Below are 44,858 nucleotides of genomic sequence, written 5' to 3'. Positions count from 1 at the left end.
TAACACCAGTGAAATTATCACTGACCCGACAACTGATTCTGAACCTATTGAGTATGAGTTTCCCCAGGAAAATCAGCCGTTAGTGGGCATTATTGATACAGGTTTCAGTGACAATAATCCTGATATTGACTATAGCCGAATCAGTTTAGGGCAAGACCGAATTGATGGCGATGATAATCCCCTGCTAACCACAGATGAGGGGAATGAACATGGCACTCATGTCTTAGGTACTATTGGGGCGACTCAAGATAATGATATTGGCGTTGAAGGGATTAATGATGATGCACCGATTTGGGTTGGGCGTGCTGTTGGTTCTGGCAAGTGGGCAGAATCATTAGTGGAATTTGTCGATGCGGCGCAAGACTCTGGACAACCCAATGCGGTGGTTAATTTGAGTATGGATTTAACCCAAATTGATGCGGATGGAAATGTTACCACTCGTTATGAATTTACACCTGAAGAACGATCCGCGATCGAGTATGCGCGTCAAAATAATGTCATGCTAGTGGTGGCGGCGGGAAATGATGGCGGCGTGATGTCCGCGTTGGGACAAGCCTCTCAAGAGTTTGACAATATTATTACGGTTGGTGCAGCCGAACAGTTTGACCCGAATACATCAGTTTGGAAAGGATTTGAGCGGAGTGATTATTCAAGCTACGGTAATGGTTTAGACATTATGGCTAACGGGGGGACAATTGACAATCCCACCTTATCATTGACGGATGAAGGTGTAGGAACAATGGCGGGAACCTCGGTAGCAACTGCCAATGTGACGGGGGCTGTTTCCCAAGTGTGGGCGGCGAATCCTGAACTGAGTTATCGTCAAGTGATTGATATTCTCAAGGATACAGCAACAGATTTAGGCACACCCAACTGGAACTCAGAAACGGGTACAGGGTTGTTGAATATAGCGGCGGCTGTCAATCTGGCGAAGGCTACGCAGCCAGAAACGCATTATGCTCCCTCCAGTGTCATTCCTGAAAGTTGGAGTGGAGAAGGACAATTTACACCAGGGGAACGGGCAGCATCGACTCCCTTTATGGGTAAATACTATGACTGGGTTCCTTATACCATTCAATTCGGTGATACACTCTCGGAAATTGCGCTCTGGACAATGGGGAATGGTTCTGCCACTTATTACAATTTCATTGCACAACACAATGGGATTGCTAACCCCAATCTGATTTATACAGGTGATACCATTCAGATTCCCCAGGAAGTTTCTGCACCTGCTCCACCACCTAGCGAGAACCCTGGAGATAATAATACTCCCACTTCCTTTACAGGTCGAATCATTGCCACCATTGGCGCAAATGTTCGCTCTGGACCGAGTACGGGGAATTCTCTTGTGGGAACCCGAAACTATGGTGAAATAGTTACCTTTGATCAAGTCGCGACGGGTGAGTTTATTTCATTTCCTAGCTTAGGAACTGCAACAGACAAATGGTACAAAATACAGGGAAGCAATGAGTGGATTTCAGCCGCGATTGTTAATGGTAGCCCCGACAATTCGATCAATGAACCTCCCGCCCGTCCGGGTGAACAGCAACAGTATATTATTAAGTCTGGAGATACCCTCTGGGGGATTGCCCAGCGATACTTAAACGATGGTAGTCGTTGGCGGGAAATTACCAAAGCTGATGGTAGTACATTTACTGAGGCGGAAGCGACGCGACTGCAAGTTGGGATGTCAGTTTATTTACCTGTCGGTTATACAACGGGTCCAGGAACACCTGTTACATCTCCTCCTAACCCCGAACCCCAACCTACATCCTGGCAACATCCTCTGCCAGGTTATCCAGTAACAAGTGAATTTGGTTGGCGAACCTATTACCACAATGGTCAACAGATAACGAATTACCATAAAGGCATTGATTTGGGTACTTATGGAACCACTCCACCTGTTAAAGCAGCTAAAGGCGGTACAGTTGCCATAGCAAGTTATGGTGAGAATGATGGTTATGGTAACTACATCAAAATTGATCACGGTAATGGTCTAGAGACGCGCTATGCACACTTATCCAGTATCAATGTTAGTCCTGGACAGACAGTAAATGCAGGAACTCACATTGGTAATGTAGGTAATACAGGTAACTCCACTGGGCATCACCTCCATTTTGAAATCCGTGTCAATAACTCAGCACAAAACCCCAGGAAGTATATTGATTTTTAGTGGTAGGGTGCGTTAGTCGGGAATAAATTTGGGACTTAATCAGTCAACTAAAAAGCCCGACGTAACGCACCAAATTTACTGAGTCGGGGCGGGTTTCGTTAAGTTATCAGTTTTTGCTTTATGTTATCTGTAAAACCCGCCCCTACAAATACCTGGACTCCCACGCGATCGCCCTCTCTCTCCCGGTTAACGCCAATCCCTGATCAAAAGCGCGATCGCCTAAAAAACACACCCCCATTTTGAGACAGGGCGGGTTTTGTTGAAACGTTATCACAAACATCAAAATTAAGCACCATTACCCGCCCCTACAAATACCTGGACTCCCACGCGATCGCACTTTCCCTCCCGGTTAACGCCAATCCCTGATCAAAAGCGCGATCGCCTAAAACACACCTCCATTTTGAGTCAGGGCGGGTTTTGTTAAAAAGTTATCACAAACATCAAAATTAAACGGCTAAACCCGCCCCTACAAATACCTGGACTCCCACGCGATCGCATCCCCTCTATTCCCCGCGTGCGATCGCGCCTTCCCCTTTCCCCAGATACACCATGTTGCAAGGAATGGAAGCTGTTCGATCAACCATGTGCGATCGCATGATAGAGATTCAGTAAAAGTGCAATCACCTGGAAAATGGATTGAGAGTGCTACCTGGCTGTAAAATGAGGATATGTCAGATATATTAATTGTGATTCGCAATGAGGCAGCAGTCGCCATGACCTCAATTGACGGTGTAGCAGTTATCGCACTTGTCAAAAAAGACGGACTAATTTACGATGAACAGTCTGTCAATCTTCGGTTTGAGTCTTGCTCATTTCTATAACTTGCCATTAGGCAACTATATCGCTGTTGCCAAACATCCAGCACTCAACCCCCCTGAAGCCGAACAGGAAGTAGAACTCTTAGCTAGAGAACTTTTAGAAGTACGATATATCTATTCAGAAGCCGAGCGTCAACTTCATTAAATCCAAGTCACATCACATAACATGGATAGTTAAACCGATGAAATACGCGATCGATTCAGAATCTATCGAAGCCTATAGAACGAGAGTTTTTACCCTCTCTCAAGAACTGCGTCGGGAGAATGACCCATCAATTCGAGCCATGACTGCACTGTATCTAGCAGAAGCTGCGACTACTCTAGCAAGAATGGAAGTCCTAGAAGCCAAAAAATTAGCTGCGAACAAAGCAAGTTGAGAAGGTGCGATTACGTTTAGGGATGAGTGAGGATTGCGATCGCCCTCTCCCTCCCGGTTAGCGCCAATCCCTGATCAAAAGAGCGATCGCCTAAAACACACCTCCACTTTGAGCTAGGGCGGGCGCGAGTTGAAACGTTATCAATAACATCAAAATTAAACGGCTCGCGCCCGCCCCTACCAATACCTGGACTTCCACGCGATCGCACCTCCTCTATCCCCACCGTGCGATCGCGTCTTCCTACAAAGCTTTGGTATTGTAAGAAACATCAAGGATATAACAGAATCTATCGATGAACTCCATATCACCCTCTCAACCCAAAGAGCAGTATAGTCTCCAACTAGGAGCCGAAGGTTGCTTAGTTCTTCCAGTTTCCCTACAGAAGCAGCTCAACTTGAAAGAAGGCGATCGTTTTATTCTGATAGTAGAAGCTGACAAAACCCTACGCCTAGTCAGCTTGCGCGAACAAGTCCAAAAACTTCAAGGATTATTCAAAGATATTGCTCCCGATGTTAGTTTAGCCGATGAACTCATTCAAGAGCGTCGCCAACAAGCGCGTCGGGAGAGTGACTCGTGAGTCCAAGCCCTTGTGCTGTTCTGGATGCCTCTGCTCTTCTTGCCTATCTCCAAGGAGAACCAGGGAGCGATCGCCTTGCTGAAATCTTAGTACAAGGAGCCGTCATTAGCGCCATTAACTGGGCAGAAACTCTCTCTAAACTGGCGGAAAGAGGTCAAGATCCTGATACAATAGTCACTCAATTGATCGATTTAGGTGTGTTGAACAATGCTCTATCAATCTATTCAGTAGACGAAGAATTAGCTCGTGATATAGCTAAACTACGCCCCTTAACCCGATCTTTAGGTCTTTCTCTGGGAGATAGGGCTTGCCTTGCCCTAGCATTGAAGTTGAATTTGCCAGCACTCACCACTGATCGGATCTGGGAAAATCTCAATTTGAGCGTTCAGGTGCAAGTGATTCGATAATCTATTAATCGAGAAAGTTTATCATGGATTAGAAGCGGCGGCAACACAAGGTATAATTCCCCAAGAAGAAGCCCAAAAGCGTCTAAGTCAATGGCTTATGGGGATGGGAGAGAATAGCGATCGCGAAGCGAGTAGAGCTTATAGCAGATCGCATCCATCAAAATTAAACGGCTAAACCGCCCCTACAAATACCTGGGCTTCCACGCGATCGCACTTTCTCTATCCCCAGCGTGCGATCGCGTCTTTTCCCTAGATAGCCCATAAAACAATTTGCAATCGCTTTAATTCTCCTCATCCTCAGAAAAAACTTCGTCTAAGTCTCTGTAACCACTCAACACCCGTTCCACTTGGATGCCATTTTCAATTGGGCGGTAAAAAATGACATATTTATCCACAGGTAAACTGCGTAAACTAGGAGCGATTTCCTGACGAGAACGTCCCATTTCCGGAAAATCAGCTAATAAACGGCATTTTTCCTCAAAAGCATCAATAAAACGACTAGCTGCACTTAAACTAAACTGTGCCATATAGTTTTTTATTTGCCTTAAATCTTGACGAGCTGGCGCACTAAATCTATAGTTGCTCATTATGCACCCTGTTCTGACTGCCGAATTTCTTGTCTCAGTTCTCTAATCACTTCTTCTCCATCAAATATATCTCCTTGCTCCGAATGTTCAATGCCAATAGCAATTTCCTTTCTGAGTTCCTCTAATCGCAGTAAACGTTCCATCTCGCGTTCCTCTAGCAATCGTAAAGCCACCTGAATAACTTCACTAGGAGATGAATACCTACCCCTTTTGACGGTTGAGTCAATAAATTGCTCGAGTTCAGGTGTCAAAGATATGTTCATCGATTAAACTGCCCGAAAAATGAGAATATCAATACTATCTTGACATGGAATCAAAGCCTTGGGGATGTTTGGATTTACACAGAGAGAGCGATCGCCTAAAACACACCTCCATTTTGAGTCAGGGCGGGCGCGAGTTGAAAAGTTATCACAAACATCAAAATTAAGCACCATTACCCGCCCCTACAAATACCTGGACTCCCACGCGATCGCACTTTCTCTATCCCCAGCGTGCGATCGCGCTTTCCCTTTCCCCAGATACACCATCTCACCAGGAATAGAACCGATTCCCCACCCAAGTGCGATGGAAGCCTATCCAGGAAAGCATATAACCGCTCAAAAAACACTTTCTGACACCGCCAATTGAATAAAGGGCGACCCAATCCTCTGTAGGGGCGGGTTTTACTACTATCTTTTCGGTTGCACCTCGATGTGACTAAACCCGCCCTGTTTCTGGTGTTGTTAATTAATGCGGTGCGGGTCGCCCCTACACCCGAATCAAAGGTGATAGTCTCCCAGGTGCGATCGCCCAACCCCCCGATTAACACCCAACATCATTTTCCCTAGATACACCATCTCACCAGGAATCGAAGCTGTTCGATCAACCATGTGCGATCGCCATGCTGACAAAGTAATTGCCATCAGTGATTATACCCGCGATCGCCGCCAAAACCGTAGGGGCGCAAAGACTTGCGCCCGATTCAATGGTCAAATCTATTCCACAATTTTAGCTGTGTCAAGCCAGTAGGGGCGCTTTCGCTTTGCGCCCTTGTCCATATTAAGGACACGCCCTCCTCCCTTTCAATACCTGTTGATTCAGACAGATTCCCAACGACAAAATCGATCTGAACCGAAATCCAATGACCATTCATGGCATTATGGTACTCCCCGATAGGATGAGGGCGCATAGACATGCGCCCTTACCAACGCCTCAAAACCACTCTTCTAAACAATCAGTCATTCCTCCGCGTAAACCCCGTTCACTTTCCTCATTTGTTGCTGGATTTAAATCCGCCGTCACCATCAGGATTAACACTATCCGCCAAACCTCAAATCCACCGATATGGCAGCGCAATTACTATGAATCAATTTTGCGTGAACAAGATTCCCTAAACACAGTTCGACAATACATCATTAATAATCCCCAACAGTGGAGGAATGATCCAGAAAATCCCAAACTTGACTCAAACAATCAACAACTTTTGATAGATTTGCCATTCTGAATCGGATTCACCGACAGGCGCACCCTTTCCCTCAAAACCCAGATACACCATGTCACCAGGAATCGAAGCTGTTCGATCAAAAGGTGCGATCGCGTTTGGGGATGGGTGAGGCTTGCGATCGCGTCTGTCCTTTTCCCCAGATACACGATACTACTCACAATTAAATGGACACAACTGGACTCGAACCAGTGACCCCCACGATGTCAACGTGGTGCTCTAACCAACTGAGCTATGCGTCCGAACCAAACAGTATCTTACTGTAGCACGACTATGAGACAAGTGGCAAGCCAATCGGATCAAGCCAAAATAATTTTTCTCCCTCCACCCCCCTGCATCCCTACATTCTCGCCACCTTTTTATGAGCCAATAGTCCCAACGGTCGCTGGTTTTGCTAAAATACCTAGGTTGTTCAGCTTAAACCAGCATCTTTGAATCAATCAGTAGAAATCTCCGGTGTAGATACCCTAGCGCAAGAACTTGCGACAATCCAGCAAACGGGTTCTAAGCGGATTGCTCTGTTAGGATCGCGTCATGTACCCATTACCCATCAACATCTGATCGAGATGATGAGTTATGCCTTGGTTCTAGGTGGCAATCGTTTGATGACCTCTGGTGCCACAGGTACGAACTCAGCCGCGATTCGCGGTGCGATGCGTGCTGATCCTAATTTGCTGACGGTCATTTTACCCCAAAGTTTAGAACGTCAGCCACGGGAGTCGCAAGTTCAACTCCAACAAGTCATGCACTTGGTAGAAAACCCAGAAAATGATCATCTGTCTCTGGCAGAAGCGAGTGCGTTGTGTAACTCCGAAATCATTTCCCGATGTCAACAGCTTATCTGCTTCGCCTTTCATGACAGCAGAACCTTGCTGAAAACCTGTGAGGAGGCAGAGGAACAACGCAAGGTGGTGACAATTTTCTATTTTGATTAACCGAAAAGCACGTCCTGTACCCGATGCGATTTATCGCATCTAATTCATCGCCCTAAATCATGTAAAGCATGAATAGCAGCTTGACACCTCTGAGTCACGGCGGCTAAATCAGGTCGTTTCGTCGAAGCTGGGGGGGCAATGGGTTGACCAATTCGCACGGTTACGGGTACAGGACGCGGTATCGGTGATCCTTTGGGAAAAACGCGATGAGTCCCCCATATACTCACAGGTAATAGAGGGGCGTTTCCCTTCGCTGCAATTAAGGCAGCACCCAGCTTGGGTTCTGGAATACGACCATCTGGGGTGCGCGTTCCCTGTAAAAAGACACCCACAGCCCACCCCTGGGATAAACACTCAATCGCCGAACGAATCGCACTCCGGTCTGCTGCACCCCGCTTCACTGGGTAAGCGCCGTATAACTGAATAGCTTGCTTGAGTCCCGGAACCCGAAATAATTCCTCTTTTGCCATAAATGCGACTGGACGCCGCACACAATTGGACACAATCGGCGGATCAAAGTCACTGGCGTGGTTACTGACGACAACCAGTGGACCATCCATCGGCACATGTTCAGCACCATGGATGTGACCTCGTAGGTAAACATTCAGCACTGGGCTGACTACCGACCATTTAAAGGCGTGGTAGAGGATTAGGCTAGCAAAGGGTTCGCGGTTTCTAGTCACAGAATATCTGAAGTGGGTGGGAAAAATTCAAGTCGGGCGGTGGATATCGTCATTGGTCATTCGTTATAGTTTACTGTGCCTGTGTTGACTTGGGAATTGGGGTAGGTGTAGCCATGAGGGTACTTCGGCGATCGCGTAACGCGGCGATCGCGGCTTCCCAGGTGAAGGTGAACGACTGAAACGACTCCGGTGTGATCTGATCATAGTCGAGGGCGTTGACGACACTCTCAAACTTACTGAACAACTGGTGTCGAATGGTTTCAAGACTGCCTAAATCTTGACAGCATTCGATTTGTTTCATTAACGCCAGAATCTCTTGATTATAGTTGTCACCCTGGTTTTTCTGTTTCTTATCCAGTTGGGATTTCAATTGCCAAACCCAAGACCCAATCAGCAGCGCGATCGATAGTAACAAACCCAGCCACTCAGCATTCTCTTGCAGAAAGGATGGCTTCTCTCGATCATAATAAGCTTGGGCACCAGGGTGGATGGGTAAAATCGTCCCCACCAACACGCTAGGGGGACTGATGTAGGATGCTTCTGGCATCACAGCCGCTAAATCCTGACGGCGTTCGTACAAAATGCTGGTAATCTCTTGGATAAGATTGTCATCAACCTTCTGGTGCGCTAACAGTATCCTGGGTACAGCTACGGTGGGTAGGTCAGTCGCCGGAATAGCAGGAGATCCCTGGTAAGCGCCTTTAGGAATAAACCCAGCATCCAACGTCGGTTGCTTAATTTTCATCGCTTCGGCTTGGTCAATCGGGACTAATCGCCCGCCCCGGTTTTGTACTAAATCCAGGATGGATTGATTTCCTGGCGGGCGAACCCGAAACACCGCATCGACTTGGTTATTGCGAAACGCCTCATCGGTTTCTTTTTCAGACACAGCAAAGGCAAAAAAGTCCGTTTCTTCCAAGCGATAATGTTTGGCAACAAATAAAAAGGACAGGTATTGACCACCCCCTTCTGGTGGCAGTCCAATCCGTTTTCCTTTGAGATCTGAGACTTGCTGGATACCCGAGTTGGCTTGAACCACCAACTGAAACATGTCTGGGAATAATTTAGACACAATTCGCGCCGAGGGCAAAGCCGGGATATCAGCCTGGGCTGTCGCCAGTTGAACTTTTTGGTCTTCTAGCAGTTGTATATTTTCCTCGGAACCCTTGGTTTCCAGAACTTCGATCTGAATTTTCGGGTTATATTTGGCAACCACTTGTGCCATTGCCTGACTGAAAATATAACTTTCCCCTTGTTTCGACCCAGCGGCTATGGTGAGATGATGCACTCGGTTACGTTTAATCACCACGTATCCGGTTAAACTCACAATTAAGCCTAGGCTGAAGAGAATTAGGAAAATTTTCCGACTTAACCGAATTGGATACCGATGGGACATAGTTAGCAGAGTCCTTGAGGTTGATCGATATTCTGCTGACACAGTTCCCTGTTCCTGCTTGCAAATGTATAGCAGCTACCTTGGCAAGTTAGGACATTCTTTACGGTTCCCTGTTCCCGCTTGGGATGACCTAATGTCCTAACATATCCCCGTAGTGCGATATAACAGGGAAATTGAAAATATATAACCTACAGTAGATTCCTGAGGTTAACGATAGGTTAATAGGTTAACCGGGCAAATCCGATAAACTACCGATATTTTCCAAGGCGGCATCCCGACACATCCGTTTAATTAAGCCTGTGAGAACTTTCCCCGGACCAATTTCTACCACCTTCTCCATCCCTTCCTCTGACAGGTGTAAGGCAATTTCTCGCCAGCGCACACTTCCAGTCATTTGACGTTGGAGACGTTCCTTGAGGACAGCGGCTTCTGTGGCGGGTGTGGGTTCTGCATTAGATAACACGGGAATCTTCGCGTCACTAAAGGGAACAGACTCTAACACTCCTTGAAACTCCGTCGCGGCTGATGCCATGAACGGTGAGTGAAACGCCCCAGATACATTTAACCGCACCACTCGCTTGGCTTTAACCTGACTCAATAATGCTTCTACCGCATCCGGGGTTCCAGAAATCACGACTTGTGTTGGACTATTATCGTTGGCTAACACTACATCCTCATGCTCCTGGATGTATTCGTCAAGCTGGTCTTGGTTAAATCCAATTAAAGCCGCCATCATGCCACCTGAGGCACTATCCATCAGTTCAGCACGACGTTTGACCAGATTTAATCCCGCCTCAAAGTTGAAGACACCCGCCACATAGAGTGCGACATATTCACCCAAACTATGACCTGCGACAAAGTTGGGTTGATGTCCTTGTTCCTGAATGATGTCAGCGAGGATGCTTTCGATGACATAGAGACAGGGTTGAGTGTAGAGAGTGCGAGACAGTTTCTCGTCGGAACTTTGGCACAGTTCTAGCACATCCCAGCCTAAGATTTCCTGGGCTTGGGCAAATTTAGCTTGAGCCAGGGGTAAATCAGCTAAGTCGGTTCCCATACCGACAGCTTGAGAACCCTGTCCTGGAAATACCCATGCAGTTTTAGTCATTTGTTAGTCCTTGATGTTGGTCAGGGTATCCATTATGTCAGGAGAAATGCACGGAATGAATATCTTATTGACGCATAACTCAAAGTTGTCCTACTGTCAATGCTCAATCGGAAATCAGTGCAGATAAGTAGGTGGGAACAATTAAAGTTAACGGTGGGGATCGTCATTCGTCATTTGTCATTCGTCATTTGTAAGGGTTTGAGGCTTATTAACATAACACTCCATATAGCATTTGTAAATGAGTTGTAAACCTAGAATGTCTTTTCTTCTTGTACTTAAAAACTCTGTATCTCGTTCCCCTGTTGCCTGTTGCCTGTTGCCTGTTGCCTTTTTCGGGATGAGTACGTTTACATCTCAAATAAAAACACTATATCTACTCGTCCGTAAAAATCCTTAAAAATTTATTTAGTTCTTCTAGTGCAGGGTGTTCTAAATTCCAAATATCCACTTTTTCTTTCATGATATAGTCAAAATTCTTCATACTACATTTTCTTTCCGCTTGTTTTTTCTCTCTATTTGAACAAGTATCGAATCTAATGTAGAGACTAACCCAAAACTTATCAAAGTCTTTATCCGTGATTGATTTACCTTCCTGACTCAAACAATCTCGCCAACTGACTAAGCAATCAGCAAACGTAGAGTCCTGAGATTTAATAGTTTTTAGTACAGTTTCTAATTCACCTTTACCATCTACATTGGTAAAGTAGCAGGATAACTTAATTACCTCTCCAGTAGCCGTACTAATTTCTATAAATTTTCCTAGTTGTGATAAATTGGCACTATTCGGGAAAACTTGATTAATACATTCGCTCACCCATTGAATTCGCTCATCCACAGAAAAATTATCGATATCTATGACAATACCCACCTTTTGTATATCTCTTTTCTGACTATCGGCTGCTAAAGCTTTGAGAGCATTGATCAGTTTCGATTGACTCAATCCTGCCAAACATTCATAGTCATTGATGCAAATAGGAGGCTCTATGCAGATATTATAATTCAAGTTATCTATTAAGGCTTCCATGAATAACTTATCATTTTTGCTCTCAACGATAAGCAAGTTACTCACCCCTCACTCCTTTGCCATGTTGTATAGCATATTTTAGTGTTTCTAGATCACGATTAATTCCTATAATTGAATTACTGTTAGGCTTTCTGGCAATTTCAAAATAGGCACCAATATCTTGATATTTACTTATTCCTGTCTCGGTAAAAGCTTTAAGCATCTCTAAACTATGGGTTGTGGCAAAAATTTGTATGTCTAAATCTGAAGCGAGTTGAAATAAGTGTTCCCAAAATTTTTCCTGTTTAGTATAGTGAATCCCATTTTCTATTTCATCAATTAACAAAAACTTATAGTCGTTGTTGATCAGCTTGAGCATGATCGCTGCTACGCGATTAATCGCATCTCCAAACAAGGAGAGTGGCAACCGTCCTTTCTGCTCTTTCCTGACTAAGTAGAGTGTCGGTTCTCCAATAGAAAAACTCTCTACTTTTTCAATCGAAGGATCTAATATTTTAAAGGCTTTGAGGACTTCCTCATCTTTATCATTTAAACGAGCTTTGTCATACTCTTCAGTTAAACCTTTATTTGACATTCTTCCAAAAGATGGAATGATAGGCAAATTATTATAATCGGGTATATCATGGAACAAGATTCCATCTAAAGTTGCTATAACAGTATACTTGGATGTCTCTTGATTATCTTGGATGACTCGAACTTGCAAAACTGACGACGGGGGTTCATTTTTAGATATCAGAGTCAACAACTTTCTAGCTTCTTCCTCATCTTCCAAAATTTCTATAGAATTACAAACCAGTATTTCAACAATAGTGCTGATATTCTGGATACTTGTCCCAGTTATTTTTATCGTTGTTCGCTTATCTTGATTCAAGAAAAAACTATTCCAGGCTCGCTCTGGCATAGCTTTCTCGACGTCTGATGTTTCTTTCCTTATCCGCTTCAGTTCTATAATAGTTCTCGATTTAGGACAATTATTTAACAACACGGCTTCCAGCAAAGCCGTTTTACCAGCATTGTTTTGCCCCCCAATTAAATTAACTCTCTTAAATCCAGAAATTTTTGTTGCTTCAAAGCATCTAAAATTAGTAATTTCAATGTTTTTCAACATCAGTCAGTAATCCACCTTTGGACGTTTGGATGGTTTGGAGGAGTTCATTGGAGATGATCAGCCTCATGGTTATCTTAACTGATGTGTGCTTCTAGATTTAGGATAAGCGATCGCACTGGTGGTGGATACCCATGAAACCTGTGTCCTTTGGCGATCGCGCTATTGGTGGATGGGTAGATCACCATCTGAGGGCGCCCACCGAATCCGTTTCAGTTCATTGAGGTTCAACGCGGAGTTTTCCTGCTGTTACCGCATCTAAGGGCGCTTGAAATAAATACCCTTGAGCATAATCACAATCCAGCAGCCGCAGTTGAGTTAATTGCTCTTTTGTTTCTACGCCTTCAGCAATAACTTGCATTCCCAGACTATCTGCCAACATGATAATCGTGCGGACAATTTGCAAGGGTAATCCTTTGGTGCGATTGATCATACCTGCTTCAGAATGCCCTTGATCATCAACGCCAATAGAACTAATTAAAGACTGATCAATCTTAATCGTATCAATGGGAAATCGGTGCAAATAACTTAACGACGAATAACCTGTACCAAAATCATCAATACATAACCCAATTTGGCGATCGCGCAATTCTTTGAGCCGTTCTTCGGCGGTCTCTGGGTCTGACAGTAAACAGCTTTCAGTAATTTCCAACTTTAAATGACTCGGATGCAGATGGGTCTCGTGCAGAATGGTATCCAGGTTTTTGAGGAGTTCCGGTTGTAAAAACTGTTTGCTGGAAAGGTTAACATAAATCGTCAACTGATGATTAACGTCTTCCGTTTTACCACTGTCCTGAAACGTCTCCAGCCAGAGTTCCAACTGACGACAGGCTTGGCGCAACATCCACCAGCCCATGGGAATAATTAATCCCGTTTCCTCTGCCATGGGAATAAACTCACCGGGATACACTAATCCTCTGGTAGGATGATGCCAACGCAATAGTGCCTCAAACCCAGCAATCTGATGGGTTGAGAGGGAGACAATTGGCTGATAGTAAATCTCAAATTCCTGGTTTTCCACCGCCCGCCGCAACTCGGTTTCCAATTGCAAGACACTAAGGGCATTTTGGTGCATAGTGAGGTCAAATACTTCATAGCGCGATCGCCCTAAGGCTTTTGCCCGGTAGAGGGCGGTGTCCGCATCCCGCAACAAGTCTTCGGGGCAATCATAGTTGGTGATATCGTCTCCCTGTTGGATCTCCCGACTTAAAACGATCCCCACACTCGCCCCGGTAAAGACTTCATGTCCATCTAAATTAAATGGGGCAGCTAATTCTTGCTGGATTCGTTCCGCTATGCGAGTAGCATGGTGAATGTCTTCAATATCCTCCAGCAGGATAGTAAACTCATCCCCACCCAATCGTGCCACGGTATCCTCTGTCCGCAAACAGGATTCTAAGCGGCGGGCAATACCAATCAACAGTTGATCCCCAAGAAGGTGCCCTAGGCTATCATTGACGACTTTGAAGCGATCTAAATCTAAAAACAGTAAGGCAAAGCGGTAGGTGGGATGGCGTTTGGCTCGCTCTACAGTATGGCTTAAGCGATCCATAAATAACGCCCGGTTAGGCAATCCAGTCAACGTATCGTAAAACGCCCGGGTTTGCAGTTGGTCTTTTGCCAATTTATGTTCAGTGATATCTTCAACCGTGCCTTCGTAATACAGCAATTCCCCTGTCGTCATATCGCGAACCGCACGGGCATTTTCGGCAATCCAGATCACGCTGCCATCTTTGCGATAGACTTGGGACTCAAAATCGGCAACCGCATCATTTTCTTGCAACAGCCGCACAAATTCGGTGCGGCGCTGGGGATCAACATAAAGCTGATGTTCAATATCCGTCAGTCGCGCCATCAATTCATCGGGCGAGGAATAGCCGTATAAACGGGCAAGGGCTGGATTGGCGCTAATGTAATGCCCGTCAGCCGTGGATTGGAAAATTCCTTCCAAGGCATTCTCAAAAATACTGCGATATTTCGCCTCTGCTTGTTTTAATGCCTGTTCTGCCTGTTTCCGTTCCGTAATATCCCGCGCTACCCAAACCACAGAATGTTCCGAGGTAGGGGAAATCGTCGCCGCCAACCAAACCTCGCGATCGCCTACGGGTAAACTATACTCAATATTCAGACGTGAAGACGTGGCGATCGCCTCTTGGATATACGTCAAGAACTGATCGGCTTGAGTAGGGGCAAAGAGTTGATGCAGGGTTTTGCCCACAAATTTATGATTTTCAGGCAATAGCACCGGATCAGGATTCGTTGGGGCAATTTTCCGGAAACATCCCCTTTCATCCAAAACAAAGATAGAATCCGTCATCGCCGCAAATAATGCCCGCAACTCCGCCTCCGAGGATCGCAGCGCCACTTCCGCCTGTTTGCGCTCAATCGCTACCCCTAATTGAGCCGCTACCGTAGAAATCAAGTTGACCAAGCGTTGATCCGTTTGCCGTGATTCAAACCGGAAAAACGTTAATACTGCCAAAACCTGATCATGAGCGATAATTGGCACGGCAAAGCCCGCTTTCAACCCACAAGCCTTTGCCAGAGAGGAACGCACGAAGGAGGAATGAGGCGCACGGGACACATCAGGAATCCATTCAGGGCGACGAGATGCCCACACTCGTCCCGGTAGTCCACAGCCTAAGGCAAAGGTAAAGGCGGGACTGTAATGGCAAAAGTCTTGCAGGGTTGACGCCTCAGACGCCAAGACAGGGGGATAGGGAGACACCGCACCTCTATCGGTGCGAGTGGACGTTCCACTTTGATCCTGACCTGCTGTCCTCTGTCCGCTACCCTCTGCCAGCAAAAGCTGTTTCTCCCCTCTGCGCCAAATGGTGGAACATTCTAAAACCTTCCCCTCAGCCCGTTGGAGATTCTGTTCATCAGGGTAGTGATCATTCCCCGCTGCCCGCTGCCCTCTGCTTTCTGCCTGTTTGATCACCCAAGCTTCGCCCAAATCCCAATGAGTCGCTTCCCCTACTTTACTCAAGGTAACATGCAAGGCTGACTGAAAATCTGGGGCTTCGCCAATCGCCTGAGTCATGGTTTGCAAGAGTTCTAGGGCATCTGTTGCCCACTTGCGTTCGGTGATATCGGTAATCAAGCCCTCTAAAGCTTGCAACTCTCCGTAGCGAGAAAAAATGCCACATCCTTGTTCCCAAACCCACTTCTGAATCCCGGTGGCGGTAGTAATCCGATATTCGAGTTGATAGGGTCGTTTTTCGCTAACGGCGGCTTGCACCTCCTGTTTCACCCGTTCTCGGTCCTCTGGATGAATTACCTCACTAAACACTAATGCCCGATTGTCCATTAAATCATGGGGATTGTAGTGGAGCAGATTAAAACAGCCCTCACTGACAAATTCCATTGTCCATTGGCTATCCGCCCGACACCGATACGCCATCCCTGGCAAATTACTCATCAATGTGGCTAGGGTGCGCTGACTTTCTTGCAACGCCCCTTCAGCTTGCTTGTAATTGCTGATATCAAAGGCACTTAACAGGATGGCTGGGTTTCCTTGAAACTGAATAATCCGGGTACTCGTATCCAGCCAGCGCCTATCTCCGCTTTTGGTAAGGATTTGCACTTCATAGCGACGTTTTGCGCCTCTGTGCGCCGTTTCACTCCGGGATGGTTTGGGCATGAAGGCGTGGCTACTCGGATGCAGCAAGTTCCATAAATCCATGGTTAACAATTCCGATTGGCTGTATCCTGTAATTTCACAGACGGTGGAATTGACATAAATTAACTGATTGCCTTGATAGATTAAGACAGCAGCGGGAATGGTTTCGGCTAAGGTACAAAATTTGACCTCCTGTTCACACACGGCATTCGCAATTAACTGGCGGCGTGTTGGTTGGGATGATGAAGCTGTGTCCTGATGGGATGGGAGTAAAGGTGTCTGGGATTCGTGGTGATGCTGGGAGTCCGTAATCGGCTGGAAAATGGCAAGAAAGGCGGATTCTCCTTTAAAGATTAACCGTTGCAGAGAAACCAGACTCCAAATTGGCTTACCCTGGCAACTGGGCATTTTGACCGCGTAATCTCGCAAATAGCCTTGGCTAACTAAAACCTGTAATACGAGTTGTCGTTGGGCGGGATCGTGATAGAACGATAGGGTTTGGCGATCGCGAACCTGTCTATTGACGCGAGAACGCTGCTGTTGCCTAGGAGCAAAGGTTGAGTTGTAATGCTGGTTAGCATACAGAATAACACCATCCTTTAATCGAGCAATAACCAAGGGTAGGGGAATGGATTGCACTAGCGTTTGCCCCAATAGGGTGTCACTGTCTCCTAGCTGGGCGGATTGGGGATGGGTGGGAATACTGAGAAGTTCGAGTACGGTGGTCTCTAGTTCAGTTTGTCTATCTTTTTCCCATAAATGGCTGTAGCTTACTTCTATAGGTTTCACGGCTACATAAAACTCCAACGTATTGTGCGGGGAAAGTCCCTCAGACTAAATTCGGGTTAATTCCCCATTGGTAGGGACAAGGCAGATGGCAGAAGGGATAGAAGGAGAAAGTACCTCCGTTTGAGGTAACGTCCTCGGATTGGGTATCACCGAGACGCGATGGGACAAGCGTCTGGAGTTCAACCCTAACTCCCGGAATCGTCCTGGCTTCCCAGGGTGAATATCGGGTACCCTTATCCGTAAGTTCCCACCCACTCCAGTTCGACCGACAGGAATTCTTTTCCGGTCATCTCGAGACGAATGCCAGCGTTTAGTTCGGTGAGTTTAAGCCTAAGGTGGGAAGAAAACGACAGGTACAAGATTTTAAACGCAACTCCTAATCAGGTGTCGTCGAACCTGACTTACCTCGCCCAAGCCAATAATCGGGTTGATGATAGATAGCACCGTAGTACCTCACCCCCCCAACCTTGCCAACTTAGATAAGGGCATATTGGGTTATGGTGAGGTAAATAATAAGATTACACTAAGGTTAAGAATAAGAAACTGTTAGCTAGGCTACAGTACGATGTTAAATTTTTATTTTCCCTAACAATTTGGATCTCAGATGTCAAAGGATTCGTTGGTCATCCCGCCTAAGTTAACCCCGTACCTCTTTTTACTCCCAGCCCTAGTTATTTTGGGAATAACAGTATTTTTACCCGCTTGTCAAGCTTTTTACCTCAGTTTTACACAATACGATTACGATTTGACCCAAACGCCTGAGTGGGTGGGTTGGACGAATCTACAACGCTTGGTGAACGACCGAGTATTTTGGCAAACCGTGGGGAATACCCTGTTATATCTGGTGGGCGTCGTGCCAATTTTAGTGGTGCTACCCTTGGGACTAGCAATTTTGGTGAATCAGAACCTGCGTGGGATTAGCTGGTTTCGGGCGGCGTATTACACGCCTGTGGTGATTTCCATGGTTGTGGCGGGAATTGCGTGGCGATGGCTGTATGCAGAAAATGGTTTATTGAATCAATTTCTCAGTTGGATAGGATTTAAGCAGGGAATTCCCTGGCTGACGAGTCCTGATTTAGCCATTTTTAGCGTGATGGCGGTAACCGTGTGGAAGGGGTTAGGCTACTACATGGTGATTTATCTGGCAGGATTGCAATCGATCCCCGACCAACTCTATGAAGCGGCGGCGTTGGATGGTGCGGATGGCTATGGGAAACATTGGGATATTACGGTTCCCTTAATGCGCCCCTATTTGGCGTTAGTGGCGGTCATTTCGGCGATTTCGGCAACGAAGGTGTTTGAAGAAGTTTATATCATGACCCAAGGAGGACCCCGGAATAGTTCCAAAACGGTGGTTTATTATTTGTATGAGCAAGCGTTTGCGGATTTGGAAATTGGTTATGCTTGCACGATTGGATTAGTGTTATTTTTGGTTATTCTGGGATTATCTCTGCTTAATCTTAAGGTATCACAGGGACGCGATCGCATTAATTGACTACAAATTAGCTAGCCGATCCCTTCGGTTTCCCGGTATAGAAATCATCAATCCTAACTTATAGCAGTAGACACATCGATTAGGACTTTCGGCATCATTGTAGAGACGTTGCATGCAACGTCTGGAACATAAATGATGTGTCCTAACCGCTACGGCGGTTGCTATACATCCCAGTTATAAACGTCCTTATACAGGCTACGGAGTTGCAAGCGTGCGATCGCCTTCCTGATCCCTGAGTTTGTTAAACGTTGTCTGTAATTGGCATAACAGACGATAGTCGAGGTGATTCTCGTCTGATTTTAACCCTGAACCTATATCAGGGCACGATAGTCGAAGTGCCCCTACCCCATCTCAGGGATAATTGATTGGGTAGGGGTACGGCATTGCCGTACCCTATGATAGTTAGCGATAACCTCTCAACAAAACCCGTCTTTGATCAAAAAAGCGGCTGTTTAGTAGAGAATCGTTGTGTTTTTTGAGGAACAGTAATATAGAGTTAGTCGCAAAAGAAGGTACACTTATGACTCTGCGATCGGATAGACAAGCTGGGATCATCCGCACGGAACGTGGACTCACGTTAGCGGGAACACGCATCACTCTCTATGATGTCATGGATCATCTTAGAGTAGGACGCCCGCCAAACTTAATCTTAAACTGGCTACCTCTGAAAGAAGAACAACTTGACGTAGCTTTATCTTACATTGAGACTCATCGGGCTGAGGTAGAAGCTGAATATCAGGACGTTTTGAGAACAGCACAGGAAATTCAACACTATTGGGAAGAACGTAATCGTGACCACTTGGCTCGTATCGCAGCCACACCCCCTAAACCTAACCAAAAAGCTCTCTGGGAAAAGCTGCAAGCGCAGAAAGCAAGAAATGCAGCAGAATCATGAATTTTCTGATTGACCATCATCTGGAAAGATATGGTGTTATTCTCTTAGGAAAAATTGCTAATGAAGGTTGGTTGGATCTGATTCCGATCCGCTTTATCACTTTCAAAGAGATTGAATTGCCAACCGATAGCAATGATCGCACTGTATGGCGAATCGCTCAAGAAAATCAGATGATTTTGTTGACGGCTAATCGAAATATGCAAGGAGAAGATTCACTAGAACAAGTGCTTCGTGAAGACAATACACCTGATTCATTGCCAGTTGTGACGATGGCAAATCTTGACCGTTTCAGTCGTGAACCGAACTATCGCAGCCGATGTGCTGACCGTATTATTGAGATTTTACTGGATATTGAAAACTACATGGGAATAGGGCGTATTTTTATCCCTTAAATAACCGGATACCAAGTTGCAGTCTAAGGTAGAATTTGTCATGGTTCGTGGAGTCCGGAGCGAAGCGGAGGAACGAAACGAAGCATCTGTAATAATTGATTCAGTAGGGGTACAGCATTGCCGTACCCTATGATAGTTAGCGATAACCTCTCAATAAAACTAGCCCTTGATCAAAAACTGAAATTGCCCAGCGATCGCGTCTTCCGCCTACCTTTCCCAAAGCCTTTGATCCCTTTACGGGAACCAATCACCATCACTTTAATAAATTCTTTCTGAGAAACCGGATCAGTACAGCACTTTCTAACATGGTGTAGTACAGTAACTCTAGGACAGTTCTGTTCTGGTTTTGTTTGGGTGTATCACATCGAATCTGAAAACACTGTAAACCCGTCCTCACCCTTACTCTGAACCAAGTATATAGGTATTGGGCAAGTGAACAATTTGATCTTGATAGTCATTTTTAAAGGCAGCTTCAGCAATGAAACTTAACTCATCCAAATTTTGTCCCATACTCAATTTGGGATTGAGAATAAAAATCCCAGGAATGTGATGGTTTTGGGCAATATGATCGTTGAGATGAACTGGCATAAATGTCCGGTTATTTGTGACTAGGACGAAATCATACTCTTCACACCAAAGCAATATTTCTGGGTCTAACGTTCCTCTTGGGGGAGTATTCGGTTCCCCAACTGCCCACACGATTAAATTTGGATTTAGCCCTAGTAATCTAGTTTTATAGCTAGGGTCTACATTTTCATCTAGGAGATACTTGAGCATCATGAATTTTCTTTCTTTGTTCTGCTCTAAGTTTCCGCATCCGAATAGCCGCAGGCGATGGGTTAAGTTGTTGTGCTTTAACTTGCTGGTGATTCCACTCTAACCAGTCAGCTAAATACTTGCTAACGGATTCTTTATTATGGAGGTAATAGAGAATTGTTGCGTAGACTTGCTCTAAGGTGAGGGATGGATAAGTCTGGGCAATTTCTTCTGGAGTACGGGCGCGATGGATGAAATCATAAAGGATGGTTTCGATGCCTACTCTAGTGCCTTTGAGACGAATGTCATTAGGGGCAAGGAAATTAAAATAATCTTCGAGTTGCATAAGTAGCTGGATAACAATACAGAAGAAGCAATTGTAGCCTAATTTATCCTAGCAAGCGAATCTCACGTTCTGTTCCTGATGGTATCGCTCTTTACTTTACCTGGGAAATAAAGGGCGAATACATTTTCGATTTCACCGTTAGCGTCAACGGGGATTCGTTGCCATTGAACTAGGGTGGTTGTCATCGCCTAAGCGATCGCCTCTTCCGCCTACCCTCCCCAAAGTCTGTGAAGCCAAGCGATCGCGCCAGCGAATCACACCCAGGATTCAATCCACCATGATCTGTCGCCTCAACAGACTCATCACTTCTCCGGAAGCACCATAAGGAATCGGTGGACTCCATTCCCTCACCTCCGCAAACCGTAAGCGATGCAGCGTTTTGATAATGCGGTTGATCCCTTTACGGGAACCAATCACCATCACCTTAATAAATTCTTTCTGAGAAACCGGATCAGTAGAAGTCTGAACAGAAACCTCAGCAGAAGGCAATTGATTGTCATTCGGCACAAAGTACGCTTGCATTTGAGTTCACCTGATTTTGAGTTGCGACCGAACGACTATATTTATGTAGTCATTCTCATCCTACACGATGGCTATATAAATGTAGTCATTTACTTGCTCGTGAGGCTCTGACACGATTAAGAGTATGGGAAGAGTCGGCAAAGCCCTTAAGCAGGTACTAGAGAATTACGACATCAGTCAGAACAAACTGGCGGTAGCGCTGGGAGTAAGACGTTCTGTGGTTTACCGTTGGTATCACGAACTTACAGATCCCACAGCCGAAACGGTTGCGGACATTGCACAGGCACTTCATCGCATTAATCCGAGTGCAGCAGCAGAATTTATCCGGTTGTATTTGGGTGAGTTTCTTGAGACTGAAGAGGATAGTTGAAGGGAAGCAAGCGATCGCGCCTTCCGTCTACCCTCCCCACAGCCTGTGAAGCCAAGCGATCGCGCCAGCGAATCACACCCGCGATTCAATCCACCATAATCTGTCGTCTCAACAGACTCATCATTTCTCCCGAAGCACCATAAGGAATCGGTGGACTCCATTCCCTTACCTCGGCAAACCGTAAGCGATGCAGCGTTTTGATAATGCTGTTGATCCCTTTACGGGAACCGATCACCATCACCTTGATAAATTCTTTCTGAGAAACCGGATCAGTGGAAGCCTGGATAGAAACCTCAGCAGAGGGCGATTGATTGTCATTCGGCACAAAGTACGCTTGCATTTGAGTTCACCTGATTTATACCCAACGATGTTGTTGGTTCCAACAACATCTAGATCAATTCTGCCAGATGTTGTGAGTTCCAACAACATTTACTTGCGGATCATCCTCTGACACGATTAGAGGTATGGGAAAAGCGGGAAAATCTCTCAGACAAGCATTGGAGACATACGGCATCAGTCAAAACAAGCTAGCCGTAACTTTGAAGGTTGATCGTTCAGTTGTATTTCACTGGTTTCACGAAAATCGAGATCCCTCAGCCGAAACCGTGGTGCAGATTGCTGAGGCACTTCATAGCCTCAATCCTGATGCAGCAGCAGAATTTATCCGACTGTACGTGGGTGATTTCCTCAAGAGTGATCAGGAAGATTGAAGGGAAGTTATGTCCCGATTGTTCCAGACGTTGCATGCAACGTCTCTACAATGTTTTGGCTTTGGAGCTACGATAGAAACTGAGTGGCATTGACGCAGAATTTAATTTTATTGTAGACAACCAGATTAAGTAACCTGAACCTATCCCATCTCAAGGATAATTGATTGGGTAGGGGTACGGCATTGCCGTACCCCTATGATGGCTCGTGAGGCTCTGACACGATTAAGAGTATGGGAAGAATTAATTATTTACGATCCTGTTGAAGAGGTAATAAGCGAATGGAAAAATTAGAAAAATATCGCTCGTTAGTTCGCCAGCTATTAAAAAAATATACTACTGAAGATGCAAAACACTCAGATTCAGAAATAGAGTGTCAACTCATTTTTGACACAGAACATGACCACTATCAGCTTCTAGATATCGGTTCGGATGGACTAAAAAGAGTCTACAACTGTTTTATCCATATAGATATTAAAGATGGCAAAATTTGGATTCAGCGAAATATGACCGAAGCTGATTTGGCACAAGATTTAGTAGAAATGGGAATACCCAAAGAGGATATTATTCTCGGTTTACATCCCAGTTATAAACGTCCTTACACAGGCTATGGTGTCGCAAGCGTGCGATCGCCTCCTTCCCCCTCAGTTCGTCAAACGCTGTCTGTGATTGGCAGAACAGACGATAGCCGAGGTGATTATCGTCTGATTTTAACCTTGAACCTATATCAGGGCACTTCGGGTATCGTGCCCCTACCCCATCTCAGGGATAATTGATGGGTAGGGGTACGGCATTGCCGTACCCTATGATAGCTACCGATAACCTCTCAATTTAATCAATAATAAACCTTCTGCCCTCTGCCTTCTGCTATATCGCGCCAGGGAATCACACCCAGGATTCAATCCACCATAATCTGTCGTCTCAACAGACTCATCAGTTCTCCGGAAGCACCATAAGGACTCGGTGGACTCCCTTCCCTCACCTCGGCAAACCGTAAGCGATGCAGCGTTTTGATAATGCTGTTGATCCCTTTACGGGAACCAATCACCATCACCTTGATAAATTCTTTCTGAGAAACCGGATCAGTAGAAGCCTGGATAGAAACCTCAGCAGAGGGCGATTGATTCTCATTCGGCACAAAGTACGCTTGCATTTGAGTTCACCTGGTTTAATTTAGTGTGGTCTACTAAGACTACATTAAGTCTAAGGAAATGTGGTCGCATAAGACAACATTTACTTGCTCACCATCCTCTGACACGATTAGAGGCATGGGAAAAGCGGGACAAGCTCTCAGGCAAACATTAGACACCTACGGCATCAGTCAAAACAAGCTAGCCGTAACCTTGGGAGTTGATCGTTCGATGATTTTCAAGTGGTATCACGAGAAAAGAGATCCCACTGCTGAAACCGTGGTGCAGATTGCGGAGGCACTTCATAGCCTCAATCCTGATGCAGCAGCAGAATTTATCCGATTGTACGTGGGTGATTTCCTCAAGAGTGATCAGGAAGATTGAAGGGAAGTTATGTCCCGATTGTTCCAGACGTTGCATGCAACGTCTCTACAATGTTTTGGCTTTGGAGCTACGATAGAAACGTTAGAGATTGTTATGAAGCAGACTGTTATGCTCAGTTTTAAGAAAAAAATTGTGACTGATGAAGCGATGCGTCCTGTTGCGGTGTTGATTGATTATCAGGACTGGCAGAAAATTGAGCAATTATTAGAGGCTTATCAATTACAACAAAAACAAGAATTTAATTTAAACCAGTATGCAGGTGTGATTCAATTAACTCAAGACCCTTTGGAGTATCAGCAGCAAATGAGGGATGAGTGGCATTGACGCAGAATTTAATTTTACTGGATACGAATGTAGTTCTGTACTTCTTAGGGGGGCGTTTAACTAACCCGTTACCGTCAGGACAATATTTTGTGTCAGTGATTACTGAAATTGAATTGTTATCCTATCCTAGTCTCAGTTCAGATGAAGAAGTACAGATTCGGGATTTCTTAGCTAAGATTATAGTGGTGGAACTGGAGAGTAGTATTAAGGATTTAGCAATTACATTTCGGAAACAATATAGACTGAGGCTTCCTGATGCAATAATTGCTGCAACTGCACAAGTTTTAAAGGCAACATTGTTTACCAATGATGTAAGATTGGTTAATTTGGTAGAAATTAAAACTCAGTCAGTGCAGATTGTGTAATTGAGAGCGTTCCAATAGTTACAACAGGTCAACTAAAATGATCATGGAGTTAACCCAAGCTTTGCTTTCCAGGCTTGGAGTTTTCTATAAATCTCTTCTTGTTCGGGTTTTGGGGGTAAAGTGGCAATTCGTGCCAACCGCTGACGATTCTTTTCTGCCCAATAGTCCTGAATTTCCTGGGCTGTTTGTAAAACCGTTTGATACTCAGCTTCTACTTTACTACGATGGGTTTCAATGCAGGATAATGCAGCATCAGCTTGTTCTTGGGTTAAGGGTAGCCAGTCTTGAATTAGCTGAGGAGACCATCCTGACGTGAGATAATCCATGACATCATAAAGAGTAATCCGGGTTCCTGCGATCGTCAATCCCCGTTCTGTACGGATGATAGCTGATTGTTTGTTGGGTGATTGAGTCATACCTATACCTTCTTTCTAAATTCATGTAGAGACGCGCCATGGCACGTCTATCAATTATCGGGGCGGGTTTAGCTGTTTAATTTTGGGATTGACGGATAACCTCTCAACAAAACTCGTCATTTATCCCATGGCACATTTATAAATTGTAGGGGCGGGTTTAGCCGTTTAATTTTGGTATTTACCGATAAGATTTCAACAAAACCCGCCCTTGATCAAACAAGGGATGATTTCCTCTCGAATAGTTACGTTGTTTGAGGAATTATAGCATTGATTTCGATAACTGGATTGGTGTTCTATCGCGATTTCCCATTTGATGCAGTACCTTGGTAAGGGCGCAGGTCCTTGCGCCCCTACATTCGGGTATTTTGTCTTTATCGGAACTCACGGTGAATTTCATCTAGGAGATACTTGAGCATGATTAATTTTCTTTTTTTGTTCTGCTCTAAGTTTCCGCATCCGAATAGCCGTAGGCGATGGGTTAAGTTGTTGTGCTTTAACTTGCTGGTGATTCCACTCTAACCAGTCGGCTAGATATTTGCTGACAGCTTCTTTATTATGGAGATAATAGAGAATTGTTGCGTAGACTTGCTCCAAGGTGAGGGATGGATAGGTGTGGGCAATTTCTTCTGGAGTACGGGCGCGATGGATGAAATCATAAAGGATGGTTTCAATGCCTACTCTAGTCCCTTTGAGACGAATGTCATTAGGGGCGAGAAAATTAAAATAATCTTCGAGTTGCATAGCTGAATGAAGATACAGAAAGAGCATAAAGCTTAATCTATCCTAGCAAGCGAATCGCACGTTCTGTTCCTGATGCGATCGCTCTTTACTTTACCTGGGAAACCTAAGACTTGCGATTGTTTGGATTATCCGTTTGGAGTCTTGAATATTGACGTCCCGCCAACCTCGAACTATTCAACCTGGATACTGTTACCATATCAAGCCAAATACCTTGGGGTGGGCAAAAGTAGCGAACAATAGCCCAAGCATTTGAGGTTTATAAATTTTGCCCAACCTACCTAACTATCGGTATCATGCCAACATAAAAGAAACAAGAATTTACCTTTACCGCCAATCGCCTATTAGAACAAACGATGCCCAGTGATAGGGTCTGAAGTAATCTCCTTTGTCTGGATGATCAAGGTATTCTGTTAAGAAAGCAATTTGACTTTGCCGCAGAGCTTCTGCTTTTGTAATATTAGGTTGACTAAACTGTTGATAAAATCGAATCATAAACTCAGCAATTGCTGAGTCATCTACGTCCCATAGAGTACCAAGTGTACTGTCTACTCCGGTTCGTAAAGCTGTTCCTGAAAATCCAAAAACTGCCTGCTCGCCTCCTAAAGCTGTACCAGGACTACTAAGAACTACTAATTCAATAGAATTTAATTTGTTATCCTGACTGGATCGCAGCAAATCTTCAAAATCTTGTAATGTTATTGCCTCATCCCAAGTAAGCATATTACCAGCAGTTGCAATATGAAGAATAGAAAAAGAACGCGATTCAAGCGCTTCTTTAACAGTTTGAATGGTGAAATTTTGATCAAATAATAATTCACTTGGTATCATTTGACTAATTTCCGTAACCTCAACCGAAACCTTGTCTAATACACCAATTCCATACTGTTCAAAAGAAGGTGTATTAGATGCTCCTGCAATTAAAGCTCTTAACGGTCTTTCCCTTATCTGAGCTTGTATCATTTGTATACTAGGAGTGATGGCAATCGCATAATTTTCTACCAAATACTGTTGACCATCATAAAAAGCTGCCATAGGAATATGGCGGAGCCAATCATCCAACACAAATACCAGAGTTTTGACATCACTTTGAGCTAACGCTAATTCAGCAGGTTGAATCAGCAAGTCATAAAGTTCTTTAGAATCTGATTTAAGCTGGCTCAGGGAGGTATAACGCCTTGTGAGGTTTCGTCGATATTTTTTCACAATTTGGTCTAATTTATTTTTAGATACTCCATAATTGGTGTAGTGGTATAAAGGTTGACTTGGTAAGTGAAAAATTACTTCTAGACGATCGTCCAGAATAATTGGATAGATGACGGCAGCTTTTGCGTCAATTTGCTCAATCTGCACTAATTCATTATCCACATAAAATAACTCGCGGAAGTTGTTGAATTCAGTTAAATGGAGGGACTCAATAACTTGACGAACTTGATGAAGATTTTTTTGTTTAGGTTCAGTCTTGTGTAATTGTAAGAGTGAATCAATTTTTTTTCGATAAACACGTTCTACAGTTTCTCTTAAAAACACCTGTATAGCTGGATTGAGACTGGTCAAGTCACCGTCTAAAGACTGTAGACTATCAAATGCTTCCGTGTGAGCAGATACAGCCCCCTGAATATCTCCTTGCGTTTCCAACAAACGACCTTTGGAGTTTAAAGCTTGGGCAAGAATGACTAATTTATCAGAAGAGGTTACTCCATCTGTATCTGTCTGTAATAAATTCAAACTGTCTGAGACTGCCTTCTCCGCTTCAGTTAATTTATCCAATTCATGATAAGCTATCGAGATATTGCTCAGCAGCATAGCTTGTTTTAATTTATAGTCTCTAATTTCAAAGGATACAGCCGCTTGTTTCCAGGCTTTTTCTGCCTCAACAGATTGACCAACTTTGTAAAGTTCTCCACCTAGTTCAGATAACAGCGATACATTTTGAATATCTTGTTTTGCCTGATCGCGTTCTATCTGGGCAGCAGCAACTTCTTGGTTAGCTTGCTGAATCCTCTGCTCTGCTTCCTTAACTTTCTGATTGGCAATTTGAGCTTCTTGTTCTGCCTTTTCCAGTTTGGCTGTCGCTACATTTACTTGCTGATTGGCGGTTTGAATTCTCTGTTGAGCCGCTTTAACTTTTTGATTAGCAACTTGAGCCTGCTGCTGTGCTTGTTGTAGTTTTTCCGTAGCTAAACTCACTTGCTGATTAGCGTTTTCAACTCGACGCTTGGCAGCTTTTTCATTCTCATTAGCGGCTTTAACCGCTTGCTGTGCTTTTTGCAATTCTGTTTGAGACACAGCTATTTGCTGCCTAGATTGTTTAACTCGTTGGTTTGCTTGTGAAGCCTTATTTTCCGCCTCTCGTTGCGCTTTTTGAGCTTCTCGCTGCGCTTGTTCCGCTTTTTCAGCTTGCTTAGTTGCTTCCCTAGCTTTTCCCACTTCCCGACTCGCCACTGTTCCTGAAATGAGGGCGATTAGTAAGGCGGCAATTGAGACAATAGAGCCAATAATTACCCGTTGTTTAGCTTTGCGATTCGCCTCAGTTAACACCTGATTGCGCTGTTCTGCGGCTTCTCTATCCTTCCGTTCCCGTTCTAATTCCGCTTCCCTTTCTGCTACCGCAATTTGCGCCTCAATTGCCTTCTTTTCACCAGCAGCAAGAAACTGCTGATCCAGATAACTTAAATTTTTTCCTTTCGCCCAAGCTTGCGCCTCTTGCAACGCCTTACCCTGCAACAGAAAGTCATCCTCATACCCAGAGGCTACCCACTTTCTAAACGTCTCGGCGTAGGGACGTAGATTCCTTAATTCTTGGTCAATCCAATTTTGGTCAAAGATGAGCCGATAAATGCGATTGTAAGTCCTTAAGCTTCCTCCCTGCTTCACCACCAACCCCGCCAGCTTTAATCGGGCTTCATCATCACTATTCGTGGCGTCAATTTCCCCATCCTGCCAAATTTGCCGATACAATTCCAGTAAATACCCTGCCCGTTGCTCATTGCTTAAAACGCGATCGCGGATTGTCCGGAGATGTTCTGGCTCATCCTGGGCTTCCCAGTTTTCCAGTATACGCGATCGCACTAACTTTTCGACTAATAATTCTGCCTCACGGCTAGAGGTAATGGCAAAGGGAGAAGTCAGCACCAACTGACATAACTTTTGTGTCAGAAACGGTTGTCCCCCTGTCCAGTTTATGATCTCCCTGAGAACTACCTGGGGATTCTCCGCCTTACCCGCTAATCCCGGCGCTAAGGGTGACACTTCCGACAAGCTAAACCCGCGCAATTCAATCGCCCTACCAATATTAAACGGCGTGCGGGTTTTATCCTGAATTAAATCTGAAGGCGTCGCCACTCCCAACAAGGCAAATGTTAGGCGTTGATAGTCTGAATGATCTGCCCGTTCGTTATAACAAGCGCGAATCAGGGCAAAAAAATCGTCTTTTAGGTCTAACTTGAGAATACTATCGATTTCATCAATAAAAATAACAATCGGTTGGGAAATCTCGGCTAATAATACCGTCTCGATAAACTCACCCAAACGCTGTGTCGGGGACAATCCCTCCCGTTCATTCCACCATTTGATCACCTTAACCTTAATTCCCAAACTCCGCGCCAGTCGGCGAATTAAACCCAGATACCATTCCGAAGGGGCAATATCGTGACTCCCAATGGCGGTAATATCAATCACACCACAAGCAACACCCTCGGCTTGCAATCGCCGCATGGTTTGCACCCGCAAGCTAGATTTACCCATTTGGCGGGAATTGAGAACATAGCAGAATTCGCCTGCTTTTAAAGCTTCATAAAAATCCTGATCCGCTTGGCGCACCACATAGGTGGGATGATCCTGTTTTAGACTCCCGCCGACTTGATAGCTGTAGTCTGGATGGGATGCGGTACTCATCCTCAAATCCCCCGAAATGGTATGTATACGGTAATCCGTAGGGTGCGTTAGCGCAGCGTAACGCACCGCCTTTATTTTCGCCCAGAATTGGTGCATTCTGGCGTTAAATTATTTTATCCTAACAATTTCCCTTAAGATTTTTGCCCCAAATTGGTGCGTTACGGCGCTATAAATGATTTAATTCTCGCAATTCTCACTAAATAAGCGCCTAACGCACCCTACATTCCATTGCTGTAGGGGCGCACCGACGTGCGCCCTTCTGACGTGCGCCCTTCTGACGTTCGCCCTTTTAACACGCCCGCAAATGAGGAAAGGGCGACCCGAGTTAATTAAGTGGATTACCGTTGTTAATTGATGCAAGCGGGTCGCCCCTACACAAGGTTTATGGCACTGTAAATGAAGGCGATCGCGTTTGTTACATTTCTGATGTTTGTAGTCAATGATGCCAGATTAGGGCGCTAAAGCGCAACTACGAACCTAGTTTAAGGACTGTGCTATTTGACCTAATTTTTTTAAAATACCAGCTACTCTGTATAACTCATTTCCCTGATTCAATACGGAAAACTCATTAGAAAAACTATAGTGCGGCGTCGGTTGTTGACTCAATTTAATAAAAATAAACTCTGTCCCATTCGTGACTAATCCAAATGCTGGCTTTTCTGGCTGAGGATACGCCATCATATAAGCCAATGCTTGAGGAATTCCCACCTTTAAGGAGTATTCTGCCCGTTTTGCCTCAATTACCGTAATCCAAAACTGGGGTTGGCAGATTAAAATATCAATCTTTCCCCGTACAGTTGTCCCGTTATCCTGGGAGGTAATTCTCACCTCATGTTCAGCCGCTAAGTAAAATGGTGAACGATAAAACCCAGCCACACTCAATAACGGGGATAGCACCACCATTTTAACAATGGGTTCTAACATGGGATATTGAGACAAATGAAGATAATCATCTTTGACTTGATCCAGCCATTGCTGTTCTACTGGACTCAGTTCGGGTAAATTCTCCTGCCATTCTGGAAAAAACTGGGCTTCGTCAGTTGGTACTAACCCAAAGGTTTCACTCAGTTGATGTAAGGTAATCTCTTGAGCAGAAATTGTTTGCACTGATGGATTCATCATTCATTTCAAATATTTTTGTTTTGTAGGGTGCGTTAGCGTAGTGTAACGCACCACCTTTTATTATCTCTCAGAATTGGTGCGTTACGGCGCTAACTCATTTAATTCTCAAAATTTACACTAAATAAGCGCCTAACGCACCCTACATTTATATTCATATAGATTTACAGATGTATCAATCAGCAGCATAGCGAGTTTCGCGCATAGCCTTGTGATCAAAATCAGGAATGAACTGAATTTGCCCTGCCAGATCAAGCAAATTCTTCTTGCGGCGAGAGCGTACTAGCTCTTGCAAAGCAAGGTTCAGTAATTCTTCTTGGGTAGTGAGCTTTGTTAATTTCAAGGCTTCGTTGAGCAGGGCTTCATCAAGGTTAAGAGTGACTTGCATAGTTTGCAGATAGGTTACAGTTTCGTAGGGTGCGTTAGCGTAACGCGCCACCTTTTATTCTATTCCCAAATTGGTGCGTTACGGCGCTAACTCATTTAATCCTCACAATTTACACCAAATCAGCGCCTAACGCACCCTACATTTATATTCATATAGATTTGATAAAACGCTTGAGTTCCCCTTCTCCCGTGCAACAAAAAGCGAAGCATCCTCTGTCCTCCCCCCTCTTGTAGGGGGGAACGAGGGGGGTCTGGAGTTGGGGTTAGGGAAAGAGGGTGAAGTACGAAGGATTTAATCTCCCAAATTATCGCGGAAATAATTCCGGTACAAATCACACCTCGGAATCGCCTCATTTCCCTGTAACTGCACTAACCCCATACTGTCTAATTTAAACGCTAACTCGGCATCTAATTCCACGGACTTATTTTTCACTACCACCTGACGAAACGCTTCCTTTAATTTGGGATATTCCTTCAAATTCCACCAATGTCGCCGCAAATGATCACTATAAATTCCCGCTTCTGTCGCCGCTGTTTCTGCTAACTCTTCTAACGTCACATCCTGACGCCGCAAATGATACAACGCTTTTTGAACTAAATAGGGATGTCCCCCGACTAACTGCGTTAATTCCTCAACCTGACTGGTTGTCCAATTCAGTCCATAACGTCCGGCTAAATCTAACATCTGCTCGGTACTAAACTCCGGCAATTCCACATTTTTGCCCACATTAAATGGCGATTGATTAATATCCAACGGCACATACACCTCCGTTGAATGTACCACCACTAACCGCAATTTTTCCCACAATTCGCTACTAAAATCACCATACCGCGCCCCCTCATACCAAGAGCGCAATAAGGCAAAAAAGTCATCAGCAATGGCTCGATGGGGAAATACTCGGTCAACTTCATCCAACCCCAAAACCAAGGGCTGGTCAATTTCTTCTAATAAACATTCCTCAAAATAGGCTGTACATTTATCCTTACTTCCATACCCACTCCAATATTCATCCAACTGATTTAATTGCTTGAGTCGCCGCCCCACCTGTTCACAAAACCAGCGTAAAAATTGATCTAAATTGCCTAAAAGCTGACTATCTGCTCGTTGTAAACTTAAGGGGATAGCATGATACCCTTGTTCTTTGGCATGATGAAGAATTCGCGCCATTAACGAGGTTTTTCCCATCTGTCGGGGGGCTTTAATCCGAATCAAGCTACCGGGTTGTAAAATTTCTTGATAACAATCCGTTTCTATTGGCAAACGCTCCACATATAACCCGGATTTGAGTGAAACCGCGCCTCCGGGTTCCCGTTGTAATTCCGGTTCTGCTACAGGTAACGGAGGAGAATCGGGACTAGCCACCGCAGGCGCAGCAGGTTCTGGAGTCTCCACGGAGGGAGCCAGCCAAGGTTCTCCCCCATCTTGGCATATCAGCGCCAACAGTTCCTGCACAATCGCCGATGTATCGTCAGGAGAATGCCATTCCCGTTGCTGAATCCGCTGTAAATATCCCCGCAGGTCATAATTTAATGGGGAATCCATGGGAAAGTTGACCCGAATTGGCAGAATCACGGGTTTCTTTTCTTCCCGTCTATCCCGCAATTCCCTCGCCCGTCGCACTTCCTCTGTCACCATTTCACTGGTTGCCGATTGGGAGGATAATAAGAGGAGGAAATAATCACATTGTTCTAATTCCTGATCAATTCGTTCCGCCCAATTTTCCCCTAAACGAATACTGGCTCCCGCCATAAACGGTTCATGTCCAGCCGTTTTCAAGGCTTCATAAAACTGCTGGGCTAAACTGACATCAGGATCACGGCTGCGGTAGCTGATAAAGATTTTGGCAGTTTGAGGCGAAGGGGAGGCGATAGGATGAGGAGATGTTGGGGTTAAGAAGTCTTGCAGGGTTGACCATTTTTCGCTGATTGTACTGAGTGGTAAAGCTAGCGCCCCTTGGCTATGGTCAAACGCCGCAATTACTCCAACCACCCGCTGAATTTCCGCATCAAAAACAGGGGAACCACTATAGCCTCCCTGCACCCGTTGAGCATCTGCCATTACCCGCAGCCGCAGCATGGGTAAATTGCCAAAATTGGTTTGGGGATTGATATCCGTAATTGCTCCATCAATGGACGCGCCTTCTGGAAAATCGGGACGCCCATAACCAATACTTAAGAAGCGATGCATCGGTGTCACTGAGAGGGACAAGGGAACGCCTTCCCCCTGATACCCAGTTATCTGCAAGACAGCAAAATCATCCTGCTGACTATTCCCCAGATACACCAAGGATACCGATTTCCCCTGCACTCGTACTTGTTCCCAGCCACCAGCCGCTTCCACCACATGGGCGCAGGTGAGCAAATACCCGTGAGACGAGACAAAAAATCCTGTCCCTCGGATAATACCATCCTCAGCCGCCGCGATCGCAACTGTCGCCCGTTTTACCTGTTGCCAACTCATCAGGCTTGATTACCGTTTATCCATCTTCCAACTCACTTTAACCTTAAGGGTTGCGGTTCCCGAAGATTCCACCAGATACACATTACCTTTGGCAGTAAAATTAATCCCAAATTCCACTTCAGCATCCGTGGCTTGGGTTTCTCGATGTAATTGTTGAAAGGCTTTGGTTAAGGGGCGACAACCGCGTACAATTAACGCCTGAATCACATTAAAGCTGCGATCAAGTTTCTTAATTGGCGATTCTCCAGGCGTTGCTACCTGACCCACAGTAGATTCTGGCACGTCCACCGCCACCAAAATCGTACCACCATCGTCCGTATCGAGTTCCAAAAGTTGCTGCGCCATAATTCAAATGACCAATGACTAATAAATTTCCGCTTCAAGCTGACTCAGTGGTACAAAACACTCTTGCGGTAAAAGAATCGGTTTCGCCCGAAAAATCAACTTACCACGATAGGTAAAGCGGTCAATTGCCACACCCATGGGACGTTGGGTCAGGTGGGGATGGACTTCATAATAGGTATGGTATATCTGCCGAGCGGCTCTGAGAAGACCCGGGTCTAACAACATCGGTAACCCTGTCCGAGTGTCTTGATACTCTTCTTGCCATTGCTGTGATGTGTATACCACCCGCCTAACCCTATTGTTTAATTCACCACCATGATTCTTGTCGGACGTTTCGCTGTAGAGCGAGTCGCTGCGCTCCTGGTTAACTTAACTTATGGCTGTTTGAGAATTTCAATCAAAGCATTTCCCATCTCCTGACAGCCGACAAGCGTCATTCCTGCTGACATAATATCCCCTGTACGGTTACCTTTCTCTAAAACTTTAAAAACGGCTTGCTCAATTTGGTCAGCCGCCGTTGGTTGATTCAACCCATAGCGTAGCATCATTGCCGTACTCAAGACTTGAGCCAAGGGATTTGCCTTATTTTGTCCAGCAATATCCGGCGCGGAACCGTGAACGGGTTCAAAAACGCCGGGTCCTTTTTCCCCTAAACTGGCAGAGGGTAACATGCCAATACTCCCGGTAAGCATCGCCGCCGCATCAGAAAGCACGTCTCCGAATAAATTGCCCGTGACAATCGTATCAAACTGCTTAGGTGCCCTGACTAACTGCATGGCAGCATTGTCAACATACAGATGAGATAACTCCACATCCGGATACTCAGCCGCTAATTGAGTCATGCGATCGCGCCATAATTGAGATACCTCGAGAACATTAGCTTTATCAACCGAACAGAGTTTACCCTGGCGTTTGCCAGCGGTTTCAAATGCCACTCGTCCAATCCGGTCAATTTCGGCTTCCGTATACGCCATTGTATTTACCCCGCGCTTTTCCCCGGTTTCGGTGGTAAAGATACCCTTCGGCTGACCGAAATAAACCCCGCCTGTCAATTCTCGCACCACCATAATATCCACCCCGTCAACCACCTCCCGTTTCAAGGTTGAAGCATCAATGAGTTGGGGTAATATGGTGGCAGGTCGCAAATTGGCAAATAACCCTAATCCTGCTCGTAATCCCAACAAACCCGTTTCCGGGCGTTGATGGCGCGGCAGGTTATCCCATTGATAACCCCCAATAGCCGCCAGTAAAACAGCGTCGCTATGGCGGCATTTTTCCAGGGTGTCAGTCGGTAGGGGTTCCCCAGTAGCATCAATTGCCGCCCCTCCGATTAAGGCTTCAGTGAATTCAAAGCTAAGGTCGAACTGTGCGCCAATCACGTTTAACACATCTACCGCGACTGCCATAATTTCTGGACCGATGCCATCACCGGGCAAAAGGGTAATGCGGTAGTGCTGCTGTGCCATAACTTATACTGTGTAATCCTGTGGACAATCTGAACAAGTGGACGCCTGAACCATGCAACTTGACCAAGCAGTCTCTTATCATAACGGCTAATTGACCCCCCTGACTGGAATTGGTTTCAATTTTTTAAGTTCATCGGGAAAATGGGGATTGAGGATTAGGGAAGAGGAGAGAACAGGAAGAAAGAGTTTCAGTGATCAGATGTTGATCATTCGCTCATCGATAACAAGCTGGAGGATGTCTAAAACTCATTAAGTTGGAACGATATAAGCTTTTACTACGGAGACTGAGATTACGATGGCATTGAATTTAGTGAACCAACTGGGTGAATGGAATCCCCAGTTATTTCGGGAAATCAAAGGACGGCTGAAACCCCGCAATATTTTAATTGCCGTCGCCATGTCTTTCCTGGGACAGTTACTGCTACTGATGGTTTTCGCGGGTCAATTACCCGTGGTTAAGGATACCATGACGGTTTACAACCGTTATTGTACAGGGTCAACTGAGGAATACTCGAGGGTTCCCGCCTGTCTATTCGATGGGTCAGGTGGGTTTGTGATCAATTGGTCTCTCTGGTGGCAGGATGTATTTTTGGGACTCAGCCTCATCGGTATTTTTGCCGTGTTAGTCGTTGGCACGTATATGCTGATTAGTGACCTGTCTCAGGAAGAACGTCGGGGTACGCTGAATTTTCTCCGGCTGACTCCGGGTTCAACGCTGAGTATTTTAGGCGGCAAATTGTTGGGAGTCCCCCTATTACTGTATCTTGTCGCCGCCCTCGCCTTGCCCTTGCATCTGGTGGCGGGTTTGGCGGGTGACGTTGGGTTGAGTCAGATTGTAGCCTTCTACGCGGTTCTGGGTGTCAGTTGTCTATTCTGTTTCAGTGGGGCGTTACTTTTTGGCTTAGTCGGTAGTTGGTTGGGCGGTTTTCAAGCGTGGTTAGGGGGTGGCGCCATTCTCCTATTCCTATCGATTACCACCAGCGTTATTGACGGGGGGATGACTTATTATGCTACCGATTGGCTGACCTTGTTTAATCCGGCAATTTTGTTACCCTACCTGATTAATTCGAGTTCTCTAGATGTCGCGAATACCTATCCGAATGGGAATTTTAAGGATTTGGTTTGGTTTTTTATTCCCATCGGAAAGACAATAGGGATGATGGCAGGATTTGCCATTCTCAATGCGGGTTTATGGAGTTACTGGATTTGGCAGGGGTTAAATCGAAATTTTCACAATCCTACGGCTACCTTACTGAGTAAGCGACAAAGTTATCGGTTAACGGCTTGCGTTGAAGTGATGATTCTCGGATTTGCCTTAAATCCTCAGGTAACAAATTGGAGAAGTTATGCCGAAGGATTGTTTGAGAATCTGGAAATCCTGCTAGTGTTTAACTTGATCCTGTTTTTAGGGTTAATTGCCGCGTTGAGTCCCCATCGTCAAACGATGCAAGATTGGGCGCGTTACCGCCATGCCAAACGCTCGTCCCGCAAGGCTGGAATTATGGCAGACTTAATCTGGGGCAAAACCAGTCCCGCCCCTGTGGCGATTTTCTTGAATTTAGCGATCGCGTCTGCTATTTTACTGCCATGGATTCTGCTGTGGTCGCCCAGTGAATATAAGACACCCGCGATTTTGGGTGTGTTGGTTATGGTCAGTCTCGTCGTTTTCTATGCTTCAATCGGACAGCTTATGCTGTTGATGAAAACACCGAAGCGGGCGGTTTGGGCAGCAACGGTGGTTGGTGGACTGATCATCTTACCGCCGATTATTCTGGAAGTGTTGTCCATGTCCCCATCAGTAGAACCTGCGGCATGGCTATTTTCGGCGTTTCCTTGGGCTAGCATCCAATATGCGGCGGGAACGTCAGTATTATTCGCCCTCGTTGGTCAATCCCTGGCATTAGTCTTGTTGAATCTGCAACTCACCCGACAGTTGAAAAAAGCCGGTGAGTCTTCGACCAAAGCCTTACTGTCTGGGCGAATGCCCTTAGAGATTCAGTAGTTGAATCATCATTGTATTGTAGAGACGCGCCATGGCGCGTCTCTACAGCTAAAATTGTGTTGGCTAAACCCTTGGAAGCAAACCCAGAAAACCTGCATAATGCAAAAAATCCGTCAATTGGTAATTCTACCATTATTAACTCTTTTCGCGATCGCCACCCTCAGCAGTTGCGGTGGTGATGGTGCAGAATCAGGAGCAATTCGAGTTGGCTCAAAAGATTTTGCTGAACAATTTATCTTAGGAGAAATGTATGCCCTGGTACTAGAAGCGGAAGGCTTTCCCGTAGAACGCAAACTTAACTTAGGGGGGACTCAGGTGACTCATGAGAGTCTCAAATCGGGAGAAATTGATTTATATCCAGAATATACCGGGACTGGATTAATCACAATCTTGAAGCGTCCCCGGAATAGCGATTCCCAAGAAGTTTATAAAATCGTTTCCCAGGAGTATGCACAACAGTTTAATTTAGAGTGGCTGGAACCCGCCCCCATGAATAATACATACACGCTGTTTATGACGCCAGAGGATGCCCAACAGTATGGAATTGAAACGATTTCTGATATAGTGCCTCAAGCGAATGAACTGAAGATGGTTGGCACCTATGAGTTCCAAGGGCGTCCTGATGGATTATCTGGGCTGAAGCAAGTGTACGGTGATTTTAAATTAGCAGAGTATAAAGCCGTGAATGCCGCATTGAGATATCAAGCCTTGGCTCAAGATCAAGCCGATATTGCTGTAGGATTTGCCACAGATGGAGAAGTAAGCGCTCTGAATTTGGTCAGACTTGAAGATGACAAAAATTTCTTTCCTCCTTATGAGGTTGCACCCGTCGTGCGTCAGGATGTCCTAGAAGAAAACCCAGAAATTGAAACGACACTCAATGAGCTGTCTGCGAAAATCACCGATGAGGCAATGCAACGTCTCAATTACCAGGTAACTGGGAAACAACGGGAACCTGCTGAGGTAGCGAAAGAGTTTCTCGTTGAACAAGGATTTCTGGAATCTAATAACTAGGGTGAACTTTAGTTAGGAGTTGCTGAATAAGTGCTGTGGTGAGGGGGAGCGGGGGAAGCCGGGAAAGCCAATGTAGAGACGTGCCATGGCACGTCTGGGAGCGGGGGAGCTCTTCCAACTCAACTGATTTAAGCAATTTGTTCCAAGCATCGGAGACATCTTGATCATCGGGACGTTCACGCCGTAGTTCTATTAAAGTACCTAAAGTTTAGTACCAAATTCGCTCATAATCGGAATAGTTCTGGCTATTCTAATTTTCCTCTACTTTGGCATAGAATGAAAACCTATGCACAGAAACCAAATTTGGATTAGCTACCCCCGTTATAACTCAGTCCGCGTAGGCGGACTTTGTTTGTGTAGAAGCGATTTTAATCGCCGTGGCAAAAGGGAGTCACTATTAAAGGTTGGCATGAATGGTTAACGTCAAGGGATGCATGTGGGGAAAGTCTCGCTGAATAATGCGGATAACTTTTTGTTGACTGGTTTTATTTTTGACAATAAATTGGGCAGTACCATCGCCTTGAGAACCAACACCCTTGCCCCCTAGAATATAAGGTTGAATCGGTTCATAATTGAGCAGTTGGTGCAAAACGGGAGCCGTCAATTGCGGGGAACAAGCGGGGATGAGATAGCGATCAAATTCAGCTTGTGCCTGGGTCATTAACTGACCCAACTTTTGAGCATCTCCGGCTTGCAGTGCTTCAACCGCTGCTTGAGTAATTTGATAACTGATAGTACCGAGATAGTGCTGCACATTCTTCTGGATGTTATCAGTGCCAAAGGGATAACACTGATTCAGCCGACTGAGAATTTCTTGGGTATTTTTATTTGCACCCAGATCAACAATCACAAAAAACAAATCTTTGGCAACGTTTAGCTCGATAATATCTGCCGATGTGCCATCAAAAATCATGGCAATTGGTTGATTCCCATAAGCGCAGGCTTGATCCATACGTCCGCAGCGAGAAGGTGTGGTTGTCTCACCCAGATAAGCATATTCCATTTCGCCTCGCCGATTCATTTTTAGGTCATACAAGCGATTAAAAGCGCGTGCGACTAAAACGCAAATGGCTGCACTGGAGGATAACCCTTTCTGAATGGGTAAATCGGTGCGATAGTTATCGATTTCTACGCCACCTACTTGGAAGTAGGTGAGAAAATGATAGGCGACGCCAGCCGCATAACTGCCAAACCCTCCCTTTTGGGCTTCAGCCAGGAGAACAGAGCGTTCCATGGGCAACTGAATCGGGTCTGGACGAGTACCATCACTCAGGGAAGGGTGAAGAATGAAGTGGGTAGGATGGGGCTTGACTTTGGCATAGAGTCCCTGATTCGTTCCTGTGATAATGGTATAACCTTTTCCAAGCTGCGGATTCAGGCGGCGGTAGCCTCCCGCCCAATCGCTATGTTCACCAAACAGACAAAGGCGACCTGGCAAAAACAGTTCCATTCCTGTCCCCTATAATTATTGCGATCGCTATTAATAGAGTACTCTGGAGGTTAACACCTTGGCGCGATCGCTCTGGAGATCATCCCATTTACAATCTCAAACTGATATGACCCACTTTGGCATCATCTGTCCTGCTTCAGCCGGTCACCTCAACCCGATGACTACCTTAGGATACGAGCTAAACAAGCGTGGTCATCGTGTTACCCTGTTTGGAATACTCGATGCTCAGCCCAAAACTGTAGCAGCAGGACTGGATTTTTGGGCAATTGGTGAATCTGAGTACCCTCTTGGGGCAAATGCCGAATTGTTTGCCCAATTAGGTAAACTCAATGGTCGCCCCGCCTTGCAATACACTATCAATTGGATAGCTAAACGGACAGCAATGTTTTTCCGAGAAGCTCCGGACGCGATTAAAGCGGCTGGTGTGGAAGCGCTGCTAGTCGATCAAGTTTCACCCGGAGGAAGAACAGTTGCTGAATTATTGGACATTCCCTTTGTCACTGTCTGCTCTGCCTTAATGTTAAATCGAGACTACAATCTTCCTCCCTTTTTCACGCACTGGCGCCATAATCCGGTTTGGTGGGCGCGTCTGCGAAACCGACTGGGTTACAAGTTACTTGATCGGCTTGGGCAACCTATCCAAAACGTAGTTGCAGAGTACCGCCAAAAGTGGAATTTACCCGTTAATTCTAGCTACGGTGATGCCTACTCCCAACTAGCTCAACTGAGTCAACAGCCTGCTGAGTTGGAATTTCCCAGGCAGGATTTACCTGAGTGTTTTCATTTCACAGGACCCTATCATAATCCTGCCAGTCGAGAACCTGCTCCTTTCCCTTTTGAAAAGCTAACAGGGAAACCCTTGATTTACGCCTCAATGGGAACTCTCCAAAATCGCTTGATGCATGTTTTTCACCAAATTGCGGAAGCTTGTGTTGGATTAGATGTCCAGTTGGTAATCTCTCTGGGTGGTTCTGCGAGTCCAGAATCCCTACCAGAATTACCCGGTTTGCCGTTAGTTGTTGGCTATGCACCCCAATTGGAATTGTTGCAAAAAGCGACTTTGACTATTACTCATGCAGGTATGAATACCACTCTGGAATCCTTGAGCAATGGTGTGCCAATGGTAGCGATTCCGATTGCTAATGATCAACCTGGTGTGGCAGCACGTATTGCTTGGACGGGTACGGGCGAGTTTGTCCCCCTAGCCAGCTTAAATGTTTCCCGGCTGCGAGGTGCAATTGAAAAGGTATTGAGGGAAGATTTTTACAAACAAAATGCCGTAGGGTTAAAAGAAGCAATTCGTCGGGCTGGAGGAGTGAATCGAGCGGCTGATATTATTGAACAGGTTGTATCTACTGGGAAGCCAGTCTTAACTTCAAAAAACTAATCAATGTATAAAAAAAATGGGATCTATAGAGATTAATAAAACCGCTGATGAATCCTACTTAAACTTGCTTCCAAACATCGATATCAGTCCTATTTTTATTATGGGAGATCATCGCTCAGGAACAACCTTGTTGTACAAACTATTAGTAGCAACGCAGTGCTTCAACTTTGTCAAAGCCTACCATGTGATAAAGTATGAAGAGATTTTATCAAACTATCTAAATCAAACTGAAAATAAGGTGATTAAAGAGTTAGAGCAACTTTTACGATCCCTAAACATAAATAATCGTGTCATTGATAACGTGGAAGCAACGCCAGATTTGCCGGAAGAATATGGATTTATTCTTAAAAATAGAGGCTATGAATTGTACCTGAATTCTGATAATTTATTTTTGTTTATAGAGCTATGTAAAAAAATCCAATTTATTTCAAATCTAGATAGACCATTGTTAGTTAAAAATCCTTGGTGCTTTCCTCATTTTATATATGTTAAAAAGGTTTCTCCAAAATCTAAGTTTATCTTCATTCATCGACATCCAATTCACGTTATTAATTCAAAATTGAAAGCTACACGCTCTATATTAGCTGCTAAAAACCCTTATATTGCACTGCTATCACAAATGTATACACAGATATTTAAAAAACCTGTGCAACGCTTTTTTTATCAGGCTTTATACTCATCTTACTTCAACTTGGGATTACGTCGAGTCATTCAGCAGTCTGTTCAATCCACAACCTACTTCTTACAAAATGTTGATTCATTGCCTAATACAGATTATGTATCTGTCAAGTATGAAGATATTTGTCATCATCCCAAGGCAACTATTTTCAGTATTTTGCAATTTCTAGGACTACAGTCAAAAGCTGATTTAGCGTATGAAACTCTGATCGAACCACGTTCCCTTAACTTGCTACCAGAGGTGCAAAGGAAGTACAAACATATTTGCCAGGAGCTTAAACCATACTTATCGTACCACGGGTACGATACTGAGGGTGATGTTTGATTACCCTGGTTGTTTACAAGAGATGTAACTTTTTTATTGCTGGAGGTAAAAAAAATATCAATTATTGCATTTTACGATGATCAGCACAATAAAGCCGAACATACATTTAATCTATATCCCCTGCTTACATAAGTCACTGGACTTTGGACAAACAAAATGCGATCGCGGTTGGGAATCTGGTGTTTTTTTAATCGGGTTTCCGGTTAATAGTAAATTATGATATCGGGACATAAAACCCAATGTAGGGGCGGGTTTAGGGACAAAATTAATGGAGCCACCAATCACCTTTCTACAAAACCCGCCCTGCTCCAATCTTTCACCTGACCAATTCCCTAAAGTCCCAATTTCGACATTTTTTTGGTGCGATCGCGGTTGAGGATAAGGTGGGTTGGGTTGTCCAGTTGATTTTGAGGTGAGGAGGGCGGGTTTTGTTGTTCCATTATCGGTGACTAGCTGAATTGAGTCCCTAAACCCGCCCCTACATCTAATTTTTCTGCCCCAAATGCCTTGGCTAATAAATTACGCAAATTTATTTTTTTTGTCCAAAGTCCAATAAGTCAGTATCCTTTGTTTAAGTAACTTACTCCTTAGGGTAGATTCAACAAACCATTCAGGTTGCTTACTATCTGAGACATATCAGCCAATACCTCTCCCAATGTTCCGTCATAAGGTGGGTATTGTTGGTTCCGGTGAGACTCATGTCTCTTAATCAGGCAGGATCTACCTTGTGACACATGCAGTTGTTACCCATAACTCCTACTATAAATTGGCGAATGATGTAAATCTCGCAACAGCGTTTACATGACAAGCGATGGTGAAAGCCCTCGCGATTCATCCGAGGGATGAAACCAGTAAATAGAAAACATCACTTCAATACAACTTAGGAGGTAGGAGTTTGACTACACTAACCCGAACAGCACAAGCACAATGGAATGGCGACTTGAAAAGCGGCAATGGTCACATTAATGCATCAAGTCATATCCTCAACGATACTCCCTACACCTTTTCCACGCGCTTCGAGGATACCCCAGGTACAAATCCTGAAGAACTGCTTGCCTCTTCCCATGCGGCTTGTTACACTATGGCACTTGCCCATACCTTGGCAGAAAAAGGGTATCAACCGGACAATCTCCAAACTGAGGCATTCTGCTCGATAGAATCTCAGGAAAATGGAGGGTTTAAAATTACAAAAATGCGTCTAGCCACGCGAGGACAAGTCCCTAATCTGGATAATACTCTCTTTGGACAGATTGCCCAAGAAGCGGAAAAAGCTTGTCCAATTTCTAATGCCTTGCGTCAAAATGTAGAAATTGAACTTGATGCGGCTTTGAGTTCATAGTTCATGGTTCATGGTTCATGGTTCATGGTTCATGGTTCATGGTTCATGGTTCATCTCGTCGTCAAATCAAAGATTATGGCGTGAGACTTCTTACCGCATTAGTTAAAAATGTTGTAGGGTGGGCAATGAATGCCCACCCCGCATTTTACGACTATCTATCTAATTCGGAGAACTAGCCGTTGATGCTAGGAGCCGTTAACGCTACGGGAGTAGCTTCACCAGCCGCCAAGTCTAAGGGGAAGTTGTGAGCATTACGCTCGTGCATAACTTCAAATCCTAAGTTGGCGCGGTTGAGTACGTCCGCCCAGGTGTTGACGACACGACCTTGGGAATCCAGAATCGACTGGTTAAAGTTGAATCCATTCAGGTTGAATGCCATGGTGCTGATACCCAGTGCTGTGAACCAGATACCAACCACGGGCCACGCACCTAAGAAGAAGTGCAGAGAACGGCTGTTGTTGAAGGAAGCATATTGGAAGATTAACCGACCAAAGTAGCCGTGAGCGGCAACGATGTTGTAGGTTTCTTCTTCTTGCCCAAACTTGTAGCCGTAGTTCTGGGATTCAACTTCGGTGGTTTCACGAACCAGAGAGCTGGTGACTAGAGAACCATGCATCGCGCTGAACAATGCACCGCCGAATACACCAGCCACACCGAGCATGTGGAACGGGTGCATCAGGATGTTGTGCTCAGCTTGGAACACGAACATGAAGTTGAAGGTTCCAGAGATGCCCAGAGGCATACCATCGGAGAAAGAACCTTGACCGATGGGGTAGATGAGGAACACGGCGGTAGCAGCAGCTACAGGTGCGCTGTAAGCTACGCAGATCCAAGGACGCATACCTAAGCGGTAGGAGAGTTCCCACTCACGCCCCATGTAGGCGAAGACACCAATCAGGAAATGGAAAACCACTAACTGATAAGGACCACCGTTGTAAAGCCACTCATCTAAGGAAGCAGCTTCCCAGATGGGATAGAAGTGCAAGCCGATGGCGTTGGAGGAAGGAACAACAGCACCAGAGATGATGTTGTTACCGTACAGTAAGCTTCCCGCAACAGGCTCACGG

The 44,858-nt window shown here is 45.1% G+C and carries 47 protein-coding genes, 1 tRNA gene and 2 pseudogenes; 24 read left to right on the top strand and 26 right to left on the bottom strand.

From position 1 onward, the window contains the following. The 6 genes from RIE73_RS14500 to RIE73_RS14475 all read left to right on the top strand — a co-directional run. Positions 1 to 2,173 (top strand): S8 family serine peptidase (locus RIE73_RS14500; protein WP_446401840.1); only part of this gene is annotated, 2,173 nt, incomplete at its 5' end. Between the two features lie 120 nt (positions 2,174 to 2,293). Next, entirely contained in the window at positions 2,294 to 2,416 is a 123-nt protein-coding gene (locus RIE73_RS14495) for a hypothetical protein (protein WP_446401839.1), read from the top strand. 531 nt (positions 2,417 to 2,947) lie between these two features. Then, positions 2,948 to 3,136, top strand: coding sequence for a hypothetical protein (locus RIE73_RS14490; RefSeq protein WP_446401838.1), 189 nt, complete (start codon positions 2,948 to 2,950; stop codon positions 3,134 to 3,136). A 37-nt stretch (positions 3,137 to 3,173) separates the two neighbouring features. Further along, positions 3,174 to 3,368 carry a hypothetical protein gene (locus RIE73_RS14485; protein ID WP_446364089.1) on the top strand — a complete coding sequence of 65 codons (195 nt, stop codon included), beginning with the start codon at positions 3,174 to 3,176 and terminating at the stop codon, positions 3,366 to 3,368. A gap of 292 nt (positions 3,369 to 3,660) precedes the next feature. Next, positions 3,661 to 3,945 carry an AbrB/MazE/SpoVT family DNA-binding domain-containing protein gene (locus tag RIE73_RS14480; protein WP_446401837.1) on the top strand — a complete coding sequence of 95 codons (285 nt, stop codon included), beginning with the start codon at positions 3,661 to 3,663 and terminating at the stop codon, positions 3,943 to 3,945. Next, entirely contained in the window at positions 3,942 to 4,352 is a 411-nt protein-coding gene (locus RIE73_RS14475; protein WP_446401836.1) for a type II toxin-antitoxin system VapC family toxin, read from the top strand. Before RIE73_RS14480 ends, RIE73_RS14475 begins: the two co-directional genes overlap by 4 nt. Before the next feature lie 281 nt (positions 4,353 to 4,633). On the opposite strand, the gene RIE73_RS14470 is transcribed toward RIE73_RS14475, so the two are convergent. Continuing rightward, a complete protein-coding gene (locus RIE73_RS14470) occupies positions 4,634 to 4,939 on the bottom strand; it encodes a type II toxin-antitoxin system RelE/ParE family toxin (protein WP_446401835.1) in 306 nt (101 codons plus the stop codon). Further along, entirely contained in the window at positions 4,939 to 5,202 is a 264-nt protein-coding gene (locus tag RIE73_RS14465) for a type II toxin-antitoxin system ParD family antitoxin (RefSeq protein ID WP_446401834.1), read from the bottom strand. Before RIE73_RS14465 ends, RIE73_RS14470 begins: the two co-directional genes overlap by 1 nt. A gap of 64 nt (positions 5,203 to 5,266) precedes the next feature. Here RIE73_RS14465 and RIE73_RS14460 point away from each other — a divergent pair, with 64 nt between their 5' ends. The 3 genes from RIE73_RS14460 (at position 5,267) to RIE73_RS14450 (ending at position 6,422) form a co-directional block, all read left to right on the top strand. Beyond that, positions 5,267 to 5,566, top strand: a complete 300-nt coding sequence (locus RIE73_RS14460) for a hypothetical protein (protein WP_446401833.1) — start codon at positions 5,267 to 5,269, stop codon at positions 5,564 to 5,566. 65 nt (positions 5,567 to 5,631) lie between these two features. Then, complete coding sequence (locus RIE73_RS14455; protein ID WP_446401832.1) at positions 5,632 to 5,766, top strand: hypothetical protein; 135 nt, start codon at positions 5,632 to 5,634, stop codon at positions 5,764 to 5,766. A 293-nt stretch (positions 5,767 to 6,059) separates the two neighbouring features. Continuing rightward, entirely contained in the window at positions 6,060 to 6,422 is a 363-nt protein-coding gene (locus RIE73_RS14450) for a transposase (protein WP_446401831.1), read from the top strand. A 165-nt stretch (positions 6,423 to 6,587) separates the two neighbouring features. On the opposite strand, the gene RIE73_RS14445 is transcribed toward RIE73_RS14450, so the two are convergent. Further along, positions 6,588 to 6,661: transfer RNA gene (locus RIE73_RS14445), tRNA-Val, on the bottom strand. A gap of 189 nt (positions 6,662 to 6,850) precedes the next feature. Between RIE73_RS14445 and RIE73_RS14440 the strand changes: the two genes are divergently transcribed. Continuing rightward, entirely contained in the window at positions 6,851 to 7,354 is a 504-nt protein-coding gene (locus RIE73_RS14440) for a DNA recombination-mediator protein A (RefSeq protein ID WP_446401830.1), read from the top strand. 44 nt (positions 7,355 to 7,398) lie between these two features. Here the strand turns inward: RIE73_RS14440 and RIE73_RS14435 are convergent, their stop codons facing one another. From RIE73_RS14435 to RIE73_RS14410, 6 genes are all read right to left on the bottom strand, one after another. After that, positions 7,399 to 8,037 (bottom strand): lysophospholipid acyltransferase family protein, encoded by a 639-nt coding sequence (locus RIE73_RS14435; RefSeq protein WP_446401829.1) that lies wholly within the window; start codon positions 8,035 to 8,037, stop codon positions 7,399 to 7,401. Positions 8,038 to 8,107: 70 nt separating this feature from the next. Continuing rightward, complete coding sequence (locus tag RIE73_RS14430; protein WP_446401828.1) at positions 8,108 to 9,433, bottom strand: TAXI family TRAP transporter solute-binding subunit; 1,326 nt, start codon at positions 9,431 to 9,433, stop codon at positions 8,108 to 8,110. Between the two features lie 226 nt (positions 9,434 to 9,659). Next, entirely contained in the window at positions 9,660 to 10,541 is an 882-nt protein-coding gene (gene fabD / locus RIE73_RS14425) for an ACP S-malonyltransferase (protein WP_446401827.1), read from the bottom strand. A 373-nt stretch (positions 10,542 to 10,914) separates the two neighbouring features. Next, complete coding sequence (locus tag RIE73_RS14420) at positions 10,915 to 11,610, bottom strand: DUF3226 domain-containing protein (protein ID WP_446401826.1); 696 nt, start codon at positions 11,608 to 11,610, stop codon at positions 10,915 to 10,917. Further along, the gene (locus RIE73_RS14415; protein WP_446401825.1) at positions 11,603 to 12,673 is read right to left on the bottom strand and encodes an AAA family ATPase; all 1,071 of its coding nucleotides are present in this window, start codon (positions 12,671 to 12,673) and stop codon (positions 11,603 to 11,605) included. The genes RIE73_RS14420 and RIE73_RS14415 overlap by 8 nt, the downstream gene beginning before the upstream one ends. A 214-nt stretch (positions 12,674 to 12,887) precedes the next feature. Beyond that, complete coding sequence (locus RIE73_RS14410; RefSeq protein WP_446401824.1) at positions 12,888 to 17,081, bottom strand: EAL domain-containing protein; 4,194 nt, start codon at positions 17,079 to 17,081, stop codon at positions 12,888 to 12,890. A gap of 604 nt (positions 17,082 to 17,685) precedes the next feature. Here RIE73_RS14410 and RIE73_RS14405 point away from each other — a divergent pair. The 3 genes from RIE73_RS14405 (at position 17,686) to RIE73_RS14395 (ending at position 19,863) form a co-directional block, all read left to right on the top strand. Continuing rightward, positions 17,686 to 18,576, top strand: coding sequence for a carbohydrate ABC transporter permease (locus RIE73_RS14405; protein WP_446401823.1), 891 nt, complete (start codon positions 17,686 to 17,688; stop codon positions 18,574 to 18,576). Between the two features lie 520 nt (positions 18,577 to 19,096). Then, entirely contained in the window at positions 19,097 to 19,471 is a 375-nt protein-coding gene (locus tag RIE73_RS14400; protein ID WP_446401822.1) for a DUF433 domain-containing protein, read from the top strand. After that, complete coding sequence (locus RIE73_RS14395; protein ID WP_446401821.1) at positions 19,468 to 19,863, top strand: DUF5615 family PIN-like protein; 396 nt, start codon at positions 19,468 to 19,470, stop codon at positions 19,861 to 19,863. The genes RIE73_RS14400 and RIE73_RS14395 overlap by 4 nt, the downstream gene beginning before the upstream one ends. Before the next feature lie 399 nt (positions 19,864 to 20,262). Here RIE73_RS14395 and RIE73_RS14390 read toward each other — a convergent pair whose 3' ends face one another. The 3 genes from RIE73_RS14390 to RIE73_RS14380 form a co-directional block, all read right to left on the bottom strand. Then, positions 20,263 to 20,643: a DUF5615 family PIN-like protein gene (locus RIE73_RS14390; protein WP_446401820.1), complete on the bottom strand. Its 381-nt coding sequence runs from the start codon at positions 20,641 to 20,643 to the stop codon at positions 20,263 to 20,265. Continuing rightward, entirely contained in the window at positions 20,618 to 20,965 is a 348-nt protein-coding gene (locus RIE73_RS14385; RefSeq protein ID WP_446401819.1) for a DUF433 domain-containing protein, read from the bottom strand. Before RIE73_RS14385 ends, RIE73_RS14390 begins: the two co-directional genes overlap by 26 nt. Before the next feature lie 267 nt (positions 20,966 to 21,232). Further along, positions 21,233 to 21,487, bottom strand: coding sequence for a hypothetical protein (locus RIE73_RS14380; protein ID WP_446401818.1), 255 nt, complete (start codon positions 21,485 to 21,487; stop codon positions 21,233 to 21,235). Positions 21,488 to 21,611: 124 nt separating this feature from the next. Between RIE73_RS14380 and RIE73_RS14375 the strand changes: the two genes are divergently transcribed. Continuing rightward, positions 21,612 to 21,857, top strand: coding sequence for a helix-turn-helix domain-containing protein (locus tag RIE73_RS14375; RefSeq protein ID WP_446401817.1), 246 nt, complete (start codon positions 21,612 to 21,614; stop codon positions 21,855 to 21,857). A gap of 85 nt (positions 21,858 to 21,942) precedes the next feature. On the opposite strand, the gene RIE73_RS14370 is transcribed toward RIE73_RS14375, so the two are convergent. After that, complete coding sequence (locus tag RIE73_RS14370; RefSeq protein WP_446401816.1) at positions 21,943 to 22,197, bottom strand: hypothetical protein; 255 nt, start codon at positions 22,195 to 22,197, stop codon at positions 21,943 to 21,945. A gap of 124 nt (positions 22,198 to 22,321) precedes the next feature. Here RIE73_RS14370 and RIE73_RS14365 point away from each other — a divergent pair, with 124 nt between their 5' ends. Next, entirely contained in the window at positions 22,322 to 22,567 is a 246-nt protein-coding gene (locus RIE73_RS14365) for a helix-turn-helix domain-containing protein (protein ID WP_446401815.1), read from the top strand. 278 nt (positions 22,568 to 22,845) lie between these two features. Next, positions 22,846 to 23,184 (top strand): annotated as a pseudogene (locus RIE73_RS14360) (element excision factor XisI family protein); the annotation flags it as partial. 278 nt (positions 23,185 to 23,462) lie between these two features. Here RIE73_RS14360 and RIE73_RS14355 read toward each other — a convergent pair. Further along, on the bottom strand, positions 23,463 to 23,717 hold the full coding sequence (locus RIE73_RS14355; protein WP_446401814.1) for a hypothetical protein: 255 nt from the start codon (positions 23,715 to 23,717) through the stop codon (positions 23,463 to 23,465). Positions 23,718 to 23,832: 115 nt separating this feature from the next. Between RIE73_RS14355 and RIE73_RS14350 the strand changes: the two genes are divergently transcribed. The 3 genes from RIE73_RS14350 to RIE73_RS14340 all read left to right on the top strand — a co-directional run bounded on the left by RIE73_RS14350 (position 23,833) and on the right by RIE73_RS14340 (position 24,767). Further along, a complete protein-coding gene (locus RIE73_RS14350; protein WP_446401813.1) occupies positions 23,833 to 24,078 on the top strand; it encodes a helix-turn-helix domain-containing protein in 246 nt (81 codons plus the stop codon). 108 nt (positions 24,079 to 24,186) lie between these two features. Further along, complete coding sequence (locus RIE73_RS14345; RefSeq protein ID WP_446335914.1) at positions 24,187 to 24,402, top strand: hypothetical protein; 216 nt, start codon at positions 24,187 to 24,189, stop codon at positions 24,400 to 24,402. Beyond that, the gene (locus RIE73_RS14340) at positions 24,393 to 24,767 is read left to right on the top strand and encodes a type II toxin-antitoxin system VapC family toxin (RefSeq protein WP_446401812.1); all 375 of its coding nucleotides are present in this window, start codon (positions 24,393 to 24,395) and stop codon (positions 24,765 to 24,767) included. Before RIE73_RS14345 ends, RIE73_RS14340 begins: the two co-directional genes overlap by 10 nt. A 41-nt stretch (positions 24,768 to 24,808) precedes the next feature. On the opposite strand, the gene RIE73_RS14335 is transcribed toward RIE73_RS14340, so the two are convergent. The 9 genes from RIE73_RS14335 to leuB form a co-directional block, all read right to left on the bottom strand. Then, a complete protein-coding gene (locus tag RIE73_RS14335; protein WP_446401811.1) occupies positions 24,809 to 25,183 on the bottom strand; it encodes a DUF433 domain-containing protein in 375 nt (124 codons plus the stop codon). 393 nt (positions 25,184 to 25,576) lie between these two features. Continuing rightward, the gene (locus RIE73_RS14330) at positions 25,577 to 25,924 is read right to left on the bottom strand and encodes a DUF433 domain-containing protein (RefSeq protein ID WP_446401842.1); all 348 of its coding nucleotides are present in this window, start codon (positions 25,922 to 25,924) and stop codon (positions 25,577 to 25,579) included. Positions 25,925 to 26,248: 324 nt separating this feature from the next. Beyond that, complete coding sequence (locus RIE73_RS14325) at positions 26,249 to 29,818, bottom strand: CHAT domain-containing protein (protein ID WP_446401810.1); 3,570 nt, start codon at positions 29,816 to 29,818, stop codon at positions 26,249 to 26,251. A 477-nt stretch (positions 29,819 to 30,295) separates the two neighbouring features. Further along, the gene (locus RIE73_RS14320; RefSeq protein ID WP_446401809.1) at positions 30,296 to 30,940 is read right to left on the bottom strand and encodes a type I restriction endonuclease; all 645 of its coding nucleotides are present in this window, start codon (positions 30,938 to 30,940) and stop codon (positions 30,296 to 30,298) included. A gap of 172 nt (positions 30,941 to 31,112) precedes the next feature. Then, the gene (locus RIE73_RS14315) at positions 31,113 to 31,325 is read right to left on the bottom strand and encodes a type II toxin-antitoxin system VapB family antitoxin (protein ID WP_446379669.1); all 213 of its coding nucleotides are present in this window, start codon (positions 31,323 to 31,325) and stop codon (positions 31,113 to 31,115) included. A 291-nt stretch (positions 31,326 to 31,616) separates the two neighbouring features. Further along, on the bottom strand, positions 31,617 to 33,785 hold the full coding sequence (locus RIE73_RS14310) for an AAA-like domain-containing protein (RefSeq protein ID WP_446401808.1): 2,169 nt from the start codon (positions 33,783 to 33,785) through the stop codon (positions 31,617 to 31,619). A 9-nt stretch (positions 33,786 to 33,794) separates the two neighbouring features. After that, complete coding sequence (locus RIE73_RS14305; protein ID WP_446401807.1) at positions 33,795 to 34,130, bottom strand: CU044_2847 family protein; 336 nt, start codon at positions 34,128 to 34,130, stop codon at positions 33,795 to 33,797. An 18-nt stretch (positions 34,131 to 34,148) separates the two neighbouring features. Continuing rightward, on the bottom strand, positions 34,149 to 34,415 hold the full coding sequence (locus RIE73_RS14300; protein WP_446390165.1) for a hypothetical protein: 267 nt from the start codon (positions 34,413 to 34,415) through the stop codon (positions 34,149 to 34,151). Between the two features lie 89 nt (positions 34,416 to 34,504). Then, positions 34,505 to 35,596 (bottom strand): 3-isopropylmalate dehydrogenase, encoded by a 1,092-nt coding sequence (leuB, locus tag RIE73_RS14295; RefSeq protein ID WP_446401806.1) that lies wholly within the window; start codon positions 35,594 to 35,596, stop codon positions 34,505 to 34,507. Between the two features lie 295 nt (positions 35,597 to 35,891). Between leuB and RIE73_RS14290 the strand changes: the two genes are divergently transcribed. Continuing rightward, positions 35,892 to 37,598, top strand: a complete 1,707-nt coding sequence (locus RIE73_RS14290; protein WP_446401805.1) for an ABC transporter permease — start codon at positions 35,892 to 35,894, stop codon at positions 37,596 to 37,598. 99 nt (positions 37,599 to 37,697) lie between these two features. After that, entirely contained in the window at positions 37,698 to 38,612 is a 915-nt protein-coding gene (locus tag RIE73_RS14285; RefSeq protein WP_446401841.1) for a glycine betaine ABC transporter substrate-binding protein, read from the top strand. On the opposite strand, the pseudogene RIE73_RS14280 reads toward RIE73_RS14285, so the two are convergent. Beyond that, positions 38,602 to 38,808, bottom strand: a pseudogene (locus tag RIE73_RS14280) (hypothetical protein); the annotation flags it as partial. The gene RIE73_RS14285 and the pseudogene RIE73_RS14280 sit on opposite strands and share 11 nt — an antisense overlap. Before the next feature lie 201 nt (positions 38,809 to 39,009). Further along, on the bottom strand, positions 39,010 to 40,062 hold the full coding sequence (locus RIE73_RS14275) for a GHMP family kinase ATP-binding protein (protein ID WP_446401804.1): 1,053 nt from the start codon (positions 40,060 to 40,062) through the stop codon (positions 39,010 to 39,012). A gap of 106 nt (positions 40,063 to 40,168) precedes the next feature. On the opposite strand from RIE73_RS14275, the gene RIE73_RS14270 reads away from it, so the two are divergent. From RIE73_RS14270 to RIE73_RS14260, 3 genes are all read left to right on the top strand, one after another. Then, positions 40,169 to 41,449 (top strand): glycosyltransferase, encoded by a 1,281-nt coding sequence (locus RIE73_RS14270; protein WP_446401803.1) that lies wholly within the window; start codon positions 40,169 to 40,171, stop codon positions 41,447 to 41,449. 16 nt (positions 41,450 to 41,465) lie between these two features. After that, a complete protein-coding gene (locus RIE73_RS14265) occupies positions 41,466 to 42,452 on the top strand; it encodes a sulfotransferase (RefSeq protein WP_446401802.1) in 987 nt (328 codons plus the stop codon). A gap of 895 nt (positions 42,453 to 43,347) precedes the next feature. Continuing rightward, a complete protein-coding gene (locus tag RIE73_RS14260; protein WP_446401801.1) occupies positions 43,348 to 43,791 on the top strand; it encodes an OsmC family peroxiredoxin in 444 nt (147 codons plus the stop codon). 172 nt (positions 43,792 to 43,963) lie between these two features. Here the strand turns inward: RIE73_RS14260 and psbA are convergent. Then, the coding region (gene psbA / locus RIE73_RS14255) for a photosystem II q(b) protein (RefSeq protein WP_446401800.1) at positions 43,964 to 44,858 on the bottom strand (895 nt) is incomplete at its 5' end.

Source organism: Coleofasciculus sp. C1-SOL-03 (assembly GCF_040220555.1).
Lineage (GTDB): Bacteria > Cyanobacteriota > Cyanobacteriia > Cyanobacteriales > Coleofasciculaceae > Coleofasciculus.
The sequence above is the reverse complement of the archived record's forward strand: the minus strand, read 5'-3'. Positions and strand labels throughout refer to the sequence as shown.

Excerpts from the sequence above, each read along its gene's own strand:
- RIE73_RS14375 (WP_446401817.1), top strand. The coding sequence starts at position 21,612 with ATGGGAAGAGTCGGCAAAGCCCTTAAGCAGGTACTAGAGAATTACGAC.
- RIE73_RS14405 (WP_446401823.1), top strand. The coding sequence starts at position 17,686 with ATGTCAAAGGATTCGTTGGTCATCCCGCCTAAGTTAACCCCGTACCTC.
- RIE73_RS14390 (WP_446401820.1), bottom strand. The coding sequence starts at position 20,643 with ATGATGCTCAAGTATCTCCTAGATGAAAATGTAGACCCTAGCTATAAA.
- RIE73_RS14290 (WP_446401805.1), top strand. The coding sequence starts at position 35,892 with ATGGCATTGAATTTAGTGAACCAACTGGGTGAATGGAATCCCCAGTTA.
- RIE73_RS14480 (WP_446401837.1), top strand. The coding sequence starts at position 3,661 with ATGAACTCCATATCACCCTCTCAACCCAAAGAGCAGTATAGTCTCCAA.
- RIE73_RS14495 (WP_446401839.1), top strand. The coding sequence starts at position 2,294 with ATGTTATCTGTAAAACCCGCCCCTACAAATACCTGGACTCCCACGCGA.
- RIE73_RS14370 (WP_446401816.1), bottom strand. The coding sequence starts at position 22,197 with ATGCAAGCGTACTTTGTGCCGAATGACAATCAATCGCCCTCTGCTGAG.
- RIE73_RS14345 (WP_446335914.1), top strand. The coding sequence starts at position 24,187 with ATGCTCAGTTTTAAGAAAAAAATTGTGACTGATGAAGCGATGCGTCCT.
- RIE73_RS14265 (WP_446401802.1), top strand. The coding sequence starts at position 41,466 with ATGGGATCTATAGAGATTAATAAAACCGCTGATGAATCCTACTTAAAC.
- RIE73_RS14320 (WP_446401809.1), bottom strand. The coding sequence starts at position 30,940 with ATGATGAATCCATCAGTGCAAACAATTTCTGCTCAAGAGATTACCTTA.
- RIE73_RS14315 (WP_446379669.1), bottom strand. The coding sequence starts at position 31,325 with ATGCAAGTCACTCTTAACCTTGATGAAGCCCTGCTCAACGAAGCCTTG.
- RIE73_RS14485 (WP_446364089.1), top strand. The coding sequence starts at position 3,174 with ATGAAATACGCGATCGATTCAGAATCTATCGAAGCCTATAGAACGAGA.
- RIE73_RS14335 (WP_446401811.1), bottom strand. The coding sequence starts at position 25,183 with ATGACTCAATCACCCAACAAACAATCAGCTATCATCCGTACAGAACGG.
- RIE73_RS14415 (WP_446401825.1), bottom strand. The coding sequence starts at position 12,673 with ATGTTGAAAAACATTGAAATTACTAATTTTAGATGCTTTGAAGCAACA.
- RIE73_RS14460 (WP_446401833.1), top strand. The coding sequence starts at position 5,267 with ATGTTTGGATTTACACAGAGAGAGCGATCGCCTAAAACACACCTCCAT.
- RIE73_RS14380 (WP_446401818.1), bottom strand. The coding sequence starts at position 21,487 with ATGCAAGCGTACTTTGTGCCGAATGACAATCAATTGCCTTCTGCTGAG.
- RIE73_RS14305 (WP_446401807.1), bottom strand. The coding sequence starts at position 34,130 with ATGGCGCAGCAACTTTTGGAACTCGATACGGACGATGGTGGTACGATT.
- RIE73_RS14365 (WP_446401815.1), top strand. The coding sequence starts at position 22,322 with ATGGGAAAAGCGGGAAAATCTCTCAGACAAGCATTGGAGACATACGGC.
- RIE73_RS14310 (WP_446401808.1), bottom strand. The coding sequence starts at position 33,785 with ATGAGTTGGCAACAGGTAAAACGGGCGACAGTTGCGATCGCGGCGGCT.
- RIE73_RS14470 (WP_446401835.1), bottom strand. The coding sequence starts at position 4,939 with ATGAGCAACTATAGATTTAGTGCGCCAGCTCGTCAAGATTTAAGGCAA.
- RIE73_RS14400 (WP_446401822.1), top strand. The coding sequence starts at position 19,097 with ATGACTCTGCGATCGGATAGACAAGCTGGGATCATCCGCACGGAACGT.
- RIE73_RS14330 (WP_446401842.1), bottom strand. The coding sequence starts at position 25,924 with ATGCAACTCGAAGATTATTTTAATTTTCTCGCCCCTAATGACATTCGT.
- RIE73_RS14285 (WP_446401841.1), top strand. The coding sequence starts at position 37,698 with ATGCAAAAAATCCGTCAATTGGTAATTCTACCATTATTAACTCTTTTC.
- RIE73_RS14395 (WP_446401821.1), top strand. The coding sequence starts at position 19,468 with ATGAATTTTCTGATTGACCATCATCTGGAAAGATATGGTGTTATTCTC.
- RIE73_RS14355 (WP_446401814.1), bottom strand. The coding sequence starts at position 23,717 with ATGCAAGCGTACTTTGTGCCGAATGAGAATCAATCGCCCTCTGCTGAG.
- RIE73_RS14275 (WP_446401804.1), bottom strand. The coding sequence starts at position 40,062 with ATGGAACTGTTTTTGCCAGGTCGCCTTTGTCTGTTTGGTGAACATAGC.
- fabD (WP_446401827.1), bottom strand. The coding sequence starts at position 10,541 with ATGACTAAAACTGCATGGGTATTTCCAGGACAGGGTTCTCAAGCTGTC.
- leuB (WP_446401806.1), bottom strand. The coding sequence starts at position 35,596 with ATGGCACAGCAGCACTACCGCATTACCCTTTTGCCCGGTGATGGCATC.
- RIE73_RS14490 (WP_446401838.1), top strand. The coding sequence starts at position 2,948 with ATGAACAGTCTGTCAATCTTCGGTTTGAGTCTTGCTCATTTCTATAAC.
- RIE73_RS14385 (WP_446401819.1), bottom strand. The coding sequence starts at position 20,965 with ATGCAACTCGAAGATTATTTTAATTTCCTTGCCCCTAATGACATTCGT.
- RIE73_RS14450 (WP_446401831.1), top strand. The coding sequence starts at position 6,060 with ATGACCATTCATGGCATTATGGTACTCCCCGATAGGATGAGGGCGCAT.
- RIE73_RS14430 (WP_446401828.1), bottom strand. The coding sequence starts at position 9,433 with ATGTCCCATCGGTATCCAATTCGGTTAAGTCGGAAAATTTTCCTAATT.
- RIE73_RS14325 (WP_446401810.1), bottom strand. The coding sequence starts at position 29,818 with ATGAGTACCGCATCCCATCCAGACTACAGCTATCAAGTCGGCGGGAGT.
- RIE73_RS14270 (WP_446401803.1), top strand. The coding sequence starts at position 40,169 with ATGACCCACTTTGGCATCATCTGTCCTGCTTCAGCCGGTCACCTCAAC.
- RIE73_RS14350 (WP_446401813.1), top strand. The coding sequence starts at position 23,833 with ATGGGAAAAGCGGGACAAGCTCTCAGGCAAACATTAGACACCTACGGC.
- RIE73_RS14465 (WP_446401834.1), bottom strand. The coding sequence starts at position 5,202 with ATGAACATATCTTTGACACCTGAACTCGAGCAATTTATTGACTCAACC.